This window comes from Bartonella sp. AP4SXKL (assembly GCF_042195845.1).
Taxonomy (GTDB): Bacteria; Pseudomonadota; Alphaproteobacteria; order Rhizobiales; family Rhizobiaceae; genus Bartonella.
Map to the genome: position 1 here is coordinate 115,344 of NZ_JBHIPA010000001.1, position 57,671 is coordinate 173,014.

At 36.7% G+C, this 57,671-nt stretch carries 40 protein-coding genes (1 of these 40 only partly in view); 19 read left to right on the forward strand and 21 right to left on the reverse strand.

Annotation, left to right across the window (positions count from 1 at the left end; genetic code table 11):
- Positions 1-118, reverse strand: the start of a protein-coding gene (gene rho, locus ACFIMI_RS00480) for a transcription termination factor Rho (protein ID WP_015857121.1). It extends 1,148 nt beyond the left edge of the window; 118 of the gene's 1,266 nt are visible here — the first part of the coding sequence; the start codon lies at positions 116-118; its stop codon lies beyond the left edge, outside the window.
- 552 nt (positions 119-670) lie between these two features.
- Between rho and ACFIMI_RS00485 the strand changes: the two genes are divergently transcribed.
- The 6 genes from ACFIMI_RS00485 (at position 671) to polA (ending at position 7,491) form a co-directional block, all read left to right on the forward strand.
- A complete protein-coding gene (locus tag ACFIMI_RS00485; protein ID WP_375612767.1) occupies positions 671-1,510 on the forward strand; it encodes a pyruvate, water dikinase regulatory protein in 840 nt (279 codons plus the stop codon).
- A complete protein-coding gene (locus ACFIMI_RS00490; RefSeq protein ID WP_375611343.1) occupies positions 1,507-2,103 on the forward strand; it encodes a Maf family nucleotide pyrophosphatase in 597 nt (198 codons plus the stop codon). The genes ACFIMI_RS00485 and ACFIMI_RS00490 overlap by 4 nt, the downstream gene beginning before the upstream one ends.
- Positions 2,096-2,968 carry a shikimate dehydrogenase gene (locus ACFIMI_RS00495; protein WP_375629126.1) on the forward strand — a complete coding sequence of 291 codons (873 nt, stop codon included), beginning with the start codon at positions 2,096-2,098 and terminating at the stop codon, positions 2,966-2,968. The genes ACFIMI_RS00490 and ACFIMI_RS00495 overlap by 8 nt, the downstream gene beginning before the upstream one ends.
- Positions 2,965-3,552 carry a dephospho-CoA kinase gene (coaE, locus tag ACFIMI_RS00500; protein ID WP_375612770.1) on the forward strand — a complete coding sequence of 196 codons (588 nt, stop codon included), beginning with the start codon at positions 2,965-2,967 and terminating at the stop codon, positions 3,550-3,552. The genes ACFIMI_RS00495 and coaE overlap by 4 nt, the downstream gene beginning before the upstream one ends.
- A gap of 4 nt (positions 3,553-3,556) precedes the next feature.
- Entirely contained in the window at positions 3,557-4,264 is a 708-nt protein-coding gene (gene dnaQ, locus ACFIMI_RS00505; RefSeq protein ID WP_375629128.1) for a DNA polymerase III subunit epsilon, read from the forward strand.
- 299 nt (positions 4,265-4,563) lie between these two features.
- The gene (gene polA, locus ACFIMI_RS00510) at positions 4,564-7,491 is read left to right on the forward strand and encodes a DNA polymerase I (protein ID WP_375638144.1); all 2,928 of its coding nucleotides are present in this window, start codon (positions 4,564-4,566) and stop codon (positions 7,489-7,491) included.
- Between the two features lie 5 nt (positions 7,492-7,496).
- Here the strand turns inward: polA and ACFIMI_RS00515 are convergent, their stop codons facing one another.
- The 7 genes from ACFIMI_RS00515 to ihfB form a co-directional block, all read right to left on the reverse strand.
- A complete protein-coding gene (locus ACFIMI_RS00515) occupies positions 7,497-8,360 on the reverse strand; it encodes an endonuclease/exonuclease/phosphatase family protein (protein ID WP_375612773.1) in 864 nt (287 codons plus the stop codon).
- A gap of 112 nt (positions 8,361-8,472) precedes the next feature.
- On the reverse strand, positions 8,473-9,246 hold the full coding sequence (locus ACFIMI_RS00520; RefSeq protein ID WP_375611347.1) for a Bax inhibitor-1/YccA family protein: 774 nt from the start codon (positions 9,244-9,246) through the stop codon (positions 8,473-8,475).
- A 1,119-nt stretch (positions 9,247-10,365) separates the two neighbouring features.
- On the reverse strand, positions 10,366-10,869 hold the full coding sequence (lspA, locus tag ACFIMI_RS00525) for a signal peptidase II (RefSeq protein ID WP_375611348.1): 504 nt from the start codon (positions 10,867-10,869) through the stop codon (positions 10,366-10,368).
- Complete coding sequence (locus ACFIMI_RS00530; RefSeq protein WP_375668167.1) at positions 10,859-11,713, reverse strand: TrmH family RNA methyltransferase; 855 nt, start codon at positions 11,711-11,713, stop codon at positions 10,859-10,861. The genes lspA and ACFIMI_RS00530 overlap by 11 nt, the downstream gene beginning before the upstream one ends.
- Before the next feature lie 2 nt (positions 11,714-11,715).
- On the reverse strand, positions 11,716-12,648 hold the full coding sequence (locus ACFIMI_RS00535; protein WP_375611350.1) for a class I SAM-dependent methyltransferase: 933 nt from the start codon (positions 12,646-12,648) through the stop codon (positions 11,716-11,718).
- A gap of 174 nt (positions 12,649-12,822) precedes the next feature.
- On the reverse strand, positions 12,823-13,119 hold the full coding sequence (locus tag ACFIMI_RS00540; RefSeq protein WP_375681783.1) for a lipopolysaccharide assembly protein LapA domain-containing protein: 297 nt from the start codon (positions 13,117-13,119) through the stop codon (positions 12,823-12,825).
- A 7-nt stretch (positions 13,120-13,126) separates the two neighbouring features.
- Positions 13,127-13,405, reverse strand: a complete 279-nt coding sequence (gene ihfB / locus ACFIMI_RS00545) for an integration host factor subunit beta (RefSeq protein ID WP_273790186.1) — start codon at positions 13,403-13,405, stop codon at positions 13,127-13,129.
- 183 nt (positions 13,406-13,588) lie between these two features.
- Here ihfB and lptC point away from each other — a divergent pair, with 183 nt between their 5' ends.
- The 6 genes from lptC to rlmN all read left to right on the forward strand — a co-directional run bounded on the left by lptC (position 13,589) and on the right by rlmN (position 20,745).
- On the forward strand, positions 13,589-14,233 hold the full coding sequence (gene lptC, locus ACFIMI_RS00550) for an LPS export ABC transporter periplasmic protein LptC (protein ID WP_375692169.1): 645 nt from the start codon (positions 13,589-13,591) through the stop codon (positions 14,231-14,233).
- Between the two features lie 76 nt (positions 14,234-14,309).
- Positions 14,310-14,909, forward strand: coding sequence for an LptA/OstA family protein (locus tag ACFIMI_RS00555; RefSeq protein ID WP_375612778.1), 600 nt, complete (start codon positions 14,310-14,312; stop codon positions 14,907-14,909).
- A gap of 6 nt (positions 14,910-14,915) precedes the next feature.
- The gene (lptB, locus tag ACFIMI_RS00560) at positions 14,916-15,710 is read left to right on the forward strand and encodes an LPS export ABC transporter ATP-binding protein (RefSeq protein WP_012754448.1); all 795 of its coding nucleotides are present in this window, start codon (positions 14,916-14,918) and stop codon (positions 15,708-15,710) included.
- A gap of 912 nt (positions 15,711-16,622) precedes the next feature.
- Positions 16,623-17,087 carry a PTS IIA-like nitrogen regulatory protein PtsN gene (gene ptsN / locus ACFIMI_RS00565; RefSeq protein ID WP_375611353.1) on the forward strand — a complete coding sequence of 155 codons (465 nt, stop codon included), beginning with the start codon at positions 16,623-16,625 and terminating at the stop codon, positions 17,085-17,087.
- Between the two features lie 1,886 nt (positions 17,088-18,973).
- Entirely contained in the window at positions 18,974-19,477 is a 504-nt protein-coding gene (locus ACFIMI_RS00570; RefSeq protein WP_375611465.1) for an invasion associated locus B family protein, read from the forward strand.
- Positions 19,478-19,518: 41 nt separating this feature from the next.
- Positions 19,519-20,745: a 23S rRNA (adenine(2503)-C(2))-methyltransferase RlmN gene (rlmN, locus tag ACFIMI_RS00575; RefSeq protein WP_375638148.1), complete on the forward strand. Its 1,227-nt coding sequence runs from the start codon at positions 19,519-19,521 to the stop codon at positions 20,743-20,745.
- Between the two features lie 790 nt (positions 20,746-21,535).
- Here rlmN and ACFIMI_RS00580 read toward each other — a convergent pair.
- Positions 21,536-22,177 (reverse strand): LysE family translocator, encoded by a 642-nt coding sequence (locus ACFIMI_RS00580; protein ID WP_375612781.1) that lies wholly within the window; start codon positions 22,175-22,177, stop codon positions 21,536-21,538.
- A gap of 170 nt (positions 22,178-22,347) precedes the next feature.
- On the opposite strand from ACFIMI_RS00580, the gene ACFIMI_RS00585 reads away from it, so the two are divergent.
- From ACFIMI_RS00585 to trxA, 6 genes are all read left to right on the forward strand, one after another.
- Positions 22,348-23,583 carry an argininosuccinate synthase gene (locus tag ACFIMI_RS00585; protein ID WP_375612782.1) on the forward strand — a complete coding sequence of 412 codons (1,236 nt, stop codon included), beginning with the start codon at positions 22,348-22,350 and terminating at the stop codon, positions 23,581-23,583.
- A gap of 373 nt (positions 23,584-23,956) precedes the next feature.
- On the forward strand, positions 23,957-25,618 hold the full coding sequence (locus ACFIMI_RS00590; protein WP_375620882.1) for a lysine--tRNA ligase: 1,662 nt from the start codon (positions 23,957-23,959) through the stop codon (positions 25,616-25,618).
- Positions 25,618-27,192: a peptide chain release factor 3 gene (locus tag ACFIMI_RS00595; protein WP_375638149.1), complete on the forward strand. Its 1,575-nt coding sequence runs from the start codon at positions 25,618-25,620 to the stop codon at positions 27,190-27,192. Before ACFIMI_RS00590 ends, ACFIMI_RS00595 begins: the two co-directional genes overlap by 1 nt.
- 386 nt (positions 27,193-27,578) lie before the next feature.
- Positions 27,579-30,701, forward strand: coding sequence for a double-strand break repair protein AddB (addB, locus tag ACFIMI_RS00600; RefSeq protein WP_375680936.1), 3,123 nt, complete (start codon positions 27,579-27,581; stop codon positions 30,699-30,701).
- Positions 30,698-34,174 carry a double-strand break repair helicase AddA gene (gene addA / locus ACFIMI_RS00605; RefSeq protein WP_375692170.1) on the forward strand — a complete coding sequence of 1,159 codons (3,477 nt, stop codon included), beginning with the start codon at positions 30,698-30,700 and terminating at the stop codon, positions 34,172-34,174. The genes addB and addA overlap by 4 nt, the downstream gene beginning before the upstream one ends.
- 177 nt (positions 34,175-34,351) lie before the next feature.
- Positions 34,352-34,675 carry a thioredoxin gene (gene trxA / locus ACFIMI_RS00610; protein ID WP_273790200.1) on the forward strand — a complete coding sequence of 108 codons (324 nt, stop codon included), beginning with the start codon at positions 34,352-34,354 and terminating at the stop codon, positions 34,673-34,675.
- Between the two features lie 679 nt (positions 34,676-35,354).
- Here the strand turns inward: trxA and tsaE are convergent.
- From tsaE to gyrB, 11 genes are all read right to left on the reverse strand, one after another.
- Positions 35,355-35,825 (reverse strand): tRNA (adenosine(37)-N6)-threonylcarbamoyltransferase complex ATPase subunit type 1 TsaE, encoded by a 471-nt coding sequence (gene tsaE, locus ACFIMI_RS00615; protein ID WP_375612787.1) that lies wholly within the window; start codon positions 35,823-35,825, stop codon positions 35,355-35,357.
- Positions 35,826-35,876: 51 nt separating this feature from the next.
- Positions 35,877-38,342 (reverse strand): PAS-domain containing protein, encoded by a 2,466-nt coding sequence (locus ACFIMI_RS00620; protein ID WP_375612788.1) that lies wholly within the window; start codon positions 38,340-38,342, stop codon positions 35,877-35,879.
- A 34-nt stretch (positions 38,343-38,376) separates the two neighbouring features.
- Entirely contained in the window at positions 38,377-39,774 is a 1,398-nt protein-coding gene (ahcY, locus tag ACFIMI_RS00625) for an adenosylhomocysteinase (protein ID WP_375612789.1), read from the reverse strand.
- Positions 39,775-40,487: 713 nt separating this feature from the next.
- Entirely contained in the window at positions 40,488-41,486 is a 999-nt protein-coding gene (locus ACFIMI_RS00630; RefSeq protein ID WP_375671718.1) for a complex I NDUFA9 subunit family protein, read from the reverse strand.
- A gap of 44 nt (positions 41,487-41,530) precedes the next feature.
- Positions 41,531-42,850, reverse strand: coding sequence for a bifunctional folylpolyglutamate synthase/dihydrofolate synthase (locus tag ACFIMI_RS00635; RefSeq protein ID WP_375675477.1), 1,320 nt, complete (start codon positions 42,848-42,850; stop codon positions 41,531-41,533).
- 4 nt (positions 42,851-42,854) lie between these two features.
- A complete protein-coding gene (gene accD / locus ACFIMI_RS00640) occupies positions 42,855-43,775 on the reverse strand; it encodes an acetyl-CoA carboxylase, carboxyltransferase subunit beta (protein ID WP_375611366.1) in 921 nt (306 codons plus the stop codon).
- A 986-nt stretch (positions 43,776-44,761) separates the two neighbouring features.
- Positions 44,762-45,481, reverse strand: coding sequence for a sulfate transporter family protein (locus tag ACFIMI_RS00645; protein WP_375612793.1), 720 nt, complete (start codon positions 45,479-45,481; stop codon positions 44,762-44,764).
- 1,887 nt (positions 45,482-47,368) lie between these two features.
- On the reverse strand, positions 47,369-48,790 hold the full coding sequence (gene coaBC / locus ACFIMI_RS00650; protein WP_375612794.1) for a bifunctional phosphopantothenoylcysteine decarboxylase/phosphopantothenate--cysteine ligase CoaBC: 1,422 nt from the start codon (positions 48,788-48,790) through the stop codon (positions 47,369-47,371).
- Positions 48,791-48,858: 68 nt separating this feature from the next.
- Positions 48,859-50,445 carry a 2-polyprenylphenol 6-hydroxylase gene (gene ubiB, locus ACFIMI_RS00655; RefSeq protein ID WP_375612795.1) on the reverse strand — a complete coding sequence of 529 codons (1,587 nt, stop codon included), beginning with the start codon at positions 50,443-50,445 and terminating at the stop codon, positions 48,859-48,861.
- 2 nt (positions 50,446-50,447) lie between these two features.
- Positions 50,448-51,230 (reverse strand): bifunctional demethylmenaquinone methyltransferase/2-methoxy-6-polyprenyl-1,4-benzoquinol methylase UbiE, encoded by a 783-nt coding sequence (gene ubiE, locus ACFIMI_RS00660; RefSeq protein WP_375612796.1) that lies wholly within the window; start codon positions 51,228-51,230, stop codon positions 50,448-50,450.
- 118 nt (positions 51,231-51,348) lie between these two features.
- A complete protein-coding gene (gyrB, locus tag ACFIMI_RS00665; RefSeq protein ID WP_375611371.1) occupies positions 51,349-53,781 on the reverse strand; it encodes a DNA topoisomerase (ATP-hydrolyzing) subunit B in 2,433 nt (810 codons plus the stop codon).
- 1,228 nt (positions 53,782-55,009) lie between these two features.
- Here gyrB and ACFIMI_RS00670 point away from each other — a divergent pair.
- Positions 55,010-55,915 carry a transporter substrate-binding domain-containing protein gene (locus ACFIMI_RS00670; RefSeq protein WP_375612797.1) on the forward strand — a complete coding sequence of 302 codons (906 nt, stop codon included), beginning with the start codon at positions 55,010-55,012 and terminating at the stop codon, positions 55,913-55,915.
- A gap of 11 nt (positions 55,916-55,926) precedes the next feature.
- Here ACFIMI_RS00670 and ACFIMI_RS00675 read toward each other — a convergent pair whose 3' ends face one another.
- Positions 55,927-57,459, reverse strand: coding sequence for a YifB family Mg chelatase-like AAA ATPase (locus ACFIMI_RS00675; protein WP_375612798.1), 1,533 nt, complete (start codon positions 57,457-57,459; stop codon positions 55,927-55,929).
- Positions 57,460-57,671: the final 212 nt, after the last annotated feature.

Genomic DNA, 57,671 nt, shown 5'->3' on the forward strand with positions numbered 1-57,671 from the left:
CAAACATTAATTCTTGTTTGCGCATAAGGGAGGCATTTTCAACTTCTAATGTTTCAGCAAAAGAAACAAGCTCAACGGGATTTTTGCTTTTAAGTTCTTGTAGTTTCATTTTTTGCATGAAATATGCTCTTTGTAATTAAGGAGAAGATTGTTCTAAATAATTTATGGAAATTTATGAGTGAAATATTATTAAGAAAAAATATCCTACACTCAATTTTTTTAATCTGCAAGTACCATTTATATGAAATTTGTTCCTGTAATATTAAGTAATTATATGAAAAACTTGAAAAAATATAAAATCCAAATAGTATTTAATTATTTTAATAACAAAAATGTGAGTTAGGATTATAGCATTAATGAAATGCTATTCAAAAGTATTTTTTACAGAAATTTATATTAATAAATTTATATTAAAGAAAGGATTATTCTTATTTATAACTGTGTTTAGTGTGGATTATTATTTATCCTCAATTTTATCCACAAAAGGAACTGAAAAAAGAATAAAAATATCACTATCTTAAAGATATTATCCCCTCTTTTTTTATAAGAGGGATTAAATTATCACAAGCATTTAATTTGTGCATAAAAAAGGAGAATTTTTCATAAATTTTAGTTTTATAAAAAACGGTGAGTATATATACACATGTCTTAACAAGGAGTTAAAATTTTTGTGACAAAAGAAAAAAAATTCTTTCATTTACACATGCTTTCTGATGCAACAGGAGAAACATTAATTTCTGTTGGAAGAGCTGTAGCATCGCAATATGCAATGATTCAGGCAACAGAGCATATCTATCCTATGATTCGTAATAGAATACAGTTACAGAAAGCTCTTGATGAAATACAACAAGAGCCAGGTATTGTTCTTTACACAATGATTGATGAAGAACTTAAACTACTCCTTCAAAAAAAATGCAAAAAAATAGAAGTTCCCTGTATTGATATATTGCATCCTGTTTTAAATGCTTTTCAGTCTTACCTTGGAATGCCAACACATTTACGTGCGAGCGCACAACATGATCTTAATGCAGATTATTTTCGCCGTATTGAGGCACTGGATTTTACAATAGAGCATGATGATGGACAGTCTTCCAGTAGCTTATCCGAAGCAGATGTGATCCTTGTGGGAATTTCAAGAACCTCTAAAACACCAACAAGCATCTATTTAGCAAATCGCGGAATCAAAACGGCTAATGTTCCTCTTATTCCAGGAATTGATTTGCCAGAATCTCTTTTAGAGGTAAAAAATTCTTTAATTATTGGTTTAATTGCTTCAGCTGAAAGAATCTCACATATTCGTCAAAATAGAGATTTAGGAGAAGGTTTTGCTCTTGATAATTATACTAATCGTATCAACATAGCTGAAGAATTAATCCATGCAAAACGCATTTGCGAACGTTTTGGTTGGCCTATTATTGATGTCACAAGACGTTCTATTGAAGAAACTGCTGCTGCAATATTTGAACTGTTATCACGATTTCGTGAAGGAAATGAGAGAAAATTCTCATGAACGCAGATACTTTAATATTAGCATCTCTTAGTTTTTATCGTGCAAAATTATTAAAAAAAGCAGGCTTAAATTTTTCCATTGAAGGAGCTTCTTTTGATGAAAGAGAAGTAGAAAAAAAAGCAAAAGAAAAAACACCTAAAGAACTCAGCTGTTTTCTTGCGAGCGCAAAAGCAAAAAATGTTTCAGACCGTTTTCCTGATGCTTTCGTTATTGGTTGTGATCAAGTTCTTGATTTTGAAGGTCAAGTTTTTCACAAAGCAACAAATATTAAAGAAGCACATCAACGTTTATGTGAATTATCAGGAAAAACCCATTCTCTTCATAGTGCGGTAGCTTTATTTAAAAATGGTCAAAAAATTTGGGTTGAAGCTTTTAGTGCACATATGTCCGTCCGTTTACTCTCATCAGAATTTATTGAACGTTATTTAGCACGCGTAGGAAAAGATGTTTTAAACAGCGTGGGAGTATATCAAATTGAAGGAGAAGGAATTCATCTCTTTGAAAAAATTGAAGGAGATTTTTTTACCATTGTTGGTTTACCTTTGCTGCCTCTACTCATAAAACTGCGCCACTTAGGAATTATTGATGGTTGACTTAACAATAAAAAAAACAAATTATCCGCGTGCTTTTGTTGTTGGTTCTCCAATTCATCATTCAAAATCGCCAAGAATTCACAATTTTTGGCTTAAACAATATGGTTTACAAGGAGAATATCTTGCACAAGAAGTAACATCTGAAGAGTTCAGTCATTTTATTGCGTCTTTACAAAAAATAGGCTTTTGTGGAGGAAATGTTACTTTGCCTTATAAACAGGAAGCTTTTCGTTTAGCAGATTATAAAGATGAGAGAGCAACAATGATTGGTGCTGTTAATACACTTTGGTATGAAGGAGATAAGCTTTGTGCCACGAATAGTGATGCCTATGGTTTTAGCGCTAATCTTGATGATTTTGTATCTGATTGGGGAGGGGAAACAGCTCTTGTTTTTGGAGCAGGTGGTGCCGCACGCGCTATCATATATGCCTTAAAAAGACGCGGATTTGAACAGATTTATTTAATTAACCGTACAAAACAACGTGCTGATAATTTAGCTCAGCATTTTGGAAAAATCATTAAAGTTTACGATTGGCATAAAATCCATGAAATACTTCATCAAGCTGATTTGATTGTTAATACAACCTCTATTGGCATAAAAAGTCCAGAAGAAAAAAGTGATTCTTTTTTTTGCGATTTTCATAAAGCAAAAAAAACGGCATTAGTAACAGATATTATTTATACACCATTGATAACTCCTTTTTTACAACAGGCAAAGGCTTGTGATCTCAAGACGGTTGATGGACTTGGGATGCTTCTACATCAGGCTGTTATAGGGTTTGAACAGTGGTTCGGAATAAGACCACAGGTAACAAAAGCGTTACGGACAGCTATTTTAGAGGATATGAGTGAAAAAAGAGAATGAAGATCATAGGATTAACGGGATCAATTGCTATGGGAAAATCAACAGTTGCTGATTTTTTCAAGCAAGCGGGTATTTCTGTTTTTAGTGCTGATGAAGCAGTACAACAGCTTTATAAAAGTGAGCCAGCTTTGTCATTCATAGAGCGTATTTTTCCTGGTGTGGTTGAAAACGGAGAAGTTAACCGTTTGAAACTTTCTGAAATTTTGATTGATGATAAAGAAAAATTACAAACATTAGAAAAAATAATTCATCCTTTGGTGCAAGAAAAAGAAAGGGAATTTATTGATATAGCGCGTGAACAAGGGAAAAAATTAGTTATTCTTGATATTCCACTTCTGTTTGAAAAAAATGGTGAAAGTCGTGTGGATAGCGTTATTGTTGTTTCTGCTCCACCAGAAATACAAAAAGAACGTGTAATGATTCGCCAAGGTATGAATGAGAAAAAATTTGCCTTTATCAACGCTCAACAAATGCCAGATGAAAAAAAACGAGAACGCGCTGATTTTATTATTGATACAGGGAAAGATTTAGAGAATACACGTCAACAGGTTTTTGATGTGATAAAAAAATTGCTAAAGAATTAAAATTATGCGTGAAATTATTTTTGATACAGAAACAACAGGTTTAGATAAAGAGAAAGATCGCATAATCGAAATTGGTTGTGTAGAAATGGTTGATCGTTATCTCACAGGACGCCAATTTCATGTTTATTTAAACCCTGAAGGCGTTATTATTCCTGATGAAGTTGTAGCAATTCACGGATTAACCAATGAACGCTTGAAAAACGAGAAAAGTTTTAGTGATATTGTTGATGAATTTTTGGAATTTATCAAAGACGCGACAATGATTGCGCATAATGCGAGTTTTGATATTGGTTTTATTAATGCAGAATTAAAACGCGTCAACAAACCGCTTATCAGTGTTGATAATATTCTTGATACATTGGCTATGGCGCGGCGTAAATTTCCTATGGGTCCTAATTCTCTTGATATTTTATGCAAACGTTTTGGAATTGATAACAGCCATCGTGTTCTTCATGGTGCTTTGCTTGATGCAGAGATTCTAGCCGATGTTTATATTGAGCTCATCGGTGGAAAGCAAGGTGTATTGGGTTTTGATAACAGAAGGGGTATTGATGAACATATCCAGAACGATAAAGATACATCTTATGCCGTTAAAATTCGCCCGCAGGCTTTACCTTCGAGATTGAGTATGCAAGAAAAAAAGTTACACGCTGATTTTATCTACAAAATGGGTGAAAAAGCTCTGTGGAATAACTTCAAAATTCATGAATAACATCATCTTTTATCTAAAAGAGTCACGATTGAAATTAAAGAATATCGATGTCAAAAAAAACGGTCGTTGTGGGGAGGGGAACACCACAACGACCCTGTCGCTACATCGTACCTCAGCTATCATAGGAGGAGCAAAATGAAAGCTATTAATCCTGTAACAGCAAAGAAAAGCTCTAGGTACTTAATATAAAGTGCAACGACTTCACGTCTTATGAAGAGAAAAAATGGCTTTTTAGAGGCAAAGTGAAAAAATATATAAGGGTAATTTGCTTTTTTAGCTGAAATGGAGAAAAAATTGTCATGAAAGCAACAGATCATCTTTTTTTGGTTGACGGATCAGGCTATATTTTTCGTGCTTATTATGCTTTGCCGCCTTTAAAACGTAAAAAGGATGGACTTCCTGTAGGAGCAGTAGCTGGTTTTTGCAATATGTTATGGAAATTACTTTGTGATGCTCGTAATACAGCTACGGGTGTTGTTCCAACACATTTTGCTGTTATTTTTGATTATTCATCTGATACTTTTCGTAAACAAATTTATCCTGAATATAAAGCGAATCGCGTTGAACCTCCTGAAGATCTAATTCCTCAATTCGCGCTAATACGCCAAGCAACGAAGGCTTTTAATTTGCCTTGTATTGAAAAGGAAGGCTTTGAAGCGGATGATTTAATTGCTACCTATGCAAAGTTGGCAACAAAGGTTGGGGCAAAAACAACCATTATTTCTTCCGATAAGGATCTTATGCAACTCGTAAATACGCATGTATCTTTGTATGATGGAATGAAAGATAAGCATATAGGTATCTCAGAAGTTATAGAAAAATGGGGTGTTGCGCCTGAAAAAATGATTGATTTACAAGCATTAATTGGAGATTCAACGGATAATGTACCGGGTATTCCAGGCATTGGTCCAAAAACTGCAGCTCAGTTGTTAAATGAATTTGGTTCTCTTGATCTTCTATTGCAAAACGTAACAGAAATTAAACAAACAAAACGACGTGAAAACATTCAAGCTTATAGAGAACAAGTTAAAATATCTCGTGAACTTGTCAGGCTTAAAACAGATGTTCCTATAGATAATGATTTAGATGATTTTATTTTGGAGCCACAAGATGGTCCACGTTTAATTGCTTTTTTGAAAGCGATGGAGTTTTCAACATTAACGCGTCGCGTGGCAGAGGCAACAACATGCGATGCAGCTGTTATTGACGCACTTGATATAAATGTTGAATGGGAAAAACTAAGCCCCAGGAATGATTCTGATATCAGGCATGATTCTGATATCAAGAATACTGAGCGCGCATCCCTTCATAATTTTTCTGAAAATTCTCCACAAGTTTTTGCACAAGAACGTAAAGATCAAGCGCTGACTCAAAAAATTACAAGAGATGCTTATACAACAATTCTTGATGAGGAAATTTTAAAAGACTGGTTATCACAAGCACAAGAGCAGGGTTTTTTCGCTTTTGATACTAAAACAACATCTCTTGATCCGATGCAAGCAAAGCTTGTTGGTTTTTCACTCGCATTACAGCCGGAAAAAGCAGCTTATATACCTCTTGAACATTTTGATGAAGGAGAAGAGGACCTTTTGAGGGGCGGGCGCATTGCTTCACAGATTGGGGCTCGAAAAGCTTTAGCACTTTTAAAACCGATATTAGAAGATTCAGCGGTGTTAAAAATTGGTCATAATATAAAATATGATTGGTTGGTGATGAAGCAATACGACATTATGATAAGCTCTTTTGACGACACCATGCTTTTATCATATGCTTTTGATGCTGGAATGTTAACCCATAATATGGATGATTTGTCTGAACGTTGGCTTGAGCATAAACCAATTGCCTATAAAGATTTAACGCATAACGGGAAAAAAATTACTTCTTTTGCACAAGTAGATTTAAAACAAGCAACCCTTTATGCGGCGGAAGATGCTGATATAAAGCTACGTCTTTGGCAAGTATTGAAACCGCAACTTGTTGCTCGTGGAATGACAAAAATTTATGAGCGTCTTGATAGACCTCTTGTAGAAGTTCTTGCAAGAATGGAAGAACGGGGGATTCTTATTGATCGGCAGATTTTATTGCGTCTTTCAGGAGAGTTGGCACAAGCTGCTTTGATTCTAGAAGAGGAAATTTACAAACAAGCTGATGAAAAGTTTAATCTTGCTTCGCCAAAGCAATTAGGGGATATCCTTTTTGGCAAAATGGGATTGCCTGGAGGCGCTAAAACAAAGGGTGGACAATGGTCAACTTCTGCACAGACCTTAGAAGAGTTGGCTGCTGAAGGTCATATTTTACCGCGTAAAATTATTGAGTGGCGTCAACTTTCAAAGCTAAAATCTACCTATACAGATGCCTTGCCTTCTTATATTTTTTCAAAAACAGGGCGAGTTCACACGAATTATTCTTTGGCAATAACATCAACTGGTCGGTTATCATCATCAGAGCCAAATTTGCAAAATATTCCAGTGCGAACTGCTGAAGGACGTAAAATTCGAACAGCTTTTATTGCTCCCAAAGGACATGTGTTACTTTCTGCTGATTATAGTCAGATTGAGTTGCGCATTCTTGCACATATTGCGGATATAAAAGCATTAAAAGAAGCTTTTGCTAAAGGGCATGATATTCACGCTATAACGGCATCACAAATGTTTGGTGTTGCGATAGAAGGAATGCATTCAGATATACGACGGCGTGCAAAAGCGATTAATTTTGGTATTATTTATGGTATTTCAGCTTTTGGATTAGCCAATCAATTGGGAATTTCACGCCAAGAAGCGGGTCGTTATATTCAACTGTATTTTGAAAGATTTCCAGGAATTAAAGATTATATGGAGAAGACCAAAATCTTTGCACGTGAAAATGGTTATGTAGAAACAATTTTTGGACGTCGTATCCATTATCCAGAAATAAAAGCAAAGAATGTAAAAATTCGTTCTCTTAATGAGCGGGCAGCTATCAATGCTCCAATTCAAGGTTCTGCGGCCGATATTATTCGCCGCGCTATGATACATATGGAAGATGCTTTAAAAGCAGAAAAACTATCAGCAAAAATGTTGCTGCAAGTTCATGATGAACTGATTTTTGAAGTACCAGAAGAAGAAAGTAAAAAAACCATGACTGTTGTTAAAAATGTTATGGAAAATGCTACAATACCGGTTCTATCTTTATCTGTACCGCTTGAAGTAAAAGTTATGACGGCTCAAAATTGGGATGAGGCACATTAATTTTTTTATTTATTTTTAAGAATATTGATTGCGTTGGAAAGATTAAGATAGGCTTTGATAGGCAAATGATCTGAAGCAATGCGTGCAAGTGGTGAATAATGATTTTCAATACTTGTTACCAATTGGTGGGGAAAAGAAAAAACTCTATCAAGGGCTAACAAAGGAAAACGAGAGGGAAAGCTTGGTACAACTTCAAAAGTGCTATCAAAATAGGGAGAAAAATGATTTAAAGATGAGCCTTTTCCCATTCGCCATTCATTAAAATCTCCTATGAGGAGTGTAGGCATAAGGGGGCGTTTTTGGAAAATTTCAAGGAGCATTTTTGTTTGTTGTTTACGAGAGTAACGTAATAAGCCAAAATGAGCCGCAATAATACGAATAGGGCCTGCTGCCATTTCCAACTCTACAATTACAGCCCCACGTGGTTCAATACTAGGAAGAGTGACTTGTAAAGTATCACGTACATATCCCTTTCGCAAAAAAAGAGCATTCCCATGCCAACCATGGCCATGAGGTGACATAGTATTAAGAGGTACAGGAATCAAACCGGTTTCAGCTTTTAATAGCTGAAGATTAATCAAACCGATGCGTTCCCCAAAACGTTTATCTGCTTCTTGAAGAGCAAGGATATCAACTTGTAATTCAGTAATAACACGGACAATTCTTGTAGGATTAAAAACTTTATCAACACCTACACATTTATGCACATTATAGGAAGCAACGGTCAGATCATAATTACTATTTTGATTGACGATGTTTGATTGATGATGAGAGCGGCTGTGAATTGTATTTAAAAAGGAGCTATGGAGTTTTTGTTGGATAAAACCGGTAAACCAAGGGAATTTTTGCTTATAAGGGATTTTTGTCATTTTGCGAAAAGAATAGTTTCTAAGAAGCAGAGGGTAAAGATTTACACTAAAAACAAAAGAACCTTGTTTCTTTTAGAAACAAGGTTCTTTAATTAAGTAATGATTTTTGCAATCAATCACGGTTTGAGCCAAGAAACTGTAGCAAGAAGACAAACATATTGATGAAATCAAGATAAAGATTCAGCGCGCCCATAATAACTTTACGTCCTCTGGTATCGCTTTCATCTCCTTCATAATACATCAACTTAATGCTCTGGGTATCGTAGGCTGTTAAACCAGCAAAGATAAAAACACCAATCACAGAGATAGCAAACTGCAAAGCGCTTGATCCAAGAAAAATGTTCACAATCATGGAAAGCAACAAGCCGATCAATCCAATGAATAAGAATGAACCGATTGCTGTGAGATCACGCTTTGTTGTGTATCCATAAAGTGAAAGAGCTCCAAAAGTTGCGGCGGAAATGACAAAGGTTTGCACAACACTTTCTGTCGTATAGCGCAAAACGATTGAAGACAGTGAAAGACCAACCAGAGCAGCATAACCAAAAAAGAGACTACGAGCAGCATTTGTGCTCAATGTATTAATTTTAAAACTGAGAAATAAGACTGCTATGAGTGGTGCAAACATAACAATATAAGAGAATGGCGATGTATAAAATGTTACTCCAAATGGTGTTAGATAAACACTGCTATTGATTTGAGCTGCTGCTTGGCTCATATCTGTTGTCGTTGCTAATGATACAATTGCATAAGCGGCAGCAGCTGTAATAAGCAAACCAATGGCCATTGCATTGTAGACACCCAACATATAGTCGCGTAATCCCTGATCAATTGATGCATCGGCATGAGAAGCAGGTGCCGAACGTAAATCTTTAAAATTAGCCATAATATAAAATCCTTTAGCATATGTTCTGTCAGGTATAGGGCTTTAAAGGTGTCTCTGTCATTACACAGATAAGCTTGGTATAAGCCTTAATTGGGCAAATACAAAAACCCTTAAGAATCACTGACAGAATTCCAGCATATATGCTCTTATTATGGAGATTTATTTAAAAATTACAAGAGATTTATATGAAGAAGGAACCTTACAAATTGGTAAGGAAATAGTTCATTTTAATAAAAAATATTCCCATTTTTTGCCATATTTTTGCAAGATAAAAAGACTACACTCAAAATTTTTTCTATTTTCACAAAAACTATGTAATACAATCCCTTATAAAATATTCACTATTTTTGCGTTTATGAGAAGAGCGGCAAGTATCATCACACTATTTTCAACCTCTAATATTGCATCTGTTTTGCACGTTTATAAGAGCTATTGAATTGGATTTTTATATAATATATTGATGTATAATGATAAATTGTCTTTTTGAATGCTAAATGATACTCCGAATATCGCAAGATTCTCTGGTTGAAAATCTGTTCATATTAAATCAATCAAGATTATTGACTTGTGTCTTGCAAGAGACATGGTTTTAATGGATTCAACATGAACAGATTCCAAATAAAAGAGATTTAGGATAGTAAGGGCTTTTATTCAATATAAAAAACGGTAATTTATATTTATAATCAATATGTTGCTTTAACAAGACACCATTGAAAATAGTTGAGAAAATGTTTTTTATTAAACAATATATAAAATAAAAAAGGAGAGTTTTTAAACGAAGCACTTAAGAAAGGCTCTGTAAAATCGATATCTGTAAAAACTAAAAAACGTACGAAAATCAATTGTTCAAATCAAATAAACAGAACTTCAAATGCTGTGAAATGTCTCCTCAAAAATTGTGATGTAGGACACATGGATAAAAAATATTGATTCTATTTGAGTTCATTTCTTTTGCACTAACTAAGTGTAGAAATGTAAAGTTGAAAAGAAAGTAAGATTTTATAGTCCCATGAAGAGAAACACGTGAAATGACGAGCAACAAGAATTGATTAAGAGAAATCAATGCGTAATCAGACTTGTGACGGTCAATAATCTCTGTTTTCTAAGGCACTGAACATATCAGTGAGAAGATGTACTATTGGAATGACGCCTTGCTTTCATCCAAGTACGCAATTCTTCAATAAGGATGGCAATAACACCGAGAGTGATAAAACTATCTGCAAGGTTGAAAATAGCAAAATAAAAAATATCATCAATATGAAAAAGTATGTAATCAGTGACATGATGAAAGCGAATACGATCAATGAGATTGCCGATGGCTCCCCCAATAATAAGAATAAGGCCAAAGCGCATTAAAGACTTATTATATTCAGTATTTTTCCATAACCATAGAAGAAAGATAATCACAATGATCGTGATGGCGATGATTCCCCACTGAGAAAAGGAAGAAAAAAACGAAAATGCAATGCCAGAATTGCGCACATGATAAAGGGAAAGAAAAGGAATAAGCGAAATTTCTGTTCCTAAAGGCATATTGTGCATAACCCAGTATTTGACAGCTTGATCAAGTACTACTGTAAAAGCCAAGCCCAAGAGAAGAAAAGGGAGTGATTTACGAATCATGTTTTTCCTCACATGGTTCCAGTATTAAATAGGGGCGACGGATTTCATAAAGCATAACAGCTGTTGCTACAGCTAGATTAAGCGAGTCTGCTCGTCCGCTTTGTGGAATACGCGTAAGTTTATCACACCGATTCGTAAGAAGATCTGATAATCCCTGTTTTTCATTCCCCATTAAAAGGATAACAGGACCATTTTTGAAATCAAGTGTCCGATAATCCAGAGATCCTTTGAGATGCGTGCCAACGATCATGCCTTTAAAGTGAGAAGACCAGTTTAAAAAGCCGTTTTCATCAAAACGATAAAGTGGTACAGAGAAAATAGATCCCATGGTTGCACGGACTGTTTCAGGCGAGAAAGGGTCTGTTGTCTCGCCAATTAAAATAACACCTTTAGCACCTACAGCATCAGCGGTTCGAATAATGGTACCAAGGTTTCCAGGATCACGTACACGATCAAGCGCGATGTAAACATCTTTAATCTGCCCTTTTATCATTTCAAAAGAGTGCCATTTTTGCTTGAAAATACCAATAACTGTTTGTGGATTATCGCGTCGGGTAAGTGATTCCATAACCTTTTGTGAGGCTTTAATAACAAAACCACCGTTGGCTACAGCACGTGCGGCAGTATTTTCGATAGTAGCATTACCGATTTCACTTTTAGAAAAAATAAGCGTCTGTATTGTCCAGCCAAGATTGAGAGCATCAATGACCAATTTCAATCCTTCTGCCATGAAAAGACCTTCTCTATTACGGTTTTTCTTTTGGCTAAGTGCTTTAAGATTTTTTATGATGGGGTTGCTAAGAGAGGTAATTTCTTTCACTCTACCAGTTTTGGGTCTACACATATTCAAGCAATCCAACGGCTAAAAAGAGAAGTAGAAAGAGCACGTCCTGCAACTTCTTCACGCAAAATGAGTTCTCCTGATTCGACCGTACCACCAAGATTTACAAATGCATCACGCATTAAAGCATGAAGTGCAAAGAAGGAAGCACGAATAGAATAAGCTGTAAGGACAACAGAGAGCGGTTTATCAGAGAGAAGTTTACGACAATTTGTGATCATGGCGGGTAAATGATCAAACAGTTGCCAAATTTCACCATGGGGTCCACGCCCATAAGCAGGGGGATCAAGAAGAATCATATCATAGCTTTTTTTACGACGCAGTTCACGCTCGACAAATTTCATAGCATCATCGCAAATCCAGCGAATAGAATGATCTGGTAATCCTGCTCTTTCTTGATTAGCTTTTGCCCACGCAATGGCTTTTTTAGAAGCATCAACATGGGTAACATTCGCACCCGCTCGTGCTCCAATCAAAGAGGCAATACCTGTATAGCCAAAAAGATTCAACAATTTTATAGGGCGTTCGGCTTTAACAATTTGTTCTTCCATAGAGCGCCAATGGGCATCTTGTTCAGGAAAAACCCCCACATGACGAAAGGAAGTAAAACGGCCTAGAAAAGACAATCCATTCCAAGCAAGAACCCATGTTTCATCAAGTGGCTTTTTAGGAAAATGCCAACGCCCAACCCCTTCTTCATCAAGGTTTCCTGTGAAAATAGCATCAACATCAGCCCATTGTTTTTGTGGTAAAGCGGGTTTCCATAGTGCTTGACCTTCTGGTCGAATAATGCGGTAAGCTCCATAACGTTCTAATTTTTGTCCATGACCAGAATCAATGAGAGCATAGTTTTCGCTTATACCCGTTTCTAAAATAAGGGGCAGCTTTTCCTGCGGATATCTATTGTTATGGGAGAATTGAAAGCATTGTGCAGGCATGTTTTGTATCACGGTATATGAGGTATAAAAATATATTATAAAGCTCTTAAATGTTTCGTAAAAGTGCAAAAAAGCTAAAGTCAATTAAAACAATGTATAAAAAAAAGAAAAAGAGCACTTTTAACTCTGTACTGAATATAGAATACAGAGAGAAAAGATTTCATTTAAATACCATTACACCAAATTTGTGATAGATGTTTTCAATTTTTCAATCTCGGCTTTACTTTTTTTGAGAGCTTTTTTGTATTTGTGATAGGAAAACCAACTGATCAGATTTCCTAATAAAATACCAAAACTAAAGAAAATAAAGAGCCATATAAAGAGGGGAGCATGATAAGTAAAACTTTCAGGATTTGCTCGAAAAGGATCAAGGGTTAACGGAACCATTTGACGATTAGCCACGATAAAAACAATCAAAACCGCTGCGAGAATCACACCGATACTTGTTAGAAGAATACGTTTAATTATCATAAGTTTCTCACTGATTAAGACGGTCGCGTAAATCCTTGCCAGTTTTAAAAAAAGGAATCCACTTTTCTTCAACAGAAACGGCTTCACCTGTTCGTGGATTACGTCCATTACGGGCTGAACGGCTTTTTACAGAAAAAGCTCCAAATCCACGAAGTTCAACGCGATTGCCATTTGCAAGTGCTGTTGCAATTTCCTCAAAAATAGCGTTTACAATATTCTCCACATCCCGTTGAAAAAGATGCGGGTTATGACGAGCGATAATTTGTACAAGCTCTGATTTTACCACAATAGCCTCACTTTCACACAAAAAAATTTTGTAATTGTGCACTCCATGCATATTACAATATATAAACGGATAAAAGCAAAATAAAATCAAGAAAAAACAAATTGCAAGAAACAAAATTTGAAAATACCTTCTATAAAGGGTATACAGATTAAAAATGCGGAGGATTTAAGAGATCAGGAGAGTATGTCCGTACACAATCATTATGAAGCCTTTTCAACGCAATCATCTTTTGGAGATGTTTTAAAAAAAGCATCCCGTCATTCGCGTCGCATTAGCATATTAAAAATTTTTTTACCTCTCTTAGCGTTGATTTCAGCGCTGGTTTTTTGCTGGTTTACGTTTTTCTTGGTTCCCGTTACTCCTGATTCTATGCCTTTGAATAATGGAGAAAGTGGCGTGATGAATTTGACGATGCTCAATCCAAAATTAGAAGGGTATACGCGTGCTCATGAACCTTATTGGCTTAAAGCAGAAAAGGCATTTCAAGACCATACACACGCTGGAATGATTGGGTTGCAAAACATTACAGCTAGAGCATTTATGGGCCAACAACGACAGGTTTTTCTCGTCGCACAAGGGGGGGTTTACGATAACATTAATGGTTTTTTACAGTTGGATAAGCCATTCACGATTACGACGAATGATGGGATGATGGTACGATTTATGTCAGCTAGTATTAACTTATCCGAGGGACAGTTAAAAACAGATCAACGTGTTAATATTCAGCAAGCCGGTTTGAATCTTGCCGCAAACGCCTTACAAATTCGAGAAAAAGGAAAAAACATATATTTCCATGGTGGTGTGCATTTAGTGCTTCAAAAGCAATAACGCAATATCAATACAAATCTTTAAAGGATATTTATAAAGAGAAGTATGTGTATATACAAACAGAAGAATTGAAATAATGAAATCGTACAAAAGATGGATAGGTGTGATGTTAGCTTTTAGCATGGGAATGTTAGGAGAAGGAGCAGTTTTAGGATATGCTGAAGTGGCTCATTTTGGAATAAGTCTATCAAGCGATAAAGAACCGGTAGAACTTCATGCAGATTCTTTGGAAATACGTGATAAAGAAGGGATAGCGCTTTTTAAGGGTGATGTTTCAGTGGTACAAGGTGAACGTCTTTTAAAAACGGCAGAATTAGTTGTTTACTACGATAAAGCATATAAAGAAATTGATAAAAACAAGGAAGATACAAAGGCATCATCTGTTTCTTTATTTGGTTCGTCGAGTATACAAAAAATGGAAGCTTTAGGAAAAGTTTATATAAAAATTGCTACGCAAGTTGCTACGGGTGATAAAGGTGTTTTTGATGGAAAGTCAAAAATGATGAGTTTGACAGGGAATCATGTTGTGTTAACTGATGGTGACAATGTGGCAACGGGGTGCAAACTAACGGCAAATATGGAAAGCGGAAAGGCTTTTTTAGAAGGTTGTGAGACGCCTAAGAAAAAAGGTCGTGTTTCTATTATTTTAAAACAAAATCAAAAGAATGGCCATTAAGATTTCATGTTTGGAATCAAAAGAAAAAAACAGACCGATAGGTATAATCTTGAAAGTGAAGCTTCAAAAAATCCCTTAAAAGGGACCTTGATTGCCAGTAATTTGATTAAAGTTTATCGAGGAAGACGAACTGTTAATGGTGTTTCTTTTGGCATTCGTACGGGAGAAGCCGTTGGCATTTTAGGGCCCAATGGGGCAGGTAAAACAACTTGTTTTTATATGGTGACAGGGCTTATAAAATCTGATGGAGGATCCATTAAAATTGATGGATTTGATATTACGCATCTTCCGATGTATCGACGTGCGCGTTTAGGTATTGGATATCTTCCACAGGAAGCGTCTATTTTTCGTGGTCTTTCAGTAGAAAATAACATTAAAGCTGTTTTAGAGGTCGTTGAAAAAGATCGCCTTAAACAACGTGAAGAGTTAGATAGCCTTTTACATGAATTTAAAATTGATCATTTACGTAAAATGTCTGCACTTTCGTTATCTGGAGGTGAACGTCGGAGACTTGAAATTGCGCGCGCTTTAGCTTCTCGTCCCCATTTTATGTTACTTGATGAACCATTTGCAGGAATTGATCCTATCGCTATTTTCGATATTCAACAACTTATTCGTCATTTAACGAGGCGTGGCATTGGTGTTTTAATAACGGATCATAATGTGCGTGAGACATTAGGGCTTGTCGATCGCGCTTATATTATTCATACAGGGCGGGTGTTAGTTCACGGTTGTCCTAACGATATTATCAACAACGTTGATGTACGCAGAATTTATTTGGGAAATCAGTTTTCTCTTTGATTTTACAGCTTTCACGAGTTTCCATTTAAGTTTAACCAAACATTATTACTGAAAATTTCCTTATTTATGCCAAAACTTCTTTTATGACTATAACCTTAATGTTGTTATTGAGTGGTGAAAAAGGCTTCATCATTAGAGGTTAGTTTGTTGTTTTATAAGTTTAGCTTACTCATAATTATATCATAGAAAAGATATCACTAGATTAACGTGATAATGAGTGATAAACGAAGCTCTCAATAAATGCGTGTGTTATTGAAAGGTAAGAGATATTTATCATATTTTTCTCTGTCGAATCAAATAATATATCGATGATGCTGTTTTAGGTATTTTGATGGGAGCACCGGTTTATATATTGCGGTTATTCAATAGGAGTTGTCGTATTTTATTGGTTTATATCGCCTATTTGAAAATAGGAGCTTGGCTACAGATATCAGGCTAAATCTATAAATCTTTTAAAATAATCATTAAATTTCTAAAAATCTTTATATTCTTGTTATAAGTCGATGTTCAAGCTATACAGTAATTTTCAAAGTAAAGGTCTATTTTGCTCAGTATGCTTTTCATCTTAATTTAAGGGCTCATTGTTTAAAGAAAGAAAAACTCTGATGGCGGATTATACATCAACTCTTATGACAAGTTTAATAAGTTTATGAATAATGGCCTTTTCTAGAGTCGTAAGGAAATTAACTTTATGAACAACTTCATTTGTTTGGTTTCTCATGCCGTTAATGATGATCCGAATACTATTTATTATTGTTTTAGAAGTGATATGAGATGTATTGAGCCATCACCCATTATAAATTGAAAAGTAAAAACACATGCGATGTTGCGAAAAGTGAAAGAACATTAAGTATCTATAGCGTTTATAGGTTTATTGATGAGCATTTTAGCGTGTAAGAGGAAAATTAAAGTATGAATTTGAGTGAGTTAATAGCACCGGAAGCGATCATTCCGGCTCTTAAGGCTAATTCGAAAAAACAGGTTCTGCAAATTTTAGCCGAAAAAGCTTCCAAGCTAACAGGTCTTAGTGAGCATGTGATTTTTGATGTTGTTTTACAACGCGAGAAGCTTGGTTCAACGGGTTTGGGTGGAGGTATTGCGATTCCTCATGGAAAATTACCTGATATTAATCGGATCATTGGTATATTTGCACGTCTTGAAAGTCCTGTTGATTTTGAAGCTCTTGACGACGAACCTATAGATCTCGTTTTTCTCCTTTTAGCACCTGAAAATGCTGGTGCAGATCACTTAAAAGCTTTATCACAGATCGCACGTGTTTTGCGTCACACTGATGTTGTACAAAAGTTGCGCAGTACGCATAATGCCAATGCGCTTTATGCTTTATTGATTCAAACTTCAGAATCAAATGCAGCTTAAAAGTTATTATGAGCGTATAAATTGCGAGGTATGCACTACAGAGCGTAGGAAATAATATAATTTGCATCTTAAGACTAATAACAAAAGGTTATGTCATGAGATTTAAGAAAATTACTTCTAATTGAACCTTCTTTTTAAAGAGCAACCAACAAAAACGAAGGGCTTTTCCTTTCTTGTTCTCGTATATTAAAGCATCTAATTATTATGTTCGTGGATTCTTTTATCCTGTTATACTGTAAAAACACTATCATTTGAGATATGGTGAGATAAATTCTGTAAGTTTTCTTAATATATTAAGTGCTTTTAGAGTGCGTGGTAAATATTTTAAAACAGGACTTGTCTGTAGAGCCTTTAGTTAAGTGAATCACATGAGTGGGAAGAAAAGAGGAGATCGCTCGACAAGAATCCAAACTTTTTCAGTCCAGATTGGATTAAGAATCTTCGTCCTTTGAAAGCGGGAAAGAAATCAACAGAAAAGTTTATTTGTGCATTGAATTTTTTTGTAAGTTGAGTTTGAGTGTTTAGGGATAATATTTTAATGCTCAAGAAGAAATAAGAGATATATTGTATCTTCAGTATAGCAAGATATTAATTTTAAATATAATTCACTATTTCGCATGTTGGATGAGAGATCCGAATATTGTAAAATTCTCTCATTCCAAACTTGTTTATGTTGAATCAATCAAAACCATTTCCTTGCACGTTGTAAACGGAATTAGCGTGTGGATAAAAACTGTACAAGAAAGGGGTAAAAATGCTTCTTATGAATCGTCTCAAGTATTGAGGGTTGCAGTAAAACATTGGGAGCTGGAAAATAGTGTTATGATGCCAGCTTTCTTCTTCACAAGTGGAGAGATCAACTATTTTATAGATATGATTTAGATGTCTGCTGTTGTATAGAGCTCATGCTAAAGAACAATTTTGTACGGTAAGAATGAAAATTATACCTTTAGGTTGGGTGAAAGAGTTTTTATGCATAGGAAGATTTATTTAAGTGTCTTTAATTGATTAAAATATTGTTTAAAAAACGGTAATGTTAGAACTGCTATAGAAAAAAGTTTTATATTTCTTTTTATAAATTACTTAGAAATAAGATAAGGAGACTTTCCCAAAGAATTCTTAAGAAGTTTTTTATAACAGAAAGAAAAATATCGTCTAATACATTAAAATAATACGATTAAGCTATTATAAGCTACTAAAATCATTTTAGAAATTAATAATTGGAGATGAAGTATATAGGGAAATAAGATCAAAAGAAACAAAATTGTATGTGATTATTGAGATAGAATCTAAATTCTTTATGTTTTATTATTAATACCTTGATAATATTTTATTATTTTTACAAGGTCTTTTGAAGGTTGAGAAAAAGTGTTATCGGGACGATATTGAATACGAAATATGAATGCACTATAATGAGTAAAAGGTGGAGTATTTTGCGAACATAAATGTATTGAATGCATAAAGTCGAGAAGTGATATTCGTAAGGCGATTAAGCTTTTTTGCGGGGAGTCCGGGGTGTATTTTCAAAATTTTGCATCAGATTGCTTGTGATATAAAGAGTATGGTTTATTTCTTAATAGTGTGATGGTATATTTTCATCTCGTTTTGAAGTTCTATAGCTTAAAGAAATCGTTTTTTATACAAAAACGAAATAAGTAGCGTAAAATGAAGATGTTATTTTTTAATGTGGTTATTGAATAAGAAGTTTATTTTTTGGTAACGATTAAAAGGTCATAATGAAACGTAGAAATCTATTTTGATTAGTTTGAAAATATTTCGCTTATTGAAGGAATTAGGACAATAACACATGAATGTCGGGGAGTTTTTGTTGAATTTTTCCAATGAAGAAAATCTTGTTAGAGACTAAAGAAGTGAGCTAAATGAAGATGTTTGAAAAGACTGTTATTGCTGCATCTGTAATGGTTCTTGTTACAGCGGGAGTGGCATATGCACAAACGCCAAGCCGTTTAAATCAATTTGAAGCGTGGGGAGCCTATTCTTATAAATCGCCCAAAAATACGATTTGCTATGTGTTATCGGTACCTTTGAAGGCTCTTCCAACGACAGTTAATCATGGTGATAACTTTTTCTTGGTTACCAAGCGTTCTCATTCACCTATTTCGTTTGAACCGCAGTTTATGGCTGGTTATACCCTTCAAGAAGGGTCGAGAGTGACAGTGACCATTGGAGGTAAGGACTTTGATTTTTTCACGAAAGATTCCTCAGCTTGGCTGGCGTCATCAGAGCTAGAAAAGCAGCTTGTTTCTGCTATGCGTGCTGGAAGCAATATGACAGTGCAAGCGATATCAAAACGAGGAACGCATACCACTTATACTTATTCCTTAAAAGGGGTCACTGCTGCATTAAATGCAGCTCAAAAGTGCCATTAAGGTTTCGATAACTCTAAAATAGTGATGTGAATTGGAAAGCAATGGCCATTTCTTATGACCTTAGACCAGTTGGTTCATGTTTTGCACGAAAAACAGATAATGTGGTCGTGAAGGAGAGTTCTAAGCTCTCTTTAATTGGTTTGTCGCAAGATGAAATGATGCAAGCTTTAAAGACAGTTGGTGTACCAGAGCATCAAACGCGTATGCGTGTGCGTCAGCTTTGGCATTGGCTTTATGTGCGTGGTGTTTCAAATTTTGATGAGATGCTGAATATTTCTAAAGCAATGCAAGAAACACTTAAGTGTCATTTCTCCATTGCGCGCCCAGAAATTGTTGGAGAACAAATATCAAAAGATGGTACGCGTAAATGGCTCTTACGTTTTCCTGCACGTGGAGCTGGAAGGCCTGTTGAAATTGAAACGGTTTATATCCCTGAAGAAGGACGTGGTACTTTATGTCTTTCATCGCAAGTAGGGTGTACGTTAACCTGCTCTTTTTGCCATACGGGAACGCAGACGCTTGTTCGTAATCTGACCGCAGAAGAAATTTTGGCACAATTATTGGTTGCACGTGATTGTTTGGGTGATTTTCCTGATAAGAATACCCCTGATGGAGCAATTGTTCCCATTGAAGGACGAAAAATTACCAATATTGTTATGATGGGAATGGGAGAACCTCTTTATAATTTTGAAGCTGTTAAAAAAGCTTTATTGATTGCCTCTGATGGCGATGGACTTTCTTTATCAAAACGTCGAATTACGCTTTCAACTAGTGGAGTTGTTCCTGGAATTATCCGAACTGGAGAAGAAATTGGTGTTATGTTAGCAATTTCACTCCACGCAGTACACGATACACTAAGGGATATGCTTGTTCCCATTAATAAAAAATATCCGCTTGCTTTACTAATGGAGGCTTGCCGTAATTATCCTGGTCTTTCCAATGCAAAACGAATCACATTTGAATATGTTATGCTGAAAGATATCAATGATAGTTTAGATGATGCTAAGCGATTGATTCAGTTATTGAAAGGGATTCCTGCTAAGATTAATTTAATCCCTTTTAATCCGTGGCCAGGGAGTAATTATCAATGTTCTGATTGGGAGCAAATCGAGCGTTTTGCTGATGTCGTTAATCAAGCGGGCTATGCTTCTCCTATTCGGATACCGCGTGGACGCGATATTTTAGCTGCATGTGGACAGCTTAAATCAGCTTCAGAGCGCTTACGTAAATCTGAACGTTTACGACTTGAAAATGCCATTGGTCATTAGGTAACGCAATTTTCAGCGATATCGAGGCCTATACTTTTTTGTTTGTAATTTAATATCCAAACTTCATGCGATGGCATATGTGAGACAGAGATTAAGATGGATAAGTGCTAGACGAACAGTTTCAGCGTTTATATGCTAAATGGGGTAAGAGATTGTCTATAGTCTGTTTACATAATCTCTGAAATAAGAAGGAAACCTAATTTAGAGGGAATATGAGGTCTTAAGGATTATAACTAATTTCTACCTTATTATCATACTCGTTAATTCGGTTTTATGTCTTTTAAAAGCATCTACGGTAATATCTTTTAAAAAGTGGAGATTGTGCACTGCCTCATGCTTTTGTTTATTATTTTCTTAAATAAGATCACGCATCACAAGCAAAACAGAGGATCTAAAATATAAATACCATTGAGTTATCCATTGATATGTTTTTTAAGTATCTCTTAGTACACTCTTCATATCACGATAATGCTTGTGAGGAGTATAACAAAAAGCTTCTGTAAATGTATTGTACTCCTACACCTTTATGTTTAATAAAGGTGTAAATTGGTACCACCATTCTATTTTTCAGCTCCCAATGTTGTAACAGCTTTTAGTACTTGAGATGGTTTATAAGAGGTGTTTTTATTCTTTTCTTAGATAGTTTTTATCCATACGAAAACTCCAGCTTCTCTTGTGATGTACAAAGGAAAGGTATTGTTTTATCCAAAACAAACAGGTTTGAAATGAAAAAATCTTATAATATTTGTTTTTTTTATTTAAATTAAAAGCGATACATTACACGTATAAATCAATGTTTTGTAACCACAAGGAGATGGAGGGCAAAGCTGGTAAAAGTACCAGCAATAAGCCAGTCGAGAAAGCGAATATAAAGAGGGTTCTTTTTGAGAGTTTTGGTAAGTTTATGCGCTGTAAAAACGATTGCAATTGTAATGGGGAAAGAAATAGGAATATAAGAGAGTCCTAAAAAGAGCAATTTTTGTGTTGCCATAGGATCATTCGCATTGATAAATTGTGGTAAGAATGTCGCGTTAAAGAGTATAACTTTAGGATTGAGAAGATTAATTCCAATACCAGCAAGATAGTTACGTTTAGCGCTTTGAGATTTAGAAGATGTCTGTTCAAAGGAAAAAGTGGGGTTTCTCCGTAAAGCTTGAAAGGAAAACCATAAAAGATAAAAGGCGCCAACAATTTTCAGAAGAACAAAAGTATGTGGTGCAGCAAAAATAAGCGCTGATAAGCCAAGTGCTACAGCGGTAACCTGAATGGCAAACCCTGTTGCACTACCCAAGGCGCACATAATTCCAGCTTTTTTGCTTTGTGTAATGGTTCGTCCTACAGAAAGCATCATATCTGGTCCTGGAATAAGTGCTAAAATCAACGATGCTAAAGCAAATTGTACAACAATAGACCACTCCGGTAGAAATGACACGTAAATCTCCTTTTATTTTTAAGCAGTGTTCACTATTTATACTTTGAGGCACCTTTATTTACGCTTTTTGCGTCTTTTTAATGTTGCTTAAAAAGAATTTATTTTTATATTTCTTGCATCGTTTTGATTTTTGGGTAGAAATAAAAAAGTAGCTCATATAGAACGTTAAAATGAAAAAGTGGCAAAATATTAGAAAAGTTGTTTTGGCTTATTCAGGTGGATTGGATACGTCAATTATTCTTAAATGGTTGCAAAGTGCGCTAGGTGTTGAAGTTGTAACTTTTACAGCAGATTTGGGGCAGGGGGAAGAGCTAGAACTTGCTCGTCGTAAAGCTGAAATGCTAGGTGTTAAAGAGATCTACATTGAAGATTTGCGCGAAGAATTTGTGCGTGATTTTGTGTTTCCGATGTTTCGAGCCAATACCGTTTATGAGGGGACTTATCTTTTAGGAACATCAATTGCACGTCCACTTATTTCAAAACGCCTTATTGAAATTGCTGAGGAAACAGGGGCAGATGCCATTGCTCATGGAGCAACAGGAAAAGGCAATGATCAGGTACGCTTTGAGCTTTCCGCTTATGCGCTTAATCCTGATATAAAGATTATTGCTCCATGGCGTGATTGGGATTTTAAGAGTCGGACAGATCTCTTTGAATTTGCTCGTATTCATCAAATTCCTGTAGAAAAGGATAAGCAAGGTGAAGCGCCTTTTTCAGTGGATGCAAATTTATTGCATTCTTCATCAGAAGGAAAGATTTTAGAAGATCCAGCACTTCCTGCTCCTGAATATGTCCATATGCGTACTCTTTCGCCGGAAGATGCTCCAGATCAAGCAACCAGAATTACTCTTGGCTTTAAAAAAGGCGATGCTGTTTCAATCAATGGAAAAAATTTATCACCTGCAACTTTACTTGCAGAGTTAAATCATTATGGGCGCGATAATGGTATTGGTCGGTTAGATTTGGTAGAAAATCGCTTTGTGGGTATGAAATCACGGGGTATTTATGAAACACCAGGTGGAACCATTCTTTTGACGGCTCACAGAGCTATAGAATCTTTAACGTTAGATCGTGGCGCAGCTCATTTAAAAGATGAATTGATGCCACGTTATGCAGAACTCATTTATTATGGATTTTGGTTTTCGCCGGAACGTAAGATGTTGCAGGCAGCTATTGATTTATCTCAAGAACATGTTGAAGGTGAAGTCACGTTAAAGCTTTATAAGGGGAATGTAATTATTGAAGGGCGCCAAAGTAAAAAATCACTTTATTCCAGTGAGTTAGTAACTTTCGAGGATGATCAAGGTGTTTATGATCAAAGAGATGCAACTGGTTTTATTAAATTAAATGCTCTACGTTTGCGTACATTAGCAATGCGTCATCAAGGTGATAAAGAAAAGAAATAGAAAATTACGGTGACAAGTGTAATATGGATTAGTGCTTTTGTATGAAATGCCTAGTTTAAGCATTTTTCTGTTGGTTTTTACCGTTCTTTCGTTCAATACTAGAAGCTTATCTTCTGCGCTAATAAATATAATAAGCAAAACCCATGATAATAATAGCAATGAAGGCTTCGATAATCAAAACAGGTCAATTTTGCTTTATAATATTGAATGTTTTTGATTTTTATCAGAACAAAATATATTTATAACGAGGGCGGTTTTTGTATAGTGACTTAAGAGTATAAAGAAATTTTCATCTTTTTGCTTGCTATTATTGACGAATAAATTCAAGAACCATACACCCTATTTTGAAAGAGTGTAATTTTTAGGATAAATAATGATGCGTGATCAGTGTGATACCCTCAACCTTACGCCTGAATTAAAAGATGCAGCTTCTCAATCGAGAACTTGGCCATTTGAAGAAGCACGTAAGATTATCAAACGGTATGAAAAAACGGGTTATCCAGACAGTGTGATATTTGAAACAGGTTATGGCCCTTCTGGTTTACCGCATATTGGAACTTTTGGGGAAGTTGCACGTACAACCATGGTGCGTCATGCATTTCATATTCTCACGGAGAATAAAGTAAAAACAAAATTACTTTGTTTTTCTGATGATATGGATGGTTTGCGCAAGGTTCCTGAGAATGTGCCTGATCGCGAGAGGATGGAACATTATCTTGGTCAACCGTTGAGCCGTGTACCCGACCCTTTTGGAGATGATTATCCTTCTTTTGGAGCGGCAAATAATGCGCGGTTACGGGCTTTCCTTGATCGTTTTGGTTTTGATTATGAATTTGCAAGTGCTACGGATTATTACAATTCCGGTCGTTTTGATGAAACACTTTTGAAAATCCTTGCCTGTTATGACAAGGTTATGGCAATTATTTTACCAACATTAGGTGAAGAACGGCAAGCGACCTATTCACTCTTTCTACCGATTTCTCCCTTTTCTGGAAAAGTATTACAGGTACCGATGATTGCGCGTAATGTTGAAAAAGGGACTGTCACTTATATTGAACCTGAAACAGGAGAAACCATAGAAACAGAGGTTACGGGGGGCAAAGTTAAGTGTCAGTGGAAGGTAGATTGGGCAATGCGTTGGACAGCACTTAGCATTGATTATGAAATGGCCGGAAAAGACCTTATCGATTCCACAAATCTTTCTTCTAAAATTTGTAAAGTATTAGGTGGAACCCCCCCAGAAGGATTCAACTATGAGCTCTTTTTAGATGAGAAAGGGCAGAAAATTTCCAAATCCAAGGGAAATGGCTTAACCATTGATGAATGGCTTACTTATGCCCCAACAGAGAGTTTAGGGCTTTATATGTTTTCAAAACCTAAAACAGCAAAAAGGCTTTATTTTGATGTTATTCCTAAAGCTGTAGATGAATATTATGCTCATCTTTCTGCTTATGGTCGTCAAAAATGGCAAGAACGGCTCAGTAATCCTGTATGGCATATTCATAATGGTTGTCCACCGCAGGTTGATTTGCCTGTATCCTTTGCGATGCTTTTAAATTTGGTAAGTGCTTCAAATGCAGAGAATGCAGAAGTTCTTTGGGGTTTTATTTCTCGTTACGCTAAAGAAGCAAATGCACAAACTTATCCAGAACTTGATCAATTGGTGAAGTTTGCCATTAAATATTTTGATGTTTTTGTTAAACCAAACAAGAAATTTCGTATACCAGATGATAGCGAACGAGCAACATTAGCACAAATTGATGAAAAATTAGCTCATTTACCTGAAACTGTTGATGGCAACATATTACAAAATATGCTTCTTGATGTTGCAAGGTTAACGGAACGCTATCAAGATCATAGCAAAAAAAGCCCTGAAGGTGGGCCTGGTGTTTCTAATGTTTTTTTTCAAATGTTGTATGAAGTCCTTCTTGGACAAGAGCGAGGTCCACGATGGGGATCATTTATAGCGCTTTATGGGATTAATGAAATGCGTGCACTGATTGCTGAAACACTTGCACGTCCTGTGGAGGAATAATGGAACGAAGAGTGCAGGAAGTAAAGCGACGCCGTACATTTGCAATTATTGCTCACCCAGATGCGGGGAAAACAACATTAACAGAAAAGCTTTTATTGTTTGGTGGTGCTATTCAACTTGCAGGAGAAGTAAAAGCCAAAAAAGATCGTATTCAAACCCGTTCTGATTGGATGAATATTGAGCGTGATCGTGGTATTTCCGTTGTGACTTCGGTGATGACGTTTGAATATGAAAATCATATTTTTAATCTCCTAGATACTCCAGGACATGAGGACTTTGCGGATGATACGTATCGCACTCTCACAGCTGTTGATAGTGCTATCATGGTATTGGATGGGGCACGCGGAATTGAGCCAAGAACACTGAAATTGTTTGAAGTATGTCGGATGCGGGATATTCCTATTGTTACTTTTATCAATAAAATGGATCGTGAGGCACGTGATCCTATAGAGCTTTTAGATGAAATTGAAGAAAAGCTTGCTCTTGATACCGCCCCCATAACATGGCCCATTGGGTCGGGTAAAGATTTTGTCGGGACCTATGACCTTCATCATAACCGTTTTCGCCAAAAAGATGATGAGATAACACAGCGGATCGTTTCAAATCCCAGTGAGGTTGTCCATTTACTTCCCCAATATCAACGTTCCACTTTTCTTGAAGGAGTAGAACTCGCTCAAAGTGTTTGCAAGAATTTTGATCTTCAAGCTTTCCGTGAAGGTCATATGACACCGGTTTATTTTGGTTCAGCTTTGCGAAATTTTGGTGTTCGTGATTTGATCAATGCGCTTATAGATTTTGGTCAAAGTCCTCGTGATCAAAGTGCAGATCAGCGCAATGTCATAGCAACTGAACCTAAAATGACGGGATTTGTTTTTAAAATTCAAGCGAATATGGACCCTAATCATCGTGATCGTATTGCATTTTTTCGGGTATGTTCTGGAACACTTGAACGTGGTATGAAAACAAAGTTGGTTCGAACAGGAAAACCGATGACACTTTCGGCTCCACAATTTTTCTTTGCGCGTTCGCGCCAAATTGCTGATCAAGCCTATGCTGGTGATATCGTAGGGATCCCTAATCATGGAACATTGCGTATCGGCGATACTTTGACTGAAGGAGAAGATATCCTCTTTAAGGGAGTACCAAATTTTGCACCAGAGATTTTGCGTCGTGTTTGTTTAGGCGATCCAATGAAAGCAAAAAAGCTCAAAGAAGCTTTGCAACAAATGGCTGAAGAAGGGGTTGTACAATTGTTTATTCCTGATGATGGGTCGCCTTCTCTCATTGGTGTTATTGGTGCTTTGCAAATTGATGTCTTAAAAGAACGATTAAAAATAGAATATTCTTTGCCAGTGAATTTTGAGTCTGCGCGCTTTAATTTATGCCGTTGGATTTCAGCGCAGAGCAAAGATGAGTTGCAAAAGTTTCTCAGCAATCACCGCTCTGCTATTGCGTATGATTTAGAAGGTGATCCAGTTTTTTTAGCGGAGAACCATTTTTCATTAAATTATGAAGCAGAAAGAGCTCCTAAAATAAAATTTTCTGCTTTTAAAGATTATCAAGTACGCTCTTAAAATAAAGAAGAATTTTTTATGTAACAATTTGGTTGATAATGATTTTTCATATTGAGTTGGGGATCTGAATATTGTTATTTTTTCTGAAAACAAAAGGAGTATGTAAAGAACACTTTCAGATTGCACTGTATAAAGAATACGGTAAATTTATTTTATAATATTCAATAAGTTATAATATATTTGTAATTGTAACGTCTTTTAAAATTTTGATATATTTTTTCACAATAGCTTAAGACAAGGTCATATATTTCAGTATTTTGAATGTCAGCTAAAAATCTCCTGTATAAATAGAGCTTTTCAGTTTTTTCTTGTATGAAAATTGTATACAGTCAAAATAAAGCAAATAATCAATAAGATGAAATTTGTTATTCCCAATATGAGATCATATGACTTATAAACCACGTGTCTTTTCTATATCTTCTGGAATGGCTTTTTTGCCTCACTTTGTTGAGGCACTGCTCTCCGGTACCCTTATTGATAATTTCGCTCCCAATGGAGACATTCAAACTGCCCTTGCCGATAGCCTTATTTATGTTCCGACACGTCGTGCTGCTCGCGCTTTACGTTTAGCCTTTGTTGAAAGAAGCGATACACAATCAACTTTCTTACCAACCATTCGTGCTCTAGGAGATGTCGATGAAGACAGTTTCCTTTTTGTTGAAAATCATACCAGCACTCTGAATCCACCCATTGGAAAAAGTGAACGCTTACTGCTTTTAGCGCGCCTTATTCGCCCATGGCGTGAAAATTTACCTGCGCATCTGCGTGCCATGTTTGGTACAGAAGATGTACTTATTCCGGCTCATAGTGCTGATGCAATTTGGCTTGCTCAGGATTTAGCGCATTTGATGGACGAAATTGAAACAGAAGGAGCAGATTGGTCGAAACTTAAAGATATTGCACCTGATATGGTCGCTGAATGGTGGCAAATAACGCTCGACTTTCTGACTATTGTTACGCAAAATTGGCCACAAATCTTGACCGAAAGGCAACGAAGCAATCCCGCGGAATGGCGTAATCAAGCACTCACAATGCATGCAGAGACTTTGCGATGCACGCAGCCTGATAAACCTATCATTGCTGCTGGTGTGTCAGGTTCTATGCCCGCAGTTTCTCATCTTTTAAAGGTTATAGCTTCTCTGCCCAAAGGGGCTGTTGTTCTTCCTGGCCTTGATCTTCATATGGATGAAGAACAATGGAATGCACTAAGCACAAGCAATAAAGAAAAAACAGCTTGTGATTTTTTTGATCCTGCAGAAAATGTTTTTAGCCATCCTCAATATCATTTAAAAAAACTTCTAACTCTCATGGAGTGTCAACGTCATCATGTTTGCGAAATTGGCCAACAAAGTATAACAAAGAAAAAACGAATGGCTCTTTTATCAGAAGCACTCCGACCTGCTTCTACAACAGATAAATGGATACAAATTGTCCGTGATGATTATGAAAATCTTTGTGCAGATTGGTCATTTATTGAAGCTATAAATGAACGTGAAGAAGCTCTCGCTATAGCTGTTACCTTACGCAAAGCTATTGAAGAACCTCAAAAAACTGCAGCCCTTATTACAAATGACCGTAATTTAGCACGCCGTGTTGCTGTGGAATTACAGCGATTTGGAATTGAAGCAAATGATTCAGGCGGAATACCACTTGCACAAACATTGCCTGTAACTCTCTTACGACTTATCTTAGAAAATGTATTGCAACCTGATGATCCCATTGCTTTTCTTTCTCTTCTTAAACATCCCCTTACAACACTCCAACAAAATCGTCATCGTTTACGGGAAATGGCAGAAAATTTTGAACTTTTTGTTCTTCGAGGGAATACAGGGCGTATTAATCTTTGCGAATGTGATCAATTTCTTGAAAAATGGATTGAAACATCTTTTCATAATAGTTCTGAAAATAACACCCTTGATCAGCAGAAATGTGAAGAAGCACGTCTCTTTTGTCATCTTTTAAAAAAAGCTGTTGAGCCTTTAACGTCTCTTATGAAACAAGAGAAAGAATGCACCATCAATGAGGCTGCAATAGCAACTGTTGAGGTTTTTGAAAATTTTGGTCGCAATGAGGATAATTCTCTTGCACATCTTTATCAACATGAAGCAGGACAAGCCTTATCAAATTTTTTGCGTGAATTGGTCAGTGATCAATCGGGATTAACATTTCATCTTTGTGAATGGCCCGCTATGTTTTCTGCCATAATAGCAACCCGTTCCGTCGCACCTTCGCCTGGAGGACATCCACGTTTATTCATCTGGGGTACTTTGGAATCGCGTTTGCAAACGGTTGATACAGTGGTCATTGGTGGTCTTAATGAAGGATCATGGCCGATATCAACCCGAAATGATGCTTTTTTATCGCGACCGATGAAAATGATGTTAACTCTGGAACCACCAGAACAGCGTATTGGTCTTTCCGCGCATGATTTTCAATGGGCGATGGGAATGGATAAAGTGGTGATGAGCCGAGCACTACGAGTTGATCATGTTCCTTCTCTCCCTTCACGCTGGCTACAACGCTTAGAAACTGTCGTAGGACAACAAGTTTGGAAACAAATCCGTGCACGAGGTGAAAAGATACGCCATTGGGCAAAGATGCTTGACAATACGGACATGTCTGCTTGTGCAACACGCCCTTGCCCTGTGCCACCCATTGCAGTGCGTCCACGTCATTTTTCCATCACCGAAATAACAACGTTACGCCATGACCCTTATGCCATTTATGCTAAAAAAATCTTAAGGCTCAAACCACTTAAAGCCCTTATTCATGACCCTGGTGCTTCTGAACGCGGAACACTTTATCACGCTATTCTTGCAGATTTTTGCACACAAATAAAAAATCTAAATGCTGCAAATGCATTAGATGTGTTGCTCGCTATTGGACGTAAAGAATTTGATAAGTTTAATTTGCCTGCTGATGTTGAAACAATCTGGTGGAATACATTTGAAAATCTTGCTCCCTTTATTTTGCAATGGGAACAAAGTCTAGAACCCCGAATACGACATTCGGAAGTGGAATCGCAAAAAATACCCATAGGTACAACAGGTGTAACTCTTTCAGGACGTGCTGATCGTATTGATATATTGCCAAACAAAACGGTTGAAATACTTGATTTTAAAACGAGTACACCCCCTTCATCAAAACAGGTTCGCGAATTATTATTTCCACAATTAGCATTGGAAACCGCTCTATTAATGAGAGGAGCTTTTACAGATTTTCAAAATCTGTCCCCCTCAAAACTATTTTATATTCCTCTTAATGGAAAAGGTAAGATTACTCCTCAATTAATTCTTTCAGAAAAAGCGGAAAAAGATCACCAAAATGTTATTAATCTTGGTGAAAGGGCGTGGGAACATCTTATCGCGTTAATGGAGTATTATCAAAATCCACAACAAGGCTATCTTTCACACGCAGTCCCTATGTTAAAACAATATGAAAGTGACTATGATCATCTGGCACGCTTATGGGAATGGTCAAATGGATTTCATAAAGGAGATCAATCATGACTCTTTTTTCTATTCCTGAAGCAGCCCTTGATGCACAAGCAACAGCAACACATCCAAAAACACATGTATGGGTTTCTGCAAATGCAGGATCTGGAAAAACCCATGTTCTAACCGAACGCGTTATTCGTTTGCTTTTAAACGGTACTTCTCCAGCACGTATTTTATGCCTTACTTACACGAGAGCCGCCGCCGCTGTTATGCAATCGCGGATTTTTCGCACACTCTCCAGCTGGAATGAACTCGATGATGCACAGCTTAAAGAAATCTTATCGAAGTTTGAAAACAAACCTATCAGTGCAACAAAAATAACCTATGCGCGCCAACTCTTTGCTCGTGCTTTAGAAACACCTGGTGGTTTGAAAATACAGACTATTCACGCATTTTGCGAATCTCTCTTGCATCAATTTATGCTAGAAGCCAATATTGCTGGACATTTTGAACTCATAGATGATATCAACCGCAAGAAATTACTACAAGAAGCCCGCTGCCAACTTTTAAAGCATCATGATATACAACCCGCTCTAAAACAGCTGCTTAAGGTTATCAGTGAACATACTTTTAACCAATTGCTGTATGAAGCAGCTGAAAAGCAACATAAACTGTCTGATTTTTTGTCTTCTCTTCTGTCTGAAAATGGAGAAGAGAAATTGCGGGCGCTGTTTAATTTAGCACCTGATGATACAAATCAGCAATTACTAGAAAAAATTCAACAGACTGCTCGTCTTCCTCTTTATGCTCTTAACCATTGTGAAACCCATGGGAATAAAAACACTAAGAGTATCATTGAAAAACTTCCCCAATTAGAAACCGCTTGTGATGAAGAAACTATCATTGATATTGTTTCAAATATTTATTTTACAACAGAAGGTAAACCTCGTAATTTTGCACTTATATCGTCTAAAAAATCAGATGAAATTTGGCCTTTTATTCAACAATTGATTAAAGATAAACAAAGCAAGCTTTCTGTTCTTTTAGAAAAATATCACTGTGCAAAAGTTGCCACCCTCAATATGGCTGCTTTTCAGCTTTGTGCCCTTTATCTCAAAATTTATGCAAATTTAAAAAAAGCCAATGGTTTTTTAAACTTTGATGATCTCATTGAGCGCACACTCCATTTGTTACAGCGCAAAGGTGCAAGCCAATGGGTGCACTATAAACTTGATAAGGGTCTTGATCATATTTTGCTTGATGAAGCACAAGATACGAACCCTGATCAATGGAAAATTATTCAACTTTTAGCGCAAGAATTTTTTACAGGTCATAGTCAACGTGACAATATACGTACTCTTTTCGCTGTTGGAGATGAAAAACAGTCTATTTATTCCTTTCAGGGCGCTGCACCAGAAAATTTTGCTGCAAATGGCAAAATTATTCAAAAAAAAGCACAACAAGCAAAGCAGAAATTTGAAAAAATACAATTGAATTACTCTTTTCGCTCCACAGCCGATGTTCTTAAAAGTGTGGATCTTGTCTTTGAAACACCAGAGAATTATAAAGGGCTTTCAGCAGAAAATACAAAAACCATACACGAAGCTATCCGTACTCACAGTCCAGGTGAAGTTATTTTATGGGATGCCATTTCTAAAGAAAAAGACGAATTTCCTGATGATTGGCATGTAACTGTTGATCATTTAGATATACCAGCAGTACGTTTGGCAGAAAAAGTTGCTGAAACGATTGCAGGCTGGTTACACAAAGGAGAAATGCTTCCAGCAAAAGGGCGGTTATTGCGTGCTAGTGATATTATGGTTTTGGTTCGTAAGCGTGATCAATTTGCCCTAGCGCTTTCTCGTGCCCTTAAACAACGCAATATACCCGTCGCTGGTGCAGACCGTTTACAGCTTATAAAACATATGAGTGTGCGTGATTTAATGGCACTCGGACGTTTTGTTTTGCAACCACAAGACGATTTGTCTCTTGCTTGTGTTTTAAAAAGTCCACTCTTTGCGCTTAGCGAAGAGGAACTTTATCAACTTGCCGCTCACCGTACAGGCTCCCTTTGGAAAAGCCTTTGTGAACAGGCATCGTCGCATATTCCTTTTAAAGATACTTTTGAAAGCTTGAGTCAATATCGTACTTTAGTGGATAAAATACCAGTCTTCGAATTCTATAGTCATATCTTAAATGATGATAAGGGACGACAAAAAATTTTAGCGCGCTTAGGCTCGGAAGCCAATGATGTGCTTGATGCTTTTATGGACTACACACTCGCGATTCAAAAAACGGGGTTACCAGGATTACAAGCTTTTTTGGAAACATTAAGTGTCAGTGAACCAGAAATTAAACGTGAGTTTGACCAAAATCATGAAGAAATTCGCATCATGACTGTTCACGCCGCAAAAGGACTGGAGGCTGCTGTTGTATTTTTAGTTGATCCCGGTAGTGCGATTTGGCATCCCCAGCATGCGCCTCACTTGCTTAAAGTTCCTTTAAACAATGCACAATGGAACGGAAAACAAGCCTTTATTTGGCATCCCAATGAAAAGTTTGATACAAAACTCTCTAAACAAGCAATTTCATATTTAAAAGAGCGTGCTGAAGAGGAGTATAGGCGCCTTCTTTATGTAGGAATGACACGCGCTGAAGATCGCTTGTTTGTTTGCGGGTATACAAATCAGAAAACGCCATCTCATACATGGTTACAACTGGTAAAGAGAGCTCTCGAACCGCATGCGGTAGCTATAAAAGGTCCTGCGGAAGATATTGCAGCTTGGCGTTATTGCATTACACCGCCTTCTTCTACTTCTATAAACCAAAAAATTTCTTCCGTTGAGTGCCAAACACTTCCACCTCTACCAGACTTTTTCTCCCATAAAGTCCCAGCAGAACCGGTGCTCCCAAAACCGTTAAAACCGTCAGTGGCGAGCCTTTCCATTGAAGCTGATACAGAGCTATTCTCAAATCCAAAACAGTTTACCACTTCACCTGTTTTAGGAGCCATGAACACAAACAGAGCTTTTTCCATTGAATATGGTAATCTCGTTCACCGATTGTTACAGTATTTGCCCGATTGTCCCCCACAAAAACGTCGAGATTATGCTCGAAACTATCTCAATATCAAAGCCTCTCATTGGCATGAGAGCCAAAGAGAAGATGCTCTTTGCCATATTTGGAAAATATTAGATCATGTTTATCTCAAACCCCTTTTCTCTGAGCATTCACGTGCTGAGGTCTCCTTAATGGGTATTGTGAAAATTCGTGGAAAAGAACAAGCAATCTCTGGTCAAATTGACCGTCTCTACATCACGCAAAACAGCGTTATCTTTGCAGATTTTAAAACAGGAACCCCGCCAGAAAATGAAGCTGCTATTGCTTCCCATCATTGGTTGCAAATGGCTCTTTATCGAAAATTATTGCAAGCTATTCATCCCGATAAAGATATACAGGCTCTGCTTATCTACAGTAAAGAAGCCAAAATTTTTAAACTTCCTCCAGAAAAACTTGAGGCATTTCTTAGTGAAGTTGCCTTATAAGTTAGTCTTTTCCCTGCAAAGCATTTTTACACTTTATTTACTTTCATAAAATCGCTCAAACAAACACAACGCACAATCCCTGGTATAAAAAAGTCCTTTAATAATTTATCTTTGCAATAACTTGATATGAATTGTTATTATACCAATCTATAAAAGGTGAATATAAAGGATAAATCAATGACGTGTATAAAAGTTGATAAGGACAATTTCGAAAGTGAAGTTCTAACCTCTTCCACCCCTGTTGTGGTTGATTTTTGGGCAGAATGGTGTGGCCCTTGCAAAGTGATTGCTCCAATGTTGGATGAAATTTCAATAGAAATGCAAAATCAAGTTAAAATTGCTAAGGTAAATATTGATGAAAATCCGGAACTGGCTACCCAATACGGAGTACGTTCTATCCCTACATTATTAATGTTTAAAAATGGAAATATTTCATCGAATATGGTTGGCGCTACCTCTAAAGGACGTCTTTCTGAATGGATAAAAGATGGGCTTAGTTAATTCCACATATAATCACTATAAAGGAGAGAAATTTTGTCTCTCCTTTTGACTTTTTTAAAATATTCTTTTTTGCATTATATTATAATGAAAAGACAATAAAAATCAAAATTTTAAATGAATTTAAGAATTCGTGCTTTTATGCATGATTCAATTGACCATTTTTTATAAAAAATTGCTTTGTATGAAGAATATATGCAATTCTTTCCTTATAGGCGCGTTAAAAATATTGGGTTAATGATAATTTCATTAAAGGTATTTCTTCTTAGATAAGACTATTGAGATAGATAGTGTTTTCAACACATAAAGGGAGATTTTAAGCAAAAACTTTGCAAATTACTTTTCTGAAGCTCACAATTTTTAAGCAGAAAGAGACAAGCAATTCACTACAGGTTATATAATGCTCTTCTAAAGGGTTATCACTTCAATTTAAAATTCTCTTATACTATTCTCTAAAATCAAAATTGTAGGTATCAGATTCTCTAAAATAAATTGATGAATTTCTATAAATTAACGGCTGTCCTTTGCAATTTATGTCATTGTTATATAAAAGAGTCAGCATTTCGTTTCATCTTCCATGGTTGGTGCCTCCATGAAGCCTTCTTTATGTTGTCCATCATCTCAGATTTCATAGGTAGTACTGAGGTATTATCAAATTAAAAATGATGATGTTCATGTTTTTTTAAAATGTACGAATTGTAAAAGACTGTTGCAAACATTCAATGGAATGTTGCGCTGATCTAACTGTTACATGACGCCCATGTTCTTTATAGTGTAAGGTGAGTGCAAAAGTGGCGAGTTCTAAAAGAGCTGTATTTCTTTCTGGCCATTCAACAAGTAAAATATTTTTCTCACGAGCTTCATGAAGCCCTAATTCATCAATTTCTTCTGCCATAGAAAGGCGATAAAGATCAGCATGAATAATTTCAAACTTTGGAAGTTGATAGCTTTGCACAAGAGTAAAAGTAGGGCTTGGAACATCCATAGTGTTATCGTTCGCAAGTGTTTGAATGATTGTACGTGCAATGGTTGATTTTCCAGTTCCAAGATCTCCTTGCAGCGTTACAAGATCTCCTGGCTTTAAAGAAAGAGCTAAATTTTGTGCAAAAAGCTTTGTTGCCTCTTCATTTTCAAGAAAAAAACTAAAATTCATTAAAAGTTCCATGAAATGGATGAAAAATTTTTGTTATCATAAAGGTTAAAATTAAAAAATCGTATCTCCTTTGGAGAGTGGGAAAAAACATTTAACTGTTGTTCCTTTTCCAGAACCGGTAAGAATTTCAACATGTCCACCGTGTAGTTCAACGAAACTTTTTACAAGGGAAAGGCCAAGACCCGCTCCCGCACGCCCACCATGGTGTGAATGGGAAGAAAAACGTTTAAAAATACGATCAAGAACGTCTTCTGGGATGTCAGAGCCCTGATTGTGAACGCTAAAGACAATGTTATCATCTTGTTCATCGACGCAAAATTCAATAGTACTCGCCTCCGTTGCAAAATTAATAGCATTACTCAGTACATTCACAAAAATTTGATGCAAGCGCTTTTCATCAGCAGAAATAGAATTTAAGGAAGGAGAAATTTGTTGTAAAAGCGTAATATGCCGTCCATTAAGGCGATCTTCTACACGTGCTACTGCTTGTATCATAGCATCTGCAATATTAACCGATTTTATGTCCAACTCCATAATGCCTGCATCAAGGGTAGCAAGATCAAGAATATCGTTAACAATATTTAAAAGAGTTCCTGATTCTGAATGAATATGCCCAAGATATTCTTGTTGACGTTTATTGATAGAGCCGAAAATTTGATCACGTAAAATATCCGAAAATCCAATAATATTGGTGAGAGGTGTACGCAATTCATAGGAAACATGTTGGACAAATTCATTACGCAAACGATCAGCACTTTCTAATGCTTCATTTCTTTCTTGAAGAGCACGTGCAACATGGACAGTATCTGTAACATTCACAAAAGTAAGCATTGTTTGTCCATCGGGAAGAGGAACCAGAGTATAGTCAATAATCATATCATTTTTAAGATCTATACGACCTGAATATGTTTCACGTTTTTCAGCAAAACCGGTAATGAATTTGGTAAATTGATCCCATTCTTGTCCTAAGGTTAAGGCTGAACAATGGCTTTGTAACTGTGTAATATGGGTCCCTTCTACCAGTAAATTATAAGGAAGAGACCACAATTTCGACAAGGCAGGATTCGATAAACGAAGGCGTCCATCAGTACCAAAAACAACCACGCCTTCGGAAAGTTTATCAAGTGTTTCACCTTGTATTTTAATAAGTGTATTATAACGGCGTTCAAGATCAATTTTTTCTGTAAGGTTTTCGTAAAGCCAAGTGACACCTCCTTGTGGATGAGGGTTCGAGATAACACGCACCGTACGCCCATCTGGAAGATTCCAAATTTGTTGGTTCGATTCTGTTTGTCGATAGGCTTTAAAAAGTTCTTCTTTCCATGCGCGCCAATCGGGGTGTTCAGCAATGAGCCCTTTTTCACGTAGACGTTCAAGAAATAATGTATGGCTTGGTTCACTTTCTAAAAAGGAAGTCTCCAACGGCCATAAAATTTTAAAAGCATGATTACAGAATTTTAATTTTTGGTTTGTATCAAAAATAGCTACAGCTGTTGAAATTTGGTCAAGTGTTTCACAATGGCTTTGAAGAACATAACTTAATTCATGAGCAAGATTTTCATATGCGCTGTCATCACGCGCAAAAGCTGCCATCCCTTCGGCTGTTGTAATACGTGTGAGATGAAAACGATGTCGTTCTCCATCAATAACTGTGTGAACATGTTCTTGAAAAATTGTTTCTATTTCATCTGTTTTGCGTTGTGTATTTTCATTGAAAAGATCCCCCACTTCATCACTGCCTTCACGAAAATCTGTCATTTCTCTAAAGGCGCGATTGATAAAACAAACTTTTCCTTCACAATCTTTTATCCATACGGGCTCTTGAATAAGATCAAGAAGATTACGCTGCATTCTCAGTTCAGTAAGAAGGCGGGCGATATCTTTCTGTAAACGAGCATTTTCACTCTGTTGTTTTGAGATATCTTGAAAACGAGCAATAGCGACTGTTCCTGCGATGACTCCTGTAACTTGCAGCAATACATTGTTTGTGGTGGTGATAGAAAGATCAAAAGGGTGACATTTACAACGTAGTTGAGTCAATGCATAATCAAGTTCTCGCAGAGAATTTTCTTCAACCCAGAGCTCAAAACGCTGAAAATCTTTCTGGTCGATTCCTATTTTTTGCAATGCAGAAAGGGCACCAACGACACGGGGTAAGGTTGTTGGATTTTCCCAAATAAGAAGGAATTGCTCGGTTTCTTCCAGAAGCCATTCATAATATTTAAGTTTTTCAGAAAAATTTGCCTGAATTATCTTCAAAGGCTTCTGTGCAGTTTTTTTTGCACGCATAATAACAGCTAGGCACGTGAGAAGTGAAGCACAAGAAATTCCTCCACACAGCGCTAAAAGCAGCCATGGACCATTCGGCAAAGTGAAGAAAAATGGTAAATAACCTTCCAATGACTGAGCAAAAGCGCATGTTGGAGAAAAAAAGAAAAAAAGGCAAAATATATACGTATAGATTCGGATCTCTTTTTGAGCTTTTTCTTTGGGGTTATAGTCACCAAAGCTGAGCACGGCATCTTTCCCTTTTTTAACCCAAGGAAACGTATTAGTAACGATAATGGTTTGGTTTATAAGGTCCTTGTGGTGAGACTCCAATATAAGCGGCTTGTTCTTCTGATAAAACACTTAATTTTATTCCTAACCGATCCAGATGTAGACGTGCAACCTTTTCATCAAGATGTTTAGGCAAAACAGTGACTTCATTTGTATAGTGTTCTGAACGGGTAAAAAGTTCAATTTGCGCTAAAACTTGATTAGTAAACGAGGCTGACATGACAAAAGAAGGATGCCCAGTCGCATTCCCGAGGTTTAACAAACGCCCTTCAGAGAGCAAAATGATGCGTTTTCCATCGGGAAAGGTGATCATATCAACTTGTGGTTTAATATTTGTCCATGGCAAATTTCTAAGGGCAGCGACTTGGATTTCGTTATCAAAATGACCAATATTTCCAAGAATACACATATCCTTTACTTGTCGCATATGATCTAAACGAACAACATCTTTATTGCCTGTTGTCGTGATGATAATATCAGCACTGGAAGCAGCATCATCCAAATTAACAACTTCATAGCCATCCATAGCGGCTTGAAGAGCGCAAATAGGATCAATTTCTGTTATTTTAACACGAGCCCCAGCACCAGAAAGAGATGCTGCTGAACCTTTTCCTACATCACCATAACCACAGACAATGGCAGTTTTACCAGCGATCATCACATCTGTTCCACGTCGAATACCATCGACCAATGATTCTTTACATCCATATTTATTATCAAACTTTGATTTAGTGACGCTATCATTAACATTAATAGCAGGAAAAGGTAGAAGTCCTTCTTTTTGTAACTGATAAAGACGGTTTACACCTGTTGTGGTTTCTTCGCTTACACCTTTAATTGCCGCGCGCTGTCGTGTAAAAAAAACTGGCGTTGCATCCATACGCTTTTGTATTTGTTTGAAAAAAATTTCTTCTTCTTCTGTTTTGGGATGCGATAAAATATCTTTATTTTGTTCTGCACGACTTCCCATTAAAATATAGTTTGTGGCGTCAGCTCCATCATCTAAAATAAGATTGGAAGGATTACCATCTGGCCATTGGAAGATTGCATCTATATAAGTCCAATATTCTTCCAATGTTTCACCTTTAATGGCAAATACAGGAATGCCTGTTGCGGCGATAGCTGCTGCTGCATGGTCTTGCGTAGAAAAAATATTGCTAGAGCTCCATCGTATATCGGCGCCAATCGCTTTTAATGTTTCAATTAAAACAGCTGTCTGAATTGTCATGTGCAATGAGCCAGAAATACGCGCTCCGCGCAAAGGTTGACTGGAAGAAAACTCCTTACGACAAGCCATCAAACCAGGCATTTCAGTTTCAGCAATATCAAGTTCTTTACGACCATAAGCGGCAAGTGCAATATCTTTGACAACAAAATCTTGAGCTGCCATTCTTCATTCCTTTAAAATAAGTTTTTCCAAGACGGTAGGAGAAATTAAAAAAAAATGCAAGACAAGAAGAGGACTTCTTTATGTGAAAAAGCTCTTTTAAAATCTCCATAAATTTGTGCAAAAAATATGCATTTATGGATCTGAATAGTGATATTACTGACAGAATAAGAGATCTTCATGATAAGTCTTATTATATAAACAAAATTCTATCCTTTTCACGTAACTTTAAAGCTTTTAAAAGTTTCCAGAGGGAATACCTTTTAAATAATAAAAATGGTGCATTGCTTTACAGTTTTTATATTGATTTTTATGGGATAATATCGAAAGTAGTATACTCGTATTCTACTCACTTATGCGGTTGTTGAAAAAGGAAGAATTACTTTAATCTCATTATTAAGCTTTTTAGCAAAATAATATAAATGCAAAGCCATAGATTATCATGTTTATGGATAGGCAGTTCAGAATCGGTTCTTTAGGATTCCAATGTTGAACCTGCTCTTTGATAAAGACAGTTTATAAGAAGTGCTTTTCTCCTGTTTTCAACGATTTTTATCAAAAGACTATAGATATACGATTAAACATTTTTTGTGATACTAAATGGAGCATTAAAAATGCAAAAACATCACTCTATTGAACACTCTGATTCTAAAACCGCTAACAACGCGCTATGAATTATAAATCAAATAATTAACTCAGTTTTGGAAGAATTTATTCTAGACGAGTAGGTTTTGGGAAAATTGACCATGTGGACGAAATCGCCAGAGATAACTTGGCAAGAATGCTGCCATTGCTCTAGGAGTAACTCCTACTCCTTCTAGCGTATATCCATTCTCTATAGCTTCTTTAGAGACAATGTTATCCATTTGCAAAAAACGTATCTGATTGGCTGTTACGAGTGTTGGTACAAAAGGCAATTTACCGATTGTTCCCAAAATTCCTCCAATCAATAGACCGACAGAAAGAGGCATAGATAGGATTGTTTTTTTACGACGAATGATTTTAAGTATATTTTCAAGAGCATTTTGGAGGGTGATAATCTGGGGACCACCAAGATCATAATTTTTTCCCCAAGCAACCTGTCCATCTAAAGCGCGCACGATAAACTCAGCAACGTCACCAACATACACGGGTTGCAATTTGCTTTGTCCACCTCCAAAAAGAGGCATAATTGGTAAAAAACGTGACAAATCTGCTAAGGTGTTAAAGAAACAATCCTCTGGTCCAAAGATAACGGATGGACGGATAATAATTGCTTGAAGATGCTTGTTATGAATGATTTGTTCACCCATAAACTTAACACGTGCATAAAGACATGAAGCATTCTCGTTAGCCACAAGTGTTGACATATAGATGAGCGGAATACCAGTTTCTGCTGTTAATTCAGCAACATTGTAAACACCATCAATTTGTGTGTTTTTAAAATTCGATTGATTTGCTTGTTTTAAGCTACCGGGTAAAAACACTGCCGCATCAGCTCCAAGCAATGCGCGTGCAACAGAGGCACGATGCTTGATATCTGTTTTAAGCATTTGGGTTTGTCCTACTTCTCCTATTTGGAGCATATAATAAGCTTTTTGTGGACAACGAACAGCGATGCGAACGCGATATCCCCGCTTAGTCAAAGTTTCAACGACATGTCGTCCTACAAAACCGGATCCGCCAAAAACAGTAATGAGTTTAGGATGTTGATAAAGTGCACAATCAAGTTGCATGATTAAAAAGTCTATCTTTCAAAGCTTTAAAAATAGTTAATTATCTAGCACGGTGGTGTTTTATTGTCACGCAAAATATCACCCGCAAGATAAAGAGAACCACTAATAAGGACAATAGCCTCTTTATATTCCATTTTAATTTTATGCAAAGCATCTTGTAGGTGCGCTTTTGGGGCAGCAGGGATTCCTACTTTTTGGGCTGATTCAGCTAAGTCTGTTGGAGAGATACTGGCATTATTGTCAAGCAGCGGTATCGTATATACTTTATCGACAAGGTTAGCTAAAGGACGAAAATAACCGACAGCATCTTTGGTATTAAGCATGCCAGCAATCATAATAATGGGGCGATCTGTTTTTTTTCTCCATTGTGTAAGTTCTGCCGCAATAACTTTTCCTGCAGCAGGATTGTGACCACCATCTAACCATAAATCAATATCAGGAGATAGTTGATCAACCAAAAGTCCTTGGGTAAGATGCTGCATTCGTGCGGGCCAATAAATATTTTTTAAAGCGTCATTTATGGTTTGTTCTGAAAGTTGAAAACCCGCTTGATAAACTGCTTCAAGAGATGCACCAGCATTGGCAACTTGGTGGTCTCCAATAAGGTTAGGAAGGGGAAGATCCATGAGACCTTGATTGTTTTGAAAAACCATACGTCCATGTTCTTTATAACTTTGATAATCTTGATCAAAGAGAGCATAAAATGCTTTATTTTTATTAGCAAGGGGTATTAAAGTAGCAAGAGTTTCTTCATAATTTTGCTTCCCAATGACTACAGGAACGTTTGGTTTGATAATCCCTCCTTTTTGAAAAGCGATTTGAGCAATTGTATTTCCAAGAAAGCTCTCATGATCATAATCAATGGGCATAATAAGCGATACAGCTGGTTTGTTAACGACATTGGTAGCATCAAAACGTCCTCCCAATCCAACTTCTAAAATGACAACATCAGCTGGATGTATACTAAACAACATAAAGGCAGCGGCTGTAAAAATTTCAAAAATAGTAATCGGCTCTTGACGATTTACTTTTATAATTTCACGGATTGTCTCAGCCAATTGGTTTTCTGTAACAAGTTGACCACCTCCTTTTTGACCTAACCGGCAGCGTTCATTCCAGTTGACGAGATGAGGTGAGCTATAAACATGAACGCGGTATCCTGCACTTTCCAAAAGAGCACGGCAAATTGCTGAAGCAGATCCTTTGCCATTTGTTCCAGCGATGTGAATAACAGGGGCAAGTTTTAAATGTGGGTTACCAAGACGCTCTAAAAGGTGAACAATACGCTCTAAAGAAAGATCAAATTTTTTCGGATAATTTTTTAGTAAATCATCCACCACCCTTTGTATTTGACTTTGTTGCATAAACTTAAGCTGCTTTTGTCCTAGAAAGCGATGTTTGAGAGTCTGTTGGGGATGGATCGGAAGGGTTAAAAACAGCAGGGCGTTTCATCATCAAGCGTAAAATACGCGCAATTGTTGTTTTCATTTCTAAACGCGATACAACCATATCAATCATACCATGTTCAAGCAGATATTCACTACTTTGAAAACCTTCTGGTAGGGTTTCGCGTATAGTTTGTTGAATCACACGTGGACCAGCAAAACCAATCATAGCGCCAGGCTCGGCAATGTGAATATCACCAAGCATGGCGTAAGAAGCAGTAACACCACCGGTGGTTGGATTAGTCAGCACAACAATATAGGGAAGCTTTGCTTCTTTCAACATTTCAATCGCTACTGTTGTACGGGGCATTTGCATCAACGAGAGTGTTCCTTCTTGCATGCGTGCACCACCAGAAGCAGCAAAAAGAACCAGCGGACGCCTTTCAGCAATGGCAGTATCAAAAGCTTTGATAATAGCTTCTCCTGAAGCCATACCAAGTGATCCACCCATAAAGGCGAAATCTTGAACAGTTGCAATAATTGGCAAACCCTCAATCGTACCACGTGCACTTAAAATATTGTCATCAACCCCAAGTTTAGAACGATAATCTTTTAACCGGTCAATATAGCGTTTTTCGTCACGAAATTTTAAAGGATCTGTTACAACTTTTGGATTTTCAAGAGCTGTATAAACACCATCATCAAAAAAATGCATGAGACGATTTTTAGCACTGATACGCATATGATGACCAGAATTGGGAGCTACAAATTGATTAGCTTCCAGATCTTTATGGAAGACCATTTCACCACTGGTAGGATCTTTAATCCATAGATTTTCTGGAATTTCACGGCGCCCCAATATAGAGTTAATTTTAGGACGAACATAATTTGTAATCCAGTTCATCTTTATAACCTTCCTTTAAATATTGTGCATCTTTTGCATGATTTGAAAGAATATAGAACTTAAGCAGTCACATTTGCTTTACCGGTTGAACAAAGGAGTCTATTTAATACTTTTATCAGTGTACGTATAGCTTGTTTTTTAATTTTTAATTTTTCCCATATTATAACAATCATATGCATCATGAAGAGTATTCCCTATAATAAATTTCTCATAAGTTTTAAGAACTTACATGTTTGTATTTTTTACTTTGGTGTTAAAATTTACTCCTTGCGATGGTTAACAAACGCCTTATTTTTTAATAAAAATGAATATCCAATTAATCATTCGTATCAACAGTTTTGAAGAAAAGAAACCTTATAGTATAAGGCGCTAACAAGGCTAAAATAATCCATTAAAGATAATGAATACAATAACGCTATATTAGCGAAACGCTAACATCAGAGCAAGATTTTTTTCAAAAGGTTTCTTTAAAGCGCACGCTTTTTACAATTAAAATAGAATACGCTCAAAATACCATTATATTACTCATTTACGTGCTTGTTTTACACAGATATCTTTCAATAATTTCCAAAACTCTCTTATGAAGAATATACACTCTCCATGAATGGTATAAAAGACATTATGCTATCCGTTTTTACTGAAATAGAAGGTACAAAGCGGCACCATCATACTCTTTTTCAGTTTTCAATGCGACGATAATGTTTGCATTAAGAGGATTCATATAAAGATATTTCACGCCTTTTTGAAAGTACTTTTATCCGCACACCACCTCCGTTTATGATATATTAACAAACGATTTCAATTGATCCAATATGAATAGGATTAAAATGAGAAATCCTCATAATATTTAGGTTTTTCACTCATGTTGTGAAACGATAAGTTATCATTATAAATCAATATATTGCTTTAATAAAAGATAAAGCATAAAATTTTATATTATGCTTTCTTTGGCTGGCAAGTTTTATTAACCTTAAAGTCAAGGAACACTATTTTTGTGTAATGCGTGCTATGGTCTTTTGGGAAAGCATTTTGTGTAAATGTGTCATAAAGGCGGCGGCAAAAAGCGGTGTTGCTAGATTAATAATAGGAATCGAAACAAAAATCGCTATCAATAATCCTGCGCCAAAAACTGTTGTGTAATGAGTATGTAAAAAAGCACGCGCATTTTGCTCTGTTCGAAAACGGTAAGCCGCAAACAAGAAATATTCATGACCGAGCAAATAACCATTAATAAGATAAAAAGCAATTAAATTAATACCTGGTATGAAGAATAAAATAAAAGCAATTCCATTACCAAGAAGGCTTAAAATAACAAATTTAAAGGAAATGATAAGAGAACGCTGAAACGGCAAGGCTTGTCCAATAGGCTCGTTTGGGTAATCCTCCTTTTCAATGATTTCAGCAGCAGAGTCAATGAAAAAACCACCAATCATAGCTGTGATGGGTGCAATCAAAAAAGCCAACAAAAGAGCCAACCCAAGATTAAAGATGATAAGCATGCTAAAACCAATCCATCCCGCCCAACTAGGGAGTCCAGGAAGAAATTGAGCAATCCAGGGCCAAAAGTAAGACACAAAAAGTTGGTGCACACATAACCATAAAATGGTGAGAATGAAAAAAGTAACCCCCAATGCTTTCAGTATCATAATACGATATTGCGAGGTCAGAAGACGTTGTAAAGCACGATAAGCAGCAGTAAAAATCATAGATTAATAAACTAAGGAAAGAAGCAAAAAAAACAAGAAATATATTTAAAGTATGTACAGTGTAATTTTTTCTTTCTTTGAATTACAAGATTTTTTTCAAGAACATTATAAAAAACGGTTAAGGTTTCTTTGTTAAAAATAAAGTTTGAATAAATAGAAATTTTGATTTTTAAAAACAAAGAAGAATTTAAAAAGTAGCTGTTGTAGAAGAAATTTTTAGTATTTTTGTACATAGTGTAGATTATTGCGTTTATATGATATATGTAAAAAATTAAGGAATAAGAACTATTTGGGAGAAAAGTTGTTTATTTCTATTTATTCAGTAGAGTTATCTAACTTCGTTTATCTAAATGTTTAATTGTTTTGCACAATTCCTAAAATTCTGTACTTTTCTACTATTTGGCGGCATGCTTTTGCCTCTCGCTTTCAAAAAAATATTGAGTTCAATGGAATAGGGGTAACGTAGTAGCTCCGTAGATATTCTAATTTTGGGCAACAGAATGATTAATATGATAGAAGTGGAAAAAATAAGCTTAGGCGATTGACTGTCAGATCCCATAGAAGAGCAGTTTTTTGAGAAGAAGCAAAGAAAGGGAGAAACCACGGATGCTTAAAAATGATGAGATTTTGAATTTTAAAAGCCATAAGTGCAATGAAGTAAGCATTCATTGAAGCACTTTTCATACAAGTGGTGCACTGTATCAAATAATTTTTAGATAATAACACCACTAATTTATCGAAGAGAATTGATCATTTTCAACTTGAATAAAATCCCAAATATAGAAATATTCTTTAATTTCAAAGACTCTATTCAACATCAAAAAATTATTTACGTACACATTATAGGCGAGACCAATGTATGGATACAAAGCTTTCGATAAAGGAATAAAAATGCTTCTCATGAAACATCACAATGTGAAGATATCATGGATAAAATTCTAGTCTTTGTGGTCTTGGTATTCTGGAGAGAGGACACAGACATTTAATCTTAAAGACCGATCACTGAGGAAAATAATAAAGGCTTCAGTTTCATAAACTTATAGACAGTGGTACAATGAATTTTGTCTACATTCTTTATGAGCGTCAGCATGAAGTATGCTTAAAATTGCATTGAGATGTTATAATATTATTGATTTATACATTATTTTTCATAGCGAATAAGAGCTCAAAATAAAGTTGTCATATTTTCTCATTAGCTGCTCTCATCATGAAACAATCAAAATCATTTATTTGCATATCATAAATATGACCAATATGTGGATAAAAACATTGAAGAAAGAAAATGCTTTTTATAAATTTTATCCATTACAAGAGCTTTGTCAAAATTGATGGTAGCCAAAGTGAATGATAGCTTGTTTTTTTATAAGCTGGCGAGACAGTGGTGCAATAGATCCTGCTTTTATGAAGGCTAGGGTGAGATAGGATTTTTTAAAAAAACATTTCCCAACGCTCATCACACCCATTTCGCAACAGCGTTTGTGAATGGTATATGGGTAAAGCTCTCGTGAATAATATAAAACTTATAGGGCATCACTAACTTTACGCTTAATAAAAAGAGCACGCTGGCACCATCATCCTCAGTGTTGTCCGAGACAAGCCCTTGGTTCTTGAGACGGTCCATTATAAGCGCTTTTAGTTCTTTCTGAAACGTTTTGTATTCATACAGTTATCCTTGTTTACAACGTGCAAGAAAATGATTTTTATTGATTCAACATGAGAGAGATTAGGAATGAGAGAATCTTATGATATCTGGGATTCTAATTTAATATGAACAATGCGATATTATCATTATAAACCAGAAATATTATATACTAATTGAGATGGATAGACACATATTGTCAGTTCTATTTTATAAGGTGTTTTAATATCAACGCGTTTGAAGAGTTCTTATTTGCAAAGGGGTATATTTTCCTCATGAGGAGTAGGTGTTTTGGGGGCAAGAAATGATACAATCACGTTTGCTAATTTTTGCGCTACGTGTTGTTTACTCATATGGGGCCATTGTTCAACTTTTTTTCTACTTACGAGATAAACTTGATTTGTATCAGCACCCATGACACTTGTACCATCTAGTTGAAGAGAAATATCATTAGCAAGAATGAAATCAGCTCCTTTTTCAACACATTTTTTTTGCGCATTGGCAATGATATCACATGTTTCAGCAGCAAAACCAATGACCAATGAGGGGCGGTTTGGAGCGTGTCCAATCGTTGCTAAAATGTCAGGATTTTCAACCATATGAAGGGATGGTGGTATTTTATGAGCATTCTTTTTAATTTTGTGTAAAGACTGCGTTTGACTGCGCCAGTCACAAACAGCGGCAACAAAGATAGCACCATCAGCAGGCAATGCGGTTTGAACGGCTTGTAACATCTGTTGTGCTGTTTCAACATGAATGGTTTTTACTTCTTGTGGGTCTGCAAGATTAACAGGTCCACAAATAAGTGTTACTTTTGCACCCAAATGCGCAAGAGCGGTTGCGATGGCATGGCCTTGTTTACCTGAAGACCGATTAGCAATATAACGCACTGGATCAATTGGTTCATGGGTAGGGCCAGAGGTAACGATGAAATGGCGGTCAGAGAGAGGTTTTTCATGCACATTCAAAATAGTCTCTATGGTAGCGACAATAGTTAAAGGTTCGCTCATGCGTCCATATCCTATCTCGTCACGTTCAGCCATATTTCCGATTTCTGGTCCGATGATATGAACGCCATCTGCGCGCAGTTGTGCAACATTGCGAATAGTGGCAGGATGCGCCCACATGGACGGATTCATGGCGGGTGCAATTAAGAGTGGACAGCGTGCCGCTAAAAGAATGCAATCAGTCAGATCATCTCCTATGCCATTGGCTATTTTTGCAATGCGATTGGCTGTAGCAGGGGCTAAAATAATAAGGTCAGCATTACGTGCTAAACGGATATGTCCGATATCGTGTTCTTCTTCGCGTGAAAATAAATCAGTATATACAGTACCACCGCTTAAAGCTTCAGCGGCTAAAGGCGTAATAAACTTTTGCGCTGCTTTTGTCATTACAACTTTTAAATGTGCTCCACGTTCTTGTAAACGGCGAATCAAATCAAGTGCTTTATAGGATGCAATACTTCCACCAATAATAAGAAGGAGAGATTTTGATTTCAATGATTGCATTTCAACAGCGCTAGTATGAAGGGGTTGTGTGGTGAGAGGAGTGGGATTGCTTAAAAGGCGTCGGACTTCTTCTTCCATAGAAATACCATTTTGCGCGGCGCGTATGCGTAAAGCTTCTTTGGTTTCAGGAGACAGGTTACGAATGGTAATACTGGCCATAAAATACCTCCAAGAAATAAAATGATTGCAATGATTTCATTGTTGATATTTTTAGCATATTAAGGAGATTAGAAAAGATGAAAAAAGTAAAAAGTAAGACAAGCGCAACAAAGTGCAATGATAAAAAGACTATAACGACCATAACGGTTTCTATGACTTTGTTCCACAGCAAGTTGTTTGAGGGTAGCAGGAGAAAGATTAAAACCTGTTTTTCTCATTTGATTGAAATCTTCTTCTATCCGTTGGAAATTTTGAACCAATTGTGGTGTTTTGCGTGCCAGCGAAAGGAGAGCTTGTGCTCCTTCACTAAAGTCTTTTGCAACGCCTACGGGTCCTAAATTTTTACTAATCCATTCTTTGACAACGGGTTCAGAAGCTTTCCACATATTAAAAGTGGGGTCTAATGTGCGGGCAACGCCTTCCACAACAACCATCGTTTTTTGCAACAATAAAAGTTCAGGTCGCGTTTGCATGTCAAATAATTCAGTGACTTCAAACAATAAAGTGAGCAATTTAGCCATGGAAATGCTTTGTGCTGATTGTCCGTGAATTGGTTCGCCAATAGCGCGGTTGGCTTGCGCAAAGCTTTCGATATTATGGTGTGAAGGAACATAACCTGCCTCAAAATGGGCACGTGCAACCCGATGGTAATCGCGGGTAATAAAGCCATAAAGAATTTCAGCAAGGAAATGCTTTTCTTTTTTACCAAGCCTTCCTGTAATGCCTAGGTCAACAGCAACAATACATCCTTTTTCATCTACAAATAAATTACCAGGATGCATATCGGCGTGAAAAAAACCATCACGCAATGTATGGCGAAGAAAAGATTGAATAAGCGTAATAGCGAGCGCCTTCAAATCAAAACCTGCTTCTTTAAGTTTGGAAATTTCGGATATTCTTATACCATCAATCCATTCCATTGTAAGAACATTACGTCCTGTCCGTTCCCAGTCAATACGTGGAACCCGAAAGCCTGTATCATGTTGAATATTTTCAGCCATTTCAGATATAGCTGCTGCTTCTAAGCGTAAATCCATTTCAAGTCGTGTTGTTTGTGCTAAAGTATCCACCACACAAACAGGACGAAGCCTTCGAGAGGCAGGGATATAGCGCTCTTGTAAATGAGCAATGAGATAGAATCCTCTAAGATCTTTAGAAAAACGTGCTCTGATATTAGGACGAATAACTTTTACAGCACATTTTTTCTTATGGCCAGTTTCATCACTGTATTCAGCTGGATGAACTTGAGCAATAGAAGCGGCGGCAATGGGGGGATAAAAATTTACGAATAAATCATCAATAGAGCGACCAAGAGAACTTTCAATTTGAGCAATAGCGGCAGTGCAAGAAAATGTTTGGACACGATCTTGTAGCTGTGACAAATCTTCCGCAATATCACGCCCAACAATATCAGGTCTTGTGGCAAGAAATTGACCAAGTTTTATGTAAGAGGGTCCAAGCTTATTAATGGCATATGAAATATTTTCAGATCGCTGTTTCTTTTTTGTTTTGCGTCGTGCTAATGCACTCGCTATACGATGACATAGCGCTGGAAATCCTTGAAGATCATCATGAGGAAGAGCACTTAAAACACCTTCACGTGTTAAAACCCATCCTGCACGCATCAATTGAAAGTAAGGGGAAATTTGCACCATTTTTAAATTTTCCAACCTGAATGCAGCGCTGCAATCGCACCGGTGAGATTGCGGTACGATACCCGCGAAAACCCCGCATGCTTGATCATATGGGAAAAATCATCTTGCTTAGGAAATTTGCGGATAGATTCAACCAAATAACGATAAGCATCGCCATCATTTGCGATAAATTGACCTAGCTTAGGGATAGCATGGAAAGACCAAAGATCATAAATTTTATCGAGCCAAGGCATCTCGACATTTGAAAATTCTAAACATAAGAAACGTCCACCGAGCTTTAAAACACGAAAAGCTTCTCTAAGAGCTTGATCAATATGAGGAACATTGCGAATTCCAAAAGCAATCGTGTAAGCGTCAAAGCTTTGATCTTCAAAAGGTAGATTTTCTGCATTGGCTTCAACAAAATCAATCAGAGGGGCAAGACCATTTTTTTGTGCGCGTTTTTTGCCAACGCTGAGCATTGAGCCATTAATATCAAGCACTGTAGCATGGGCTTTTTGGCGTGAAGCATTAAGAATACGAAAAGCAATATCACCTGTACCGCCAGCGACATCAAGAACTTTCCAATGAGAAAGTGCTGGTGGGGAAAGCCAAGCAATCATGGAATTTTTCCACACACGGTGTAGCCCTAAGGATAAGATATCATTCATCTTGTCATAATTTTCAGCAACAGAATGAAACACACCATCCACCATGGATTGTTTTTGTGTTTCATCTACTATTGTAAAACCAAAAGAGTGCTCCATGCCACCCTTGGTTCCTACACGTTCTGTTTCAATTGCCATGTATATGATCTTCCTTATTTTTCTTTTATCGTAAATGAAATAGAGAGGGAATGTTCAACTACGAAAAAACAACGTATAAAACTACGATATTTACACAGCCAAAAACAGAAGAGTACCTTTAGATATCAAGATTGGCAACGCTTAAGGCATTGTCTTGAATAAAAATACGCCTAGGTTCAACTTCATCACCCATGAGACGAGAAAAAAGTGAATCTGCATCGGTTGCATCATTAATTTTTACTTGTAAAAGAGAACGTGCATTGGGATCAAGCGTTGTTTCCCAAAGTTGTTCAGCATTCATTTCCCCAAGACCTTTATAACGTTGAAGAGTAACACCTTTTTTACCGTTTGTAAAAATGCTCTCTAAAAGGCTCATAGGACCAAAAATACGCTCTGTTTTATCTTTGCGACGTAAAAGAACAGGAGGATGATATATGTCGATAAAATTTTGGGAAATGCGATCAATTTGGCGTGCGTCAGTTGAATTTATAAGTCCCACATCAAGCGTAACAACATCTTTAACACCACGCAAAATACGCTCAAAACATAAACTTCCATCTGCTGTATATTGTCCACTCCAACCTTGTTCCATATCATCAGCAATCAGATTAAGGCGGTGTGCTGTAGTATCTGCTATTTTTTGCGCTTTTTCTTGTGTTGCAAAGACTTCAAGATTAAAAGCGCCAGCAATTGCTGCTTGTTCAACAATATTACGGTCATAACGGGTATGAAGACCATTTAAAAGTTGACGTAATATACGAGCATCTTTAGCGAGTTGATACAAATCAGCCCCTGCACGAACTTCTCCCGTTGAAAGCTCAAGCGTTGTTTCTTCTAATCCAGTATCGATCAAGAATTCTTCAAACGCTGCTTCATTTTTAATATATTGGGAAGATTTTCCACGCGATACTTTATAAAGAGGAGGCTGAGCAATATAAAGATGTCCACGTTCAATCAACTCGGGCATTTGTCTAAAAAAGAAAGTGAGCAGCAGAGTACGAATATGGGCTCCATCAACGTCCGCATCCGTCATGATAATAATCTTATGATAACGTAATTTATCTGGTGAAAATTCATCCTTACCGATAGACGTTCCAAGAGCTGTAATAAGTGTTCCAATCATATCAGATGAGAGCATGCGGTCGAAACGTGCTCGTTCAACATTGAGGATTTTACCACGAAGGGGTAAAATTGCTTGATTTTGACGTGAGCGCCCACTTTTTGCTGAACCGCCAGCCGAATCCCCCTCGACAATAAAGATTTCTGATTTTGCGGGATCTCGTTCTTGGCAATCGGCAAGCTTTCCTGGTAGAGAAGTGATATCAAGCGCCCCTTTTCGTCTTGTGAGTTCACGTGCTTTGCGTGCTGCTTCACGTGCTGTTGCAGCTTCTACCACTTTACTAATGAGAAGTTTTGCTTCATGAGGATGTTCTTCCAGCCATATTGAAAGACCTTCATTGACCAAACTTTCAACAATAGGGCGCACTTCAGAAGAGACTAACTTATCCTTTGTTTGTGAAGAAAATTTTGGATCAGGAACTTTGACAGAAAGAATAGCTGTTAATCCTTCACGGCAGTCATCACCGGTTAAGTTCACTTTTTCTTTTTTAGCAATACCTGAAGATTCAGCATAGCCATTAATTTGGCGTGTAAGGGCACTTCTGAAACCTATCAAATGCGTTCCACCGTCACGCTGAGGGATATTATTGGTAAAACACAAGACCTTCTCATGATAGGAATCATTCCACCACAGGGCAACATCAACGCTCATACCATCCTTTTCACTTGCAATATAAATAGGAGTATCAAGCAGAGCTTTTTTTGATTGATCAATATATTTCACAAACTCTATTAATCCACCTTCATAATGCAATTCAACGGATTTAATATCAGCATGACGCTCGTCAACAAGAAGAATATAAACCCCAGAATTTAGAAAAGCTAATTCCCGTAAACGACGCTCTAAAGTTTCAAAATCAAACTCAACCATAGTAAAGGTTTCAGAGCTTGGTAAAAATCTAATTTCTGTTCCACTTTCTTGATCGCAATCGCCAACAACTTTTAATGGAGCATCAGCTACCCCGTGGGTAAATGATATTTCATGAATTTTACCATTGCGTTTGATTTGCAATTTAAGCCAAACGGATAATGCATTCACAACAGAGACGCCAACACCGTGTAATCCGCCTGAAACTTTATAAGAGTTTTGATCAAACTTTCCACCGGCATGAAGCTGTGTCATAATAACTTCAGCGGCAGAAATACCTTCTGTTGGATGGATATCTGTCGGAATTCCACGTCCATTATCACGAACAGAACAAGAACCATCAGCATGGAGTGTGACGTTTACAAGAGTTGCATGACCGGCTAAAGCTTCATCGATAGCATTGTCTACAACTTCATAGACCATATGGTGTAACCCCGATCCATCATCAGTGTCACCGATATACATACCAGGACGTTTGCGTACAGCATCAAGACCTTTGAGAACTTTGATAGAAGCGGCATCATAGTTATTGCTTTGTGCTGGTGAGGTTATTTCATCACTCATAAGTTAGTCCATTCCTGTGTTCAATTTACAATATTTTATCCGCTTTTTTTAAAGCTCAATGTTCTGATCAGTTATTTATGGAATAACCACATTAAATATTTACCGTATATCAGATCTAGATTCAATATCTGTCGATATATAATGGAGAGAATGATAAAATGATAGTGTACTGCTATGCTGTAAAACACTAGGGCGGTGATATAAGGCGAATAAACACTTATGACTTATACAAAAAGCTGTTTCATAAACGATGCTATTTACTTTGTTTATTTTTGCATATGCGTAATGTTTCAGAATTAGTTATGCATTTTTGTGTTACACTAATAAAGGTCTCACTTGTTTTATCCATAAATCAATTTTTCAATCCTAATTCTACCATATATTTAAAACAAAGGTTGCGAGCTCTCTAAGCAGTTCAAACTTTTGTATGTTAGATTGAGGCGAAAATATTGTGTATATTGGTTTGTGTCATCTTTAAAATGTGAAAAAAGCTTCATTTGAGGAAAATATAAATGCGTAAATGTAAAAACACGTTTCCACGATCATCTTTTATATTCAACTTTACAATTTAAAAAAACGTCTACGGTGATGTTTTTGAATAATGAGGGTAATGACGAATTATCTTACGCTTTTGTTTCTTGCATTCTCGTGAGGTTGCATCGCTCATTCAAAACAAAACGCCATTGTACTGTTTATTCACGCGCTTTTTTAAGGAGCATCTCTCAATGTTCCCAAACTCATTTTACAACGATGTTTGAATAGTATAACGCAAAATACCCTGTGAATACTACAAGATTTATGTCCCCCATCTTTCCCATCGTGACAATAAAGTGCAAATCAGAATCATCATTTTATTTTTCAGCTCTTAAATGTTGATGCAACCTTAATGTTGAGAAAACCCTCGGCATTTGAGGGGTATTTTTACTCTTTTCTTCAATATATCTATATACTTCCCAGGTTGTGATACGCAAGGAAATGGTCTTAATATTTTAAGATACGCAATAAAGTATATACAGCTTATTTCTTATATTAAAAAATTAAATCGCTTTTCTCTAAAATTACTTTTTATATATTCATTTTGGAAAATTAACATCAGAAATCTAAGCATTTTCAATGGTTTCAAAAATAGCAAGAATTTTATTTATTAAACGCCAGATATTTTGGTGAAGTGCGTTAGATAATAGTTAAGAAGTGTTGCATCTTAGTTTTGAAAAATGGGGGAGAGATTTTGAAAATAAAAAAATCTATATATGTGAAACATCTTCAATTGCGTTTACAGTACTTTTTATTCAATAATCCATACAATATTTTTATTCGTATTTTATTTGTAGCGGGGGGGGTTCTATTTTCCTCTTACGCAGAAGCTGAAAGGTTGCCTTCTTTTTTTGATTCGCATGAACATTTGGTACAACCTGATACAACGGATATCTTTCGTTTGCGTTTTGTAACAACTTTTGATTTTCCTCCTTTTAATTTTATTGATCAATCGGGGTATCTTGCAGGTTATAATATCGATTTATTGCGCGCTATTTGCTCAAAATTAAAATTAGAGAAGCTTTGTGAAATAGAAGTGATTCCTTGGAAAGAGCTTGTAGAACATGTTAAAAATGGTGGTGCAGAAGTCATTATTGCGGGTTTAAAAGAAACAAGTAAAACCCAGCAAGATCTTGTTTTTACAAAGTCATATTTGCGCTTTCCAGCGCGATTTGTTGCTTCTCGACGTTTAAATCTCGATGAGCCAATAAGCGATCAATTGATACATTTAACCAGTGGTGTTTTGTCTAAAAGTGTTCACGAAAAACTCTTTCAATATTATTTTCCTAAAGCCAAATGGCAAAGGTTTAAAAAGAGAGAAGAGCTCTATAAAGCATTACAAGAGCGTAAAATTGACCTTATTTTTGATGATGGATTTGCTTTATCATTATGGTTCAAAAAACAAAAATCTGTTGATTGCTGCCATTTTGTTGGGGGGGCATATATGGCGCCACAGTTATTGGGGCAAGGAATGCAGCTTGCTGTTGCAAAAAAGAATGAAAAATTGGTTGATGTACTCAATTATGCGCTGAAATCTCTAGAAGAGGATGGTAAACTTACAGAACTTTATTTGCGTTATTTTCCAATAAGTTTTTATTGATGAGTAGTTTTTTAATTAAGGGCTGTTAATCTTTCTGCGCCTAGTCGATAGGAAATAGCTTCTGCGAGATGATAGCGTGAAAGAGTATCTGATCCGTCAAGATCAGCAATTGTGCGTGCAACTTTGAGAATGCGATGATAAGCGCGTGCGGAGAGGTGCATTTTTTCACTCACATCTCGTAAGAGTATGGTCGCACTTTTATCAGGAATGGCAATCTGTTCTATAATTTTGGCAGGGCAATCGCCATTGGTACGAATATGATCAAACCCCATTGTTGAAAAACGTTTAGCTTGAATGGTACGGCACCGTGCGACGCGTTTGGCAACGTCGCAGCTTTTTTCTGATTGTTCTGGTTGCATAAGGTCCATAGCCGTCAAAGCAGGGACATCAATCCGTAAATCAATTCGGTCAAGCAGAGGACCAGAAATACGGGACTGATAATCGATTTGACAGCGTATCCCTTTAGGGCAAACATGGTCTTTTTCGCCTGCCATACCACAACGGCAAGGATTCATTGCGGCAATAAGTTGGAAGCGAGCAGGATAGCTAATATGGTGATTAGCGCGGGCGATAACTGACTCCCCACTTTCTAAAGGTTGACGAAGAGAATCAAGAACCCGTGGAGAAAATTCAGGCAATTCATCAAGGAATAACACACCATTATGAGCAAGGGAGACCTCTCCCGGTCGTCCTTTAAGCCCTCCACCAATCATTGCGGCCATGGAAGCAGAATGATGTGGGGAACGAAAGGGGCAATGAAGTGAAATGGTATTATGAACCGTTTCTCCTGTAATAGAAGCAATCAGAGAGACATCTAAAAGCTCACGGCTATCAAGAGGTGGCAAAATGGAAGGTAAGCGTTGCGCTAGCATAGATTTTCCAGCACCAGGGGGACCTACAAACAAAAGGTTATGGCGTCCAGCAGCACAAACTTCTAAGGCACGTTTGGCTGTTTTTTGTCCTTTGATTTCGCAAAGATCTGGAAGTTCAGTTTCGATAGTATATTGGCGCGGTTGTGGACGTTTTTGAATTTGGGTTCCTTTGAAATGGTTGACTATAGTGAGCAGAGTCTCTGGGGCAAGAATATTTATTTCTGCATTTGCCCATGCTGCTTCAGGTCCACATTGGAAGGGACAAATCAGTCCTTTATCGAGTGATAAAGCTGTCATGGCAGCTGGTAAAACACCATTAACGGCGGTAAGTGAACCATCCAGTGATAATTCTCCTAAAATGACATAGTCTTGAGCTACTTCGGGAGGGAGGATTCCCATAGCAAGCATTAAGCCTACGGCGATTGGCAAATCATAATGCGATCCCTCTTTAGGCAAATCAGCTGGTGCAAGATTAATCGTAATTCGTTTAGTAGGCATAGAAAGTCCACAAGCGTGGAGGGCTGCTTGTACACGTTCACGGCTTTCTGCAACTGCTTTATCAGCTAATCCAACAATAGCCATTCCTATTTTACCAGACGAAATCATAACCTGTACATCGACAGGGACTGCTTCTAGACCGCGAAAAGCAACAGTTGTAATACGTGCGATCATTTATTTATTTTCCCCCTTTAGACTTGGTAGAGACAATCATATCTATTTATAAAAATCAAGAAGCATCTCTATAGCTTTTTTTATAGAGAGAACTATATACGTGGGCAGTTTTTTAGCATTCCCATGGAAAGTCATTTGTACAAATTTAACCATGATGATATGGGACGCAATAAAACATTTATAATAAGCTAAATAAATATGTTAAGAAAAAA

Excerpts from the sequence above, each read along its gene's own strand:
- lptC (WP_375692169.1), top strand. The coding sequence starts at position 13,589 with ATGTCCGTACACAATCATTATGAAGCCTTTTCAACGCAATCATCTTTT.
- ACFIMI_RS00675 (WP_375612798.1), bottom strand. The coding sequence starts at position 57,459 with ATGATCGCACGTATTACAACTGTTGCTTTTCGCGGTCTAGAAGCAGTC.
- ACFIMI_RS00520 (WP_375611347.1), bottom strand. The coding sequence starts at position 9,246 with ATGGCTAATTTTAAAGATTTACGTTCGGCACCTGCTTCTCATGCCGAT.
- trxA (WP_273790200.1), top strand. The coding sequence starts at position 34,352 with ATGACGTGTATAAAAGTTGATAAGGACAATTTCGAAAGTGAAGTTCTA.
- ACFIMI_RS00530 (WP_375668167.1), bottom strand. The coding sequence starts at position 11,713 with ATGTGTAGACCCAAAACTGGTAGAGTGAAAGAAATTACCTCTCTTAGC.
- ptsN (WP_375611353.1), top strand. The coding sequence starts at position 16,623 with ATGAATTTGAGTGAGTTAATAGCACCGGAAGCGATCATTCCGGCTCTT.
- rlmN (WP_375638148.1), top strand. The coding sequence starts at position 19,519 with ATGGCCATTTCTTATGACCTTAGACCAGTTGGTTCATGTTTTGCACGA.
- accD (WP_375611366.1), bottom strand. The coding sequence starts at position 43,775 with ATGAACTGGATTACAAATTATGTTCGTCCTAAAATTAACTCTATATTG.
- ubiB (WP_375612795.1), bottom strand. The coding sequence starts at position 50,445 with ATGGTGCAAATTTCCCCTTACTTTCAATTGATGCGTGCAGGATGGGTT.
- gyrB (WP_375611371.1), bottom strand. The coding sequence starts at position 53,781 with ATGAGTGATGAAATAACCTCACCAGCACAAAGCAATAACTATGATGCC.
- ACFIMI_RS00540 (WP_375681783.1), bottom strand. The coding sequence starts at position 13,119 with ATGATAATTAAACGTATTCTTCTAACAAGTATCGGTGTGATTCTCGCA.
- ahcY (WP_375612789.1), bottom strand. The coding sequence starts at position 39,774 with ATGGCAGCTCAAGATTTTGTTGTCAAAGATATTGCACTTGCCGCTTAT.
- ACFIMI_RS00490 (WP_375611343.1), top strand. The coding sequence starts at position 1,507 with ATGAACGCAGATACTTTAATATTAGCATCTCTTAGTTTTTATCGTGCA.
- ACFIMI_RS00515 (WP_375612773.1), bottom strand. The coding sequence starts at position 8,360 with ATGACAAAAATCCCTTATAAGCAAAAATTCCCTTGGTTTACCGGTTTT.
- lspA (WP_375611348.1), bottom strand. The coding sequence starts at position 10,869 with ATGATTCGTAAATCACTCCCTTTTCTTCTCTTGGGCTTGGCTTTTACA.
- ubiE (WP_375612796.1), bottom strand. The coding sequence starts at position 51,230 with ATGGCAATTGAAACAGAACGTGTAGGAACCAAGGGTGGCATGGAGCAC.
- ACFIMI_RS00535 (WP_375611350.1), bottom strand. The coding sequence starts at position 12,648 with ATGCCTGCACAATGCTTTCAATTCTCCCATAACAATAGATATCCGCAG.
- addB (WP_375680936.1), top strand. The coding sequence starts at position 27,579 with ATGACTTATAAACCACGTGTCTTTTCTATATCTTCTGGAATGGCTTTT.
- ACFIMI_RS00570 (WP_375611465.1), top strand. The coding sequence starts at position 18,974 with ATGTTTGAAAAGACTGTTATTGCTGCATCTGTAATGGTTCTTGTTACA.
- ACFIMI_RS00645 (WP_375612793.1), bottom strand. The coding sequence starts at position 45,481 with ATGATTTTTACTGCTGCTTATCGTGCTTTACAACGTCTTCTGACCTCG.
- ACFIMI_RS00495 (WP_375629126.1), top strand. The coding sequence starts at position 2,096 with ATGGTTGACTTAACAATAAAAAAAACAAATTATCCGCGTGCTTTTGTT.
- coaE (WP_375612770.1), top strand. The coding sequence starts at position 2,965 with ATGAAGATCATAGGATTAACGGGATCAATTGCTATGGGAAAATCAACA.
- ACFIMI_RS00585 (WP_375612782.1), top strand. The coding sequence starts at position 22,348 with ATGAAAAAGTGGCAAAATATTAGAAAAGTTGTTTTGGCTTATTCAGGT.
- ACFIMI_RS00630 (WP_375671718.1), bottom strand. The coding sequence starts at position 41,486 with ATGCAACTTGATTGTGCACTTTATCAACATCCTAAACTCATTACTGTT.
- ACFIMI_RS00635 (WP_375675477.1), bottom strand. The coding sequence starts at position 42,850 with ATGCAACAAAGTCAAATACAAAGGGTGGTGGATGATTTACTAAAAAAT.
- polA (WP_375638144.1), top strand. The coding sequence starts at position 4,564 with ATGAAAGCAACAGATCATCTTTTTTTGGTTGACGGATCAGGCTATATT.
- addA (WP_375692170.1), top strand. The coding sequence starts at position 30,698 with ATGACTCTTTTTTCTATTCCTGAAGCAGCCCTTGATGCACAAGCAACA.
- lptB (WP_012754448.1), top strand. The coding sequence starts at position 14,916 with ATGTTTGGAATCAAAAGAAAAAAACAGACCGATAGGTATAATCTTGAA.
- ACFIMI_RS00590 (WP_375620882.1), top strand. The coding sequence starts at position 23,957 with ATGATGCGTGATCAGTGTGATACCCTCAACCTTACGCCTGAATTAAAA.
- tsaE (WP_375612787.1), bottom strand. The coding sequence starts at position 35,825 with ATGAATTTTAGTTTTTTTCTTGAAAATGAAGAGGCAACAAAGCTTTTT.
- ACFIMI_RS00555 (WP_375612778.1), top strand. The coding sequence starts at position 14,310 with ATGAAATCGTACAAAAGATGGATAGGTGTGATGTTAGCTTTTAGCATG.
- dnaQ (WP_375629128.1), top strand. The coding sequence starts at position 3,557 with ATGCGTGAAATTATTTTTGATACAGAAACAACAGGTTTAGATAAAGAG.
- ACFIMI_RS00595 (WP_375638149.1), top strand. The coding sequence starts at position 25,618 with ATGGAACGAAGAGTGCAGGAAGTAAAGCGACGCCGTACATTTGCAATT.
- coaBC (WP_375612794.1), bottom strand. The coding sequence starts at position 48,790 with ATGGCCAGTATTACCATTCGTAACCTGTCTCCTGAAACCAAAGAAGCT.